The sequence below is a fragment of the Bacteroidota bacterium genome (assembly GCA_016699695.1).
Classification (GTDB): domain Bacteria; phylum Bacteroidota; class Bacteroidia; order Bacteroidales; family UBA10428; genus UBA10428.
Genome location: CP065006.1, coordinates 2,825,900 through 2,883,570, shown reverse-complemented (window position 1 = coordinate 2,883,570; position 57,671 = coordinate 2,825,900). Strand labels below are relative to the sequence as shown.

At 41.1% G+C, this 57,671-nt stretch carries 50 protein-coding genes (2 of these 50 running past the window's edge); 25 read left to right on the top strand and 25 right to left on the bottom strand.

What is annotated here, in order from left to right; all coding sequences use genetic code 11:
* Positions 1-65 carry the start of an aspartate ammonia-lyase gene (locus IPM71_12155; protein QQS50328.1) on the bottom strand. 1,393 nt of this gene lie to the left of the window's left edge, so 65 of the gene's 1,458 nt are visible here — the first part of the coding sequence; its start codon is at positions 63-65; its stop codon lies beyond the left edge, outside the window.
* A gap of 233 nt (positions 66-298) precedes the next feature.
* Between IPM71_12155 and IPM71_12150 the strand changes: the two genes are divergently transcribed.
* From IPM71_12150 to IPM71_12140, 3 genes are all read left to right on the top strand, one after another.
* Positions 299-1,117 carry a hypothetical protein gene (locus IPM71_12150; protein QQS50327.1) on the top strand — a complete coding sequence of 273 codons (819 nt, stop codon included), beginning with the start codon at positions 299-301 and terminating at the stop codon, positions 1,115-1,117.
* 174 nt (positions 1,118-1,291) lie between these two features.
* Positions 1,292-4,444: an ATP-binding cassette domain-containing protein gene (locus IPM71_12145; GenBank protein QQS50326.1), complete on the top strand. Its 3,153-nt coding sequence runs from the start codon at positions 1,292-1,294 to the stop codon at positions 4,442-4,444.
* An 82-nt stretch (positions 4,445-4,526) separates the two neighbouring features.
* Positions 4,527-4,988 carry a nuclear transport factor 2 family protein gene (locus tag IPM71_12140; GenBank protein ID QQS50325.1) on the top strand — a complete coding sequence of 154 codons (462 nt, stop codon included), beginning with the start codon at positions 4,527-4,529 and terminating at the stop codon, positions 4,986-4,988.
* A gap of 22 nt (positions 4,989-5,010) precedes the next feature.
* Here the strand turns inward: IPM71_12140 and IPM71_12135 are convergent, their stop codons facing one another.
* Positions 5,011-5,940 carry a magnesium transporter CorA family protein gene (locus IPM71_12135; protein ID QQS50324.1) on the bottom strand — a complete coding sequence of 310 codons (930 nt, stop codon included), beginning with the start codon at positions 5,938-5,940 and terminating at the stop codon, positions 5,011-5,013.
* 244 nt (positions 5,941-6,184) lie between these two features.
* Positions 6,185-8,071 (bottom strand): glycoside hydrolase family 13 protein, encoded by a 1,887-nt coding sequence (locus tag IPM71_12130; protein QQS50323.1) that lies wholly within the window; start codon positions 8,069-8,071, stop codon positions 6,185-6,187.
* A gap of 377 nt (positions 8,072-8,448) precedes the next feature.
* Between IPM71_12130 and IPM71_12125 the strand changes: the two genes are divergently transcribed.
* Entirely contained in the window at positions 8,449-9,321 is an 873-nt protein-coding gene (locus IPM71_12125) for a kinase/pyrophosphorylase (protein QQS50322.1), read from the top strand.
* Positions 9,322-9,324: 3 nt separating this feature from the next.
* On the opposite strand, the gene IPM71_12120 is transcribed toward IPM71_12125, so the two are convergent.
* Complete coding sequence (locus IPM71_12120; protein ID QQS50321.1) at positions 9,325-9,927, bottom strand: nitroreductase; 603 nt, start codon at positions 9,925-9,927, stop codon at positions 9,325-9,327.
* Between the two features lie 260 nt (positions 9,928-10,187).
* Between IPM71_12120 and IPM71_12115 the strand changes: the two genes are divergently transcribed.
* The 6 genes from IPM71_12115 (at position 10,188) to IPM71_12090 (ending at position 16,347) form a co-directional block, all read left to right on the top strand.
* Positions 10,188-12,218, top strand: coding sequence for an acetate--CoA ligase family protein (locus IPM71_12115; protein ID QQS50320.1), 2,031 nt, complete (start codon positions 10,188-10,190; stop codon positions 12,216-12,218).
* A 10-nt stretch (positions 12,219-12,228) separates the two neighbouring features.
* Positions 12,229-13,542, top strand: a complete 1,314-nt coding sequence (locus IPM71_12110) for a pyridoxal phosphate-dependent aminotransferase (protein ID QQS50319.1) — start codon at positions 12,229-12,231, stop codon at positions 13,540-13,542.
* Between the two features lie 134 nt (positions 13,543-13,676).
* Entirely contained in the window at positions 13,677-13,904 is a 228-nt protein-coding gene (locus tag IPM71_12105; protein QQS50318.1) for a 4Fe-4S dicluster domain-containing protein, read from the top strand.
* A gap of 24 nt (positions 13,905-13,928) precedes the next feature.
* Positions 13,929-14,996: a 3-methyl-2-oxobutanoate dehydrogenase subunit VorB gene (locus tag IPM71_12100; protein ID QQS50317.1), complete on the top strand. Its 1,068-nt coding sequence runs from the start codon at positions 13,929-13,931 to the stop codon at positions 14,994-14,996.
* Between the two features lie 3 nt (positions 14,997-14,999).
* Complete coding sequence (locus tag IPM71_12095) at positions 15,000-15,782, top strand: 2-oxoglutarate oxidoreductase (protein QQS50316.1); 783 nt, start codon at positions 15,000-15,002, stop codon at positions 15,780-15,782.
* 7 nt (positions 15,783-15,789) lie between these two features.
* On the top strand, positions 15,790-16,347 hold the full coding sequence (locus IPM71_12090; GenBank protein QQS50315.1) for a 2-oxoacid:acceptor oxidoreductase family protein: 558 nt from the start codon (positions 15,790-15,792) through the stop codon (positions 16,345-16,347).
* A gap of 65 nt (positions 16,348-16,412) precedes the next feature.
* Here IPM71_12090 and ssb read toward each other — a convergent pair whose 3' ends face one another.
* Positions 16,413-16,751, bottom strand: a complete 339-nt coding sequence (gene ssb, locus IPM71_12085) for a single-stranded DNA-binding protein (protein QQS50314.1) — start codon at positions 16,749-16,751, stop codon at positions 16,413-16,415.
* A gap of 294 nt (positions 16,752-17,045) precedes the next feature.
* Here ssb and IPM71_12080 point away from each other — a divergent pair, with 294 nt between their 5' ends.
* The 3 genes from IPM71_12080 to IPM71_12070 all read left to right on the top strand — a co-directional run bounded on the left by IPM71_12080 (position 17,046) and on the right by IPM71_12070 (position 18,518).
* Complete coding sequence (locus tag IPM71_12080; GenBank protein ID QQS50313.1) at positions 17,046-17,579, top strand: TlpA family protein disulfide reductase; 534 nt, start codon at positions 17,046-17,048, stop codon at positions 17,577-17,579.
* A 262-nt stretch (positions 17,580-17,841) separates the two neighbouring features.
* A complete protein-coding gene (locus tag IPM71_12075; protein QQS50312.1) occupies positions 17,842-18,195 on the top strand; it encodes a type II toxin-antitoxin system RelE/ParE family toxin in 354 nt (117 codons plus the stop codon).
* A 2-nt stretch (positions 18,196-18,197) separates the two neighbouring features.
* Positions 18,198-18,518, top strand: coding sequence for a helix-turn-helix transcriptional regulator (locus tag IPM71_12070; protein QQS50311.1), 321 nt, complete (start codon positions 18,198-18,200; stop codon positions 18,516-18,518).
* A 160-nt stretch (positions 18,519-18,678) separates the two neighbouring features.
* Here IPM71_12070 and IPM71_12065 read toward each other — a convergent pair whose 3' ends face one another.
* A complete protein-coding gene (locus IPM71_12065; protein QQS50310.1) occupies positions 18,679-19,386 on the bottom strand; it encodes a DNA alkylation repair protein in 708 nt (235 codons plus the stop codon).
* A gap of 200 nt (positions 19,387-19,586) precedes the next feature.
* Here IPM71_12065 and IPM71_12060 point away from each other — a divergent pair, with 200 nt between their 5' ends.
* Positions 19,587-20,597: a hypothetical protein gene (locus IPM71_12060; protein ID QQS50309.1), complete on the top strand. Its 1,011-nt coding sequence runs from the start codon at positions 19,587-19,589 to the stop codon at positions 20,595-20,597.
* Positions 20,598-20,684: 87 nt separating this feature from the next.
* Here IPM71_12060 and mscL read toward each other — a convergent pair whose 3' ends face one another.
* The 3 genes from mscL to IPM71_12045 all read right to left on the bottom strand — a co-directional run bounded on the left by mscL (position 20,685) and on the right by IPM71_12045 (position 23,536).
* Positions 20,685-21,077 carry a large-conductance mechanosensitive channel protein MscL gene (gene mscL, locus IPM71_12055; GenBank protein QQS52835.1) on the bottom strand — a complete coding sequence of 131 codons (393 nt, stop codon included), beginning with the start codon at positions 21,075-21,077 and terminating at the stop codon, positions 20,685-20,687.
* 87 nt (positions 21,078-21,164) lie between these two features.
* Positions 21,165-22,253 (bottom strand): magnesium/cobalt transporter CorA, encoded by a 1,089-nt coding sequence (corA, locus tag IPM71_12050; protein ID QQS50308.1) that lies wholly within the window; start codon positions 22,251-22,253, stop codon positions 21,165-21,167.
* 17 nt (positions 22,254-22,270) lie between these two features.
* Complete coding sequence (locus IPM71_12045; protein QQS50307.1) at positions 22,271-23,536, bottom strand: hypothetical protein; 1,266 nt, start codon at positions 23,534-23,536, stop codon at positions 22,271-22,273.
* Positions 23,537-23,889: 353 nt separating this feature from the next.
* On the opposite strand from IPM71_12045, the gene IPM71_12040 reads away from it, so the two are divergent.
* Both IPM71_12040 and IPM71_12035 read left to right on the top strand, forming a co-directional pair.
* A complete protein-coding gene (locus IPM71_12040) occupies positions 23,890-24,612 on the top strand; it encodes a class I SAM-dependent methyltransferase (GenBank protein QQS50306.1) in 723 nt (240 codons plus the stop codon).
* 2 nt (positions 24,613-24,614) lie between these two features.
* A complete protein-coding gene (locus IPM71_12035) occupies positions 24,615-25,676 on the top strand; it encodes a glycosyltransferase family 4 protein (protein QQS50305.1) in 1,062 nt (353 codons plus the stop codon).
* Between the two features lie 323 nt (positions 25,677-25,999).
* On the opposite strand, the gene IPM71_12030 is transcribed toward IPM71_12035, so the two are convergent.
* A complete protein-coding gene (locus tag IPM71_12030) occupies positions 26,000-27,448 on the bottom strand; it encodes a sodium:solute symporter (protein ID QQS50304.1) in 1,449 nt (482 codons plus the stop codon).
* Between the two features lie 142 nt (positions 27,449-27,590).
* Here IPM71_12030 and recR point away from each other — a divergent pair, with 142 nt between their 5' ends.
* A complete protein-coding gene (gene recR / locus IPM71_12025; protein ID QQS52834.1) occupies positions 27,591-28,202 on the top strand; it encodes a recombination protein RecR in 612 nt (203 codons plus the stop codon).
* Positions 28,203-28,347: 145 nt separating this feature from the next.
* Here the strand turns inward: recR and IPM71_12020 are convergent, their stop codons facing one another.
* Both IPM71_12020 and IPM71_12015 read right to left on the bottom strand, forming a co-directional pair.
* Complete coding sequence (locus IPM71_12020; protein ID QQS50303.1) at positions 28,348-28,596, bottom strand: zf-TFIIB domain-containing protein; 249 nt, start codon at positions 28,594-28,596, stop codon at positions 28,348-28,350.
* 297 nt (positions 28,597-28,893) lie between these two features.
* Positions 28,894-29,661, bottom strand: a complete 768-nt coding sequence (locus IPM71_12015; protein QQS50302.1) for an ROK family protein — start codon at positions 29,659-29,661, stop codon at positions 28,894-28,896.
* A 152-nt stretch (positions 29,662-29,813) separates the two neighbouring features.
* On the opposite strand from IPM71_12015, the gene IPM71_12010 reads away from it, so the two are divergent.
* Positions 29,814-30,848 carry an SPOR domain-containing protein gene (locus IPM71_12010; GenBank protein ID QQS50301.1) on the top strand — a complete coding sequence of 345 codons (1,035 nt, stop codon included), beginning with the start codon at positions 29,814-29,816 and terminating at the stop codon, positions 30,846-30,848.
* Between the two features lie 4 nt (positions 30,849-30,852).
* Here the strand turns inward: IPM71_12010 and IPM71_12005 are convergent, their stop codons facing one another.
* From IPM71_12005 to IPM71_11955, 11 genes are all read right to left on the bottom strand, one after another.
* The gene (locus tag IPM71_12005; protein QQS50300.1) at positions 30,853-33,246 is read right to left on the bottom strand and encodes a penicillin acylase family protein; all 2,394 of its coding nucleotides are present in this window, start codon (positions 33,244-33,246) and stop codon (positions 30,853-30,855) included.
* A gap of 34 nt (positions 33,247-33,280) precedes the next feature.
* Positions 33,281-34,339: a hypothetical protein gene (locus IPM71_12000; protein ID QQS50299.1), complete on the bottom strand. Its 1,059-nt coding sequence runs from the start codon at positions 34,337-34,339 to the stop codon at positions 33,281-33,283.
* Positions 34,340-34,353: 14 nt separating this feature from the next.
* On the bottom strand, positions 34,354-34,662 hold the full coding sequence (locus tag IPM71_11995; GenBank protein ID QQS50298.1) for a hypothetical protein: 309 nt from the start codon (positions 34,660-34,662) through the stop codon (positions 34,354-34,356).
* 74 nt (positions 34,663-34,736) lie between these two features.
* Entirely contained in the window at positions 34,737-35,591 is an 855-nt protein-coding gene (locus IPM71_11990) for a hypothetical protein (GenBank protein QQS50297.1), read from the bottom strand.
* A 303-nt stretch (positions 35,592-35,894) separates the two neighbouring features.
* Positions 35,895-36,818, bottom strand: a complete 924-nt coding sequence (locus IPM71_11985) for a DUF3137 domain-containing protein (GenBank protein QQS50296.1) — start codon at positions 36,816-36,818, stop codon at positions 35,895-35,897.
* Between the two features lie 4 nt (positions 36,819-36,822).
* On the bottom strand, positions 36,823-37,383 hold the full coding sequence (locus IPM71_11980; protein QQS50295.1) for a LemA family protein: 561 nt from the start codon (positions 37,381-37,383) through the stop codon (positions 36,823-36,825).
* Positions 37,384-37,462: 79 nt separating this feature from the next.
* Positions 37,463-39,601, bottom strand: coding sequence for a S46 family peptidase (locus tag IPM71_11975; protein ID QQS50294.1), 2,139 nt, complete (start codon positions 39,599-39,601; stop codon positions 37,463-37,465).
* Positions 39,588-40,190 (bottom strand): septum formation protein Maf, encoded by a 603-nt coding sequence (maf, locus tag IPM71_11970; protein QQS50293.1) that lies wholly within the window; start codon positions 40,188-40,190, stop codon positions 39,588-39,590. Before maf ends, IPM71_11975 begins: the two co-directional genes overlap by 14 nt.
* Positions 40,191-40,192: 2 nt before the next feature.
* Positions 40,193-41,161, bottom strand: coding sequence for a geranylgeranylglycerol-phosphate geranylgeranyltransferase (locus IPM71_11965; protein ID QQS50292.1), 969 nt, complete (start codon positions 41,159-41,161; stop codon positions 40,193-40,195).
* Entirely contained in the window at positions 41,155-41,673 is a 519-nt protein-coding gene (locus IPM71_11960) for an HAD-IIIA family hydrolase (GenBank protein ID QQS50291.1), read from the bottom strand. The genes IPM71_11965 and IPM71_11960 overlap by 7 nt, the downstream gene beginning before the upstream one ends.
* The gene (locus IPM71_11955) at positions 41,670-42,458 is read right to left on the bottom strand and encodes a DUF2520 domain-containing protein (GenBank protein QQS50290.1); all 789 of its coding nucleotides are present in this window, start codon (positions 42,456-42,458) and stop codon (positions 41,670-41,672) included. Before IPM71_11955 ends, IPM71_11960 begins: the two co-directional genes overlap by 4 nt.
* Before the next feature lie 205 nt (positions 42,459-42,663).
* Between IPM71_11955 and IPM71_11950 the strand changes: the two genes are divergently transcribed.
* From IPM71_11950 to IPM71_11920, 7 genes are all read left to right on the top strand, one after another.
* On the top strand, positions 42,664-43,758 hold the full coding sequence (locus IPM71_11950; GenBank protein ID QQS50289.1) for a DegT/DnrJ/EryC1/StrS family aminotransferase: 1,095 nt from the start codon (positions 42,664-42,666) through the stop codon (positions 43,756-43,758).
* Positions 43,759-44,028: 270 nt separating this feature from the next.
* Complete coding sequence (locus IPM71_11945) at positions 44,029-47,475, top strand: GHKL domain-containing protein (protein QQS50288.1); 3,447 nt, start codon at positions 44,029-44,031, stop codon at positions 47,473-47,475.
* Positions 47,476-47,484: 9 nt separating this feature from the next.
* Entirely contained in the window at positions 47,485-47,841 is a 357-nt protein-coding gene (locus tag IPM71_11940; GenBank protein ID QQS50287.1) for a response regulator, read from the top strand.
* A gap of 99 nt (positions 47,842-47,940) precedes the next feature.
* Complete coding sequence (locus IPM71_11935) at positions 47,941-49,545, top strand: hypothetical protein (GenBank protein QQS50286.1); 1,605 nt, start codon at positions 47,941-47,943, stop codon at positions 49,543-49,545.
* Between the two features lie 225 nt (positions 49,546-49,770).
* Positions 49,771-51,642: an alpha-amylase gene (locus IPM71_11930; protein ID QQS50285.1), complete on the top strand. Its 1,872-nt coding sequence runs from the start codon at positions 49,771-49,773 to the stop codon at positions 51,640-51,642.
* A 38-nt stretch (positions 51,643-51,680) separates the two neighbouring features.
* Positions 51,681-55,265 carry a T9SS type A sorting domain-containing protein gene (locus tag IPM71_11925; protein ID QQS50284.1) on the top strand — a complete coding sequence of 1,195 codons (3,585 nt, stop codon included), beginning with the start codon at positions 51,681-51,683 and terminating at the stop codon, positions 55,263-55,265.
* Between the two features lie 280 nt (positions 55,266-55,545).
* Positions 55,546-56,862, top strand: coding sequence for a GTPase (locus IPM71_11920; protein ID QQS50283.1), 1,317 nt, complete (start codon positions 55,546-55,548; stop codon positions 56,860-56,862).
* 70 nt (positions 56,863-56,932) lie between these two features.
* Here the strand turns inward: IPM71_11920 and IPM71_11915 are convergent, their stop codons facing one another.
* Both IPM71_11915 and IPM71_11910 read right to left on the bottom strand, forming a co-directional pair.
* Positions 56,933-57,394: a hypothetical protein gene (locus IPM71_11915; GenBank protein ID QQS50282.1), complete on the bottom strand. Its 462-nt coding sequence runs from the start codon at positions 57,392-57,394 to the stop codon at positions 56,933-56,935.
* Between the two features lie 233 nt (positions 57,395-57,627).
* Positions 57,628-57,671: the end of an acyl-CoA dehydrogenase family protein gene (locus IPM71_11910; GenBank protein ID QQS50281.1), read on the bottom strand. The gene runs 1,663 nt beyond the window's last position; 44 of the gene's 1,707 nt are visible here — the last part of the coding sequence; the start codon falls outside the window, past its right edge; its stop codon occupies positions 57,628-57,630.

The window sequence follows — 57,671 nt, the reverse complement described above, 5'->3', positions numbered from 1 at the left end:
CCAAAAAGTGCATCATTGTCAATTTCTAGTGTGCCAATAAAATCGGTTTCCGAACGTGTGCCCATGCTGCAAAAATAGTTAAAAATCGGTATGAGAACAGATTAAAATCGACCTGTGAAAGACATAGACTAATGCAATCGGTAGATAATTTGGTTTGAGGCAAAAAAAGCAATTGGAATCTGTCATCGGAATGTATATGCAGTGGCAAAATATTCGCATTTTTTAATTTCTCTTTCTGCAGCGATAAGAATAAATCGTATCTTTGCGCCGATTACAAATGGTTATAACCTTATTTATCATGAAAAAACATCTTAAAACCACCCTATTATTTTGTTTAGCGGCCACCCTGCTTTTTTCCTGTAAACAATCTGGTAAAGATCAATCGGTTGTTGAAACAGAAGAGCAATTGAGCCAACAGGAAGTAAAAGAAGGCATTGAAGAAATGGTGTTCCCTTTGCCCGAGCCTATGGAAGTATACCAAATGCTCGAAAACATAGGGGCCAAATACAATAAAACCATTCTTAACCCGGTAGCCTCCATCGAAAAGTATTTCAGCAGCAATGTAAAAGCAGTGAACCTTGGAGTTTATGCAGCCGACCTTTCTTACGCTACAGTATTTGATAAAAAAGACGACATCGACAATTATACCAAAGTGCTCAAAATTCTGATGGATGACCTGGGTATTAAAATCGACTATAAAACACTTACCAGCGAAGAAACACGCCAAAAAGCTGCCGATGTCGATTCACTTGTAAAAATCACTACTGATGTCTTTTACGATACCTACAAATTTCTTTATGCTGAAAGTGATCCGGCACTTGCTGTGCTAATGGCCAATGGCTTTTACATCGAGGGTTTGTATGTTGCAACCCATATCTCAAAAGATACCTACAACAATACCGAGATGGTAAAGATTATTTACAACCAGAGCAAACCACTTGAAAAGCTCATCGAATTAAACGGTCGTTTTTCCAGCAACCAATACATTCAAACTTTGCAATCGGCGCTCATCAAACTAAAAGCCCTTTATGACGAAACCGATGGTAGCCTAACTCAGGAACAACTTACTGCTCTTACAAGTAACATAAAAACCATTCGTACCACAATGGTAGAATAGGTTTCCCTTTCAGGAAGGAAAAAAAAGCATCTGGCAGGTGATTCGATTGAAAGAATCACCTGCTTTTTTTTACAATAGAGATACCCACATAAACATCCACAAGAAGAAAAGAAGAGTTTCTTTGAAGGCAGTTTAAAAATTCCTAAATTCGATCTACAAAATAAACACCCATTCATGAACGAGTCGATTCTTCAGGCACTAATGAGGCTTTTTGCGCTTGTAGCTTACGTCAATGAAAAGGGTGAACCTACCATAAAGCGCGATGTGGTGCAGGAATACCTGCAGAGACAATTTGCTGCTTCATTGGTAGAAAAATATCTTTACGCCTTTGATAAATACCTGAAAGAATATCACCCCGACTTAAGCTTTGCCAGCGAAGACGAGCTGATGGAACAGGGAATTATCAAAACCAAAGCTGTTACCGAGCTGTGTAACCAGCTCAACGAAGAACTTGAAAGCGACCAGAAAACCTATATTCTTATCTACCTGTTGGATTTTATCAGCAGCGGAGGGCAACATTCAGCATATCAGTTTCAGTTTACAGAAAGAGTTGCAAAAAACCTGCATATTTCTGAGCAAGCCTACCTCGATGCCAGGCATTTTACATTCGACGACCTTGACAGAATCTCCAATGCCGAAAACTTGTTGTTTATAAATTCGGCAGCGCCCCCTAAAAATAAAAAGGTAAAGCACCTATACATCGACAAAATGCGGGGGCATATTGTAGTAATGCTGATACCCTCCACCAACACATTGGTATTCAGATATACAGGCGATGAAGTACTTTTACTCAACGGACACAACCTTAAAGCCAGGCGATCATACATTTGGGCGCCCGGATCGGTAATTAAAAACCAAAGATTTGGGGCTATCTATTATATTTGGGTAGCCAGTAAATTCATTAAAAAATCGGAAGAAACCCAATTTGTTTTTACCGCCAACGAAATAGAGTTTTCGTATGGTAACAGCCCAAATGGAATTAAACGGTTTAACCTCAACGAAGAATCGGGTCGGTTTATAGGCATCATTGGAGGAAGCGGTAGTGGCAAATCGACTCTTCTAAAGCTTCTGGCTGGTATAATTAAGCCACACCACGGATCCATTAAAATTAACGGTTACGACATCCATAAAGATGCAGAAGAACTTAGAGGTCTTATTGGATATGTTCCCCAGGACGACTTTCTGATTAAGGAGCTTACGGTGTATGAAAACCTCTATTTTGCTGCCAAATTCTCTTTTAGCACCACTCCTGCCCTGCAAATAAACAAAATAATCTCACAGGCCCTTGTCGACTTCGACCTGGTCGAAGCCCGCGACCTCAGGGTAGGTGATTCGATGAATACTTTTCTGAGTGGTGGCCAGCGAAAACGCCTGAACATTGCCATTGAGCTGTTGCGCGAACCTGCCGTACTCTTTGTGGACGAACCTACTTCGGGCCTATCGTCGATGGATTCCGAAAAGGTTATCAACCTGTTAAAACGACAAACCTTTAAAGGCAAACTGGTGTTTGCCAACATACACCAACCCTCGTCCGATATTTTCAAACTTCTCGATAAACTTCTTGTAGTAGACCAGGGAGGCCGTGTAATCTGGTACGGCAACCCGCTCGATGCCATCAGTTACCTCAAACATGCCAACCAATATGTCGATGCCGATAACAGCGAATGCCTTACCTGTGGTAACATCAACTCTGAACAGATTCTGCGCAATGTAGAGGGTCGTATGGTTGATGTGAACGGCCGCCTGACGCGCAACCGGAAAACAACTCCCCAGGAATGGTACGAGCTTTATATGAATCGTATCGACCCCATTATACGAAACATCAAACGTGAGCACCCCGACAAACCTCCGAAAACAAATTTTAGTACTCCTAAACGCTGGCAGCAGATTAAGCTCTATTTCAGACGCGATCTGCTTGCAAAATTAAAAAACCAGCAGTACCTTCTAATTACACTCGCCGAAGCTCCTGTGCTGGCTTATTTGCTTACCATATACACACGAAGTTCGCGCGATTACGCTGGCACGATAACCGAATATTCGTATGGGCTCAACCAGAATATTCCTGCTTTTATATTCATGTCTGTTATTGTGGCTCTGTTTCTGGGGCTTATTATCAGTGCAGAAGAAATTTACCGCGACAAAAAACTAGTGGAACGTGAGCGATTTCTGAACCTTAGCCGGTGGAGTTATTTGTTTTCTAAAACGATGGTGCTATTTCTAATTTCAGCTCTTCAAACTTTGGTTTTTGTTCTGATAAGCAGTTATGTACTCGAAATAAGGGATATGAACTGGCGCTATTTTTCCGTTTTGTTCTCAGCAGCCTGTTGGGCGAATATGGTTGGCATGAATATCTCATCGGGTTTTAAATCTGTAGTGACCATTTATATTCTTGTTCCCTTAATTTTGGTGCCACAATTGCTTTTTAGCGGCGTAGTCGTAGATTTTAACAACCTGAACCCTAAGATTCAATCTTTCAAAAATGTCCCAGCTGTGGGCGATGCCATGACATCGCGCTGGGCATATGAAGCCCTTGTGGTAAGTCAGTACCGCGACAATAAATTTCAAAAGTATTTTTTCGACAGCGAGATGAAAATGAGCTCCTCCCTCTTTATCAAGGCGTACCTTGTACCTTTTTTAAAAGACCATCTCGACTCGGTAAATACTCATATTAACAACCGGCAACAATATGCTCAGGTTCAGGCAGATATTACATTACTCAGGAACGAAATTGCCAAGCTCGAAATTCTGGACCAGAACACCATTAAAAATCTGGAGAACCAGTTGACCATCGAAAATTTTTCTGAACTGACTTATCACGAAATCAATGGTTTGCTCGACAATCTGTGGCAGCATTACCATAACGAATACCGATCGGCCATGAAGCAGCACGATCGGATATTCATGGAGCTAAACAACACTATAGACCCGAGTGTGGGCCTTAATAATTTTAAAAACCTGTATGCCAATGCTCAATTGTCGCGTATTGTGCGGAATGAAAAAGAACTTCAACACTTTTTTGTGTACGATAACCATGTGATTAAACATAAAGACCCCATCTTTACGCTGCCATTTTCCACTAACGGCAGGGCTCACTTCTATGCTCCAAAGAAACAAATCGGGAATACATACATCGATACCTTCTGGTTTAATATTGCCTTTATCTGGCTTAACACTCTGGTATGGTTTGCACTCTTGTACTTCGATATCCTGTACAAAGTAATCCGGTATTTCGAGAACTCACGATTAAGGCGGTTCAATAACAGAATTGTAGCCATTTTACAAAAGCAAGCCTTACAGGCCAGCCGAAGCCGCAGAATGGATGTATAACTAATTGAAAAAATGGCAGCTCTTAGCCCGGAAACCTAAACTTTTCGAATTTAAATTACTGGTAAAAAAAAATAGCGAACCCATGCGAAATATTAAAGTAGTTTTCATCAGCATGTTTTGGATTTTAATGTCCATTACCCTTCTTGCACAGGAAGAAGCTGAACTCACCATTATGCAACTCGAAGAACTTGAAAGAACAGCGATTCTGGAGGGCGATACCCTGAGCCTTGCAAATATTATGTCTGAACGCTTAATGGTAAATAATCCTGAAAACAGGCTGGTGGACTATCACGAGGTCATGAAGCGGTTACGCACCGGCAAGATAGATTATACAAGGTTCGACCGGAAAATTGATAAAATTTCAGTTTTCGGGAATACTGCTATTGTGATGGGTGCAGAAACCATTGAACCGAAAAGCACAAGCGATAATGCCGGCAAAACAATCACCAGGAGGTTTACAAATGTGTGGCAGCAAGGCCCCGATGGATGGAAACTCATTGCCCGACAGGCTACAATTATATCAATAGAAGAAACTTTGAAATAATAAAATCCAGCAAACCAAAATCCTAAAAATATTGACGTTTCCGAAACAATAGAACCCCGCCTATCGAAAGCAGCAATGAACCTGCTATAATAGACGGCAAGGCCCATGGGGCCGATTCCATAAAATTAGGAACATTCATGCCGAAAATACTGGCAATTAAAGTAGGAATCATTAATATGATAGAAATAAGTGTAAGCTGCTTCATCACTACGTTTAGATTATTTGAAATTACCGAAGCAAAAGCATCCATCATTCCACTTTGAATATCGGAATAAATCTGTGCCATTTCCAATGCCTGCTTGTTTTCAATGATGGCATCTTCCAGTAAATCTTCGTTGATTTCGGTAACTATTTTCTTCGAATTTCGAAGTCTTGCCAGCACAATCTCATTGGCTTTAATGGAAGTAATAAAATAAACAAGGCATTTTTCCATCTTTAACAGTTTGTTCAATTCCTTGTTTTTAATCGATTTCTCAAGGTCTTGTTCAATTGCAGAAGTCATCTGGTTGATCTGTTTGAGGTATTTTAAATACAAACTACCAGAACGCAAAAACAAACGCAAAATAAAATTAATGTTATCGCTAATATGTCGATACTGTTCTCTTAATATCGGAGGTTGCCCGATAGGTAAAACCTCATTATGCTGTAAACATAAGGTAAGGGTAAAACCATCGGTAAAAAAAATACCAAGTGGTATAGTAGCGAAAGGCAGTCCATTATCTTTTACTTCAATCGGAATCCGTAAAATAACCAGCGTCCAATCGTCCTCGAATTCTATCCGCGGCCTTTCATCCATATCTAATATATCGTTGATGGAATCGTCAGGTAATCCAAAATCCTCAGAAATTCTTCTTAGTTCTTCGCCAGACGGATTAATAACGTTAATCCAGCATCCTTTTTCCAATGCAGCTATTTCGACATAGCCGCCAAACGTTTTAAAGATTCTTATCACAGACTTGCCTCCTTACAATTTGTTCTGTAAGGAGCATTCACGGCCTTACAGGGAGATTAATACTTTCGTTTCTTATGATACGGGCCTTCGTCCATATTAAAATAATTATTGTGGCACAAATGTAGCACTTTTTATTTTCAAAATACCTTAATAAACAATGCAACAACTACCTTACAGAGTTGAAATATAAATCAGACCTGAATACCTTTAGCATTGCTTTTTTTAAATACAGAATAATGCTTTACTAATTCACCAAAACCATTGCAGTGCGGGCAGGTACAGTTATTTTAAGTTTATCAGCATGCCCCGAAAAAACCATTTCAGATTGAAACACACTTTTATAGGCCATGCTTGTGCGCACCGGTATTTCAATCATTTGTTCTTGAAAAGAGAGGTTGAACACGCATAGGGTTTCCTGTTCGTTTAGTTTTCGCGAATAAGCCAACAGCAATGCGTTGTCATCGGCAATTAGAAAAATCACATCCCCACTTCTGAGTTCCTGTCGTGTTGCACGCAAACGCATCAGACTCGAATAAAAAGCACGAAGCTCCATATCCACCTCCACCGCATCACTTTTTGCTGTGTTGCCCAGCAGGGGATGAATATTTTCGGCTTCATAAATAAGGTCCTCCCAAACCAGAGGTTTCCGGTTGCTGGGATCATCCTCGCCCCACATCCCCGACTCATCGCCTGCCCAAACCTGTGGAGCTCCGACATAGGTAAACTGATGCGTCAGAAGCATTTTTTGTATTTGAAGTGTAGCCGAATCAGGTTTGTCGATTTTATAATCCTTATTATCAATTAGTTTAACTCTGTCTTTATACTTTCCCTGGTTATATAGCGATGTGGACAGACGCGGTGAATCGTGACTGGAAGACATATTCATCATCGCTTTCTGATTGGCCTCCGAAATACCCTGGTTTAGAAAATTGAGTTGTTTGACAAACTGAGAAGGAGAAAGTGCATCGGCCTGCTGGCCAAAAAAACCGCGGGCAGCTCTGTACCATCTGTAATTCATTACAGCATCGAAGGCATCATTCAACCAGGGTTCTGGGTCGAGCAGACGATCTGGCCATTGTTCCCACCAGATTTCACCAATCAAAATAGCTTCGGGGTTAATGCTTTTCACCACCTTTCTGTATTCGCTCCAGAAGCCTACAGGCACTTCACCGGCTACATCAAGCCGAAAACCATCGATACCATCCGAAGGGTCACCATCGTTGTTCGGGTCGAGCCAGCGTTTTGATACATCGAAAATATGCTGTTTTAAACTTTCGGAGTTGAAATTACCTTCGAGGTATCCGACTGCATATTTAGGTGGCTCATTGGTAATGGTGCGCTTAAACTCGGGAAGTTCACGCACATGGCTCCAACCTTCATACAAAAATTCGTTTTCGCTCGTTGCCGGGTCATCAAATCTTTCTATCTTGTACCATTCGGCATAAGCCGATTGTTTTCCTTTTTCCATCACATCTTGAAATGCCCAGAAATTCATCCCGGTATGATTCCAGGAATAATCCATCACCACCCGAATGCCACGCTGATGGCAGGCATCAATTAGCTGCAGGAACATACTGTCGGCAGTAGTCCATTTCCAGGTCGAATGGTCGCCAGGATTTTCTGCTTTCATTATAGAGGCATCAAGTACTGGATCCGGGCCAAAATGACGGTCGATATGATGGTAACTTGCCGCATCGTATTTATGAAGGCTGGGGGCATCGTTAAGCGGGTTAAAATAAATGGCGTTGATACCGAGTTGGGCCATGTAACCGAGTTTTTCAATTACACCAGCCAGATCGCCTCCATAGCGCCGGGCCGAAACACAATTGTAAAAACTGCTGTCCGATAAACTCCCAAACCAGGGATCAGGTTTATACCATTGCTGGGTCCAGGGGGTTAATTCCCAGGAGGCGATTTCTTCGTGTGGATAAGTGCCTCTCAGGCTCTCAGCTGTGGGGTCGTTGTTGGTGTCGCCATTTCTGAAACGTTCTACCAGAATCTGGTACCAAATGGCATCTTCCGACCAGGTAGGCGGGTTGTTCTGCGACTGTATTGTTGTTGTTCCCTGCTTGCATTGGGCAAGAAAAAAGATGAGTACAACTGAACCCACGAAACCGACTATTCTTTTCATCTGTTTATAATTTGTTTTTTAATGGTCAGATGGAACATCCATGAACCCCGAAGGGCCCGGCAAAGCCAATAAACATACTCATGTGTGTTAAACATATTTATCATGGATGTTTCATTCCCGATGGTTTTATAACTCTAAGTTGATAAAAAACACACCATTAAAAAAAAAATATGAATTCAATACAAGGTTTTATAGCAATACTAAAAAGCACTTACCTCTAGTTAAATAATTATATAACAATTATTTAATATAAATGTAATAAGAAGCTAAAATCAAGGTTTTAAGAATGAAAATCAAACCCCTTTTTTGGAAAAATGGAGTTTATCACACAAATTAAATTAATTTCATACTAACTTTTCGAGCAAATACAAAAAGATATGGAATTGGAAAACAAGCAAAACATAGCACCAATATACGTTGCATCCGGGGGTAAAGGAATTGCCGGCCATGCCATGGTGCATTCGCTCATCATACAATACCCCGACAATAAAATACCTGTTAAGGTTATTCCAAACGTTCAAACTGAAGAAAAGATAATTGATCTGGTGCAACAGGTAAAAAACGAAGGTGGTTTGCTGACGCATACCATGGTCAACACAACCCTGCGCCGCATGCTTATTGATGAATGTGAAAAGCAAGGTGTTCGACAGATTGATTTTATGGGCCCGCTTGCCAATTACCTCGAAGAAGAACATGGTTTGCAGTCGATCAGTGTTCCGGGATTGTACCGACGCATTAATTACCAGTATTTCGACCGGGTCGATGCAATTGATTTTACACTTACCCAGGACGATGGACTGAATCCACAAAGGCTGAAACAGGCAGAAATTATCCTCACCGGAGTATCACGCTGCGGAAAAACACCCTTAAGTGTGTACATGTCGATGTTTGGATGGAAAGTAGCCAATGTGCCAATAGTAAACGGTATCAAACCTCCCGATGAACTCTTCGAAGTGGATCCCCGAAGGGTATTTGGATTACGCATTGGCCTTAGTCACCTGATTTCGATCCGGCATAAAAGGTTGTTGCAAATGGGCGACATTCGCAATGCCAATTACATCGATCAGAATAATGTACGCGAAGAACTAAGGTATGCCGGACTCATTTTCGAAAAAGGAGGCTTTACAACCATTAATGTTACCAACAAACCCATAGAATCGACAGCCAACGAAATTATTGGCATGATCTCCGACCGTTTTGGATATGCCGATAGGAAGCAAAAGACTCAGGAAGAGGATGAAAAACCTTAGACACTAACCCTTAATTTTACCAATCCACTGCGTTTTGAGTTTTGAATCGGTGCGTTTCCGGTTTGTTTGGCTGATACCATCTTTCGCCACACCAAGCTGGAAAAAACCGAGGCATTTATCGCCTGCTTCGAGTTGAAGGTAATCTGCCATTTGTGGTGTATAGCATACATCTCCTGTACTCAGATAACCCGAAATACCAAAGGCCGGCAAAGACAAATAAATGTTCTGCAGAGCGCAAGCCGTAGCTACCACTTCTTCAATTTCAGGAATCCTATTTCCACTATCATGCTTTACAATTAGTGCAATTACATGTGAAACCTGCCCTGCTTTTTCGGCATATTTATCCAGCTTTCCCTGGCTTACTTTATCGGCAGGTGTGATGGCCTTGTAAATTTCTGCCTGCTTTTCGAAAAACTGCTTCACCCCATCGTTGCGAAATACTTTAAAATGCCAGGGTTGGGTAAGTTTATGGGTTGGAGCCCAAACGGCGAGCGCAAGCATCTCTTCGATGGTTTCATCAGAGATCTTTGCTCCATGAATAAAATCTTTTGGGTATACTGAGCGCCTGCTCAATAGAAGGTTTTTGCAACAATCGATGAGTTCCAAATTGATAAGGTTTTAGTTCTGGTTTGTTTCGTGGATTAAAATTAGGAATTCCTTTTATGTTATTCATAAAAAGCCAATTTAGATATTTCTCAAATCATTGGGTCAAGCATTGTATTATTACGATACCCATTCAGAAAGGAAAATTTTATATTTTTTTGAGAAAGTACCTTGAGCATATGATTTTTATCCTGCTTGATAAATGTTAGCATTTTTAAGTATTGTCTTTTCTAATTTGGCAGGTAGCCATTTAAAATCATCTGATGATAAATACTGCGCTGACAAATCCTTCGAGTATAGCCATTGTAGGAGCATCGAATAATCTCGGCAAACCTGGTGGCGGGCTTGTGCATAATCTGGTGCAAGGTGGTTACAAAGGCCGGGTGTATCCTGTGAATGTAAATGAAACTATTATTCAGGGTTTAAAAGCCTACCAGAGTATCGAGGAACTGCCTCCCACTGATCTGGCCATATTGGCCATACCTGCAGCTACGTGTGTGCAGACAGTAAAGGGAATGGCAGAAAATAAAGCCACTAAAGCCTTTATTATTATTTCTGCTGGCTTTGCTGAAATGGGAGCCGAAGGAAAAGCTTTGGAGCAGGAATTAAAAAATCTGGCCCAACAGCATCAGCTGGACATTATTGGCCCTAATTGCATTGGCGTGATGAACAGCCAGTATAAAGCTGTTTTTGTTTCGCCCCCTCCGGCTATAAAACCCAGAGGTGTCGATTTTGTATCGGCATCAGGAGCTCTGGCAGTATTTTTATTTGAGAACGCTCCAAAACAGGGCCTTGAGTTTGGCAATGTATTTACGGTAGGAAACTCAGCAGTAATTGGTGTGGAAGAAGTGCTGGCCTATTGGGACCATGCGTATGATCCTCTCACCAGTTCAAACCTTAAAATGGTATATGTTGAACAAATACGTAAACCTGAACTTTTTTATAAGCACATCCATTCGTTACGCAGCAAAGGATGTGATGTAATAGTCGCTAAACCTGGCGATTCGGAGGCTGGTGCAAGAGCAGCCCTTTCGCATACAGGTGCATTGGCCGGAGACAGTGCTGCCTTCGGACTTTTAATAAAAAAAGCAGGCGCTATTCCTTGCTACAGCCGCCAGGATCTTATTAATACTGCCTGTATACTTTCGCACAAAAAACCAAATGGTAATAACCTTGCCATCATCACCCACGCCGGTGGCCCGGCAGTATTGATCACCGACCGTCTTCAAAAAGCAGGAATTCAGGTTCCTGAAATTGATTCAGAAAGTCAGAAAAAAATACTATCCATCCTGCATCGGGGTGCCTCAGCCATCAATCCGGTTGATCTACTGGCAACAGCCAATAAGGAACAGCTAACTGCTACCATCGAAATACTCGATTCGCTGTCATACATCGATGCGCTGATAGTGATTTATGGAAAAACAGGTATGGAAGATTTGTTTGAAACCTATTCGGCATTATCTGCGGCCATTGATCGGGCAAAAAAACCTGTTTATTCGGTGTTACCATCCGTACAAAGCGGAGAGGAAGAAATTACTCATTTTCTGAAAACAGGAAAAACCTGCTTTATCGATGAATATGTCTTCGCTGAAGCTTTCGATAAAGTACTTCATGCACCAAAAATATATCCAGCTCATCTTTACATCCCTCCGGCAAAAGAACTTAAAAAACAAACCACTTCAAGGGCATTATCAGAAGAAGAAACCCTCGAATGCCTCAAATGGGCCGGTATTCCTCTCACTGTAACAGAATTGATAGATTGCGAAGCTGACCTGGATAAATGCAGCAAAATGGAATTTCCATTGGTTGCCAAGGTGATGGGAATTTTACACAAAACTGAAGTAAACGGGGTAATCCTTAATATTACCAATAAACAACAGCTCAAAGAAAGTTTTGAAAAACTCCTTCGCATACCCGGATCGACCGGTATGGTGGTTCAGGAAATGATTCGGGGTACCGAACTATACCTGGGTGCCAAAAGACACGATGGTGTGGGTTTTTCGGTACATGCCGGAAGCGGAGGTATTTTTTTGGAACTGTTACGCGATGTGGTTTCCTTTTTAGCACCCGTAAGCTTCGACGAAGCCTATGATTTATTGGGCGAATTAAAATCTTTTAAACTTTTCGAAGGTTACCGCAACATGCCACCAGTAAATCGGGAGGCATTTGCACAAGTAATATCTGCCTTTTCCCGGATGTTTGAAAAATATCAAGACATAAAAGAAATAGACCTTAACCCTCTGATAGCAAGCGGAGACCAGATTGTTGCCGTCGATGCACGAATAATTATTTAATTTCCAACGAATGACACAAGAAAACCTGCCCATTTCTGCCCGGTTAGTGGAAGAAGCCCTCGAGAATTCAGGCATCAGGGAACTTGCTTCTGCCTCCATACGCGAAGTGGTTGCTCTAATAAAATACCTCGAAAACAAAACCGGTATTTCCATGCTTCGAATGGACATGGGTATTCCCGGCTTACCAACTCCTGCTATCGGAATAGAAAGTGAAATAGCTGCACTGAAGCAAGGAAAATCGGCACAATACGGTCAAATCGATGGCATTCCGGAGTTGAAAAAAGAAATTGCCCTATTTGTAAAAAACTTTCTCGATGTAGAAGTAAGCGAACGCTCTTGCATAGTGACAGCAGGATCGATGATGGGCTCGATGATTACCTTTATGGTGGCTGCCAAACGCGAAAAAAGCAGGCAGGGCGTGCTCTTTATCGATCCGGGTTTTCCGGTTCAGAAAAAACAGGCCAATGTCATGAACCTACCTGTCTTCAGTGTAGATATCTATCATTACAGGGGCGACAAGCTGTATGAAAAACTGGAAGACATCTGTGCAAAAAACGGCATTTCGGTAATTATCTATTCCAACCCTAACAATCCTACCTGGGTGTGCCTTACAGAATATGAACTAAAAACTATTGGTGAAATAGCCAACCGTCACGATATCGTTGTTGCCGAAGACCTAGCTTATTTCGGCATGGACTTCAGGCACGATTACAGTAAACCCGGCCAACCCCCTTTCCAGCCAACTATTGCAAAATACACCAACAACTATATTTTGCTCATTTCAAGTTCCAAGGTTCTTAGCTTTGCCGGTCAACGGGTTGGTATGCTGGTGGTTTCCGATGCCTTGTACAACCGCGAATACCCAAACCTGCTCAGCATTGGCGACAACAACAAGTTGGGTCCTTCGTTGGTAATGGATGGTGTATATGTAATTTCTGCAGGAACAAGCCATACCGCACAGTATGGTCTAGCAGGCATGCTGCAGGCAGTTAACAATGGCAGCTACAATTTTATCGAACCACTCAAAGAATATGCGTTTCGGGCCCATGAAATGAAGAAACTCTTTATTAAGAATGGTTTTGAGATACTTTACGACAAAGATGGAATGGAGGATATTGCCGATGGTTTCTACTTCACAATTACTTATCCGGGGCTTGACGAAAACGAACTCATAACACGATTAATTCGTTGTGGCCTGGGAACCATTTCGCTTAGAATAACTGGTAGTAAAGGCAAAGCCGGTGTTCGGATCAGCGTATCGATGGTCGATCAGACAAAGTTTGATACCCTCCACCAGCGCTTAGCTCTTTTTGAAAGCTTGTAACTTGTGGCCTAAAATTATGGATTTCTAAAGTAATTTTGATAATATTGACAGCTCAAAATAAACCCTAACTTTTGGTGATCATTTGTAAGCATCTGGCTTATAAATGTTAAACCAAAAAAAACACTTTCCAAAGAATGGCAAAATTGAAAGGCACAGTGGTGGTGGAAGTAGAAAGATGCAAAGGCTGCGAGCTGTGCATTGTAACCTGCCCACAGCAAGTACTGGCAAATAAAGAAGCCCAGGTCAACAGCAAAGGATATCATTACGTGTACATGGAAAAACCAGAAGAGTGCACAGGGTGTACCAATTGTGCTGTCGTATGCCCCGACGGGGTGCTCACTGTCTATCGGGTTAAAGTTTAATCATATAAAAACACAACCTTCCACATGGGAGAATTAAAACTAATGAAAGGCAACGAAGCTGTTGCCGAAGCAGCTATTCGGGCCGGAGCCGATGCCTATTTCGGTTACCCCATAACTCCACAGTCTGAAGTAATGGAATATTTGGCTCTTCAGCAACCCCACAAGCGCACCGGCATGGTGCTGCTTCAGGCCGAAAGTGAAATTGCCGCCATTAATATGGTATACGGTGCTGCCAGCACAGGAAAAAGAGCATTTACATCCTCTTCAAGCCCCGGAATAAGTTTGAAACAAGAAGGCATCTCGTACATGGCAGGAGCCGAATTACCCTGTCTGATACTCAATGTAGTACGCGGGGGTCCCGGCCTAGGCACCATTCAACCATCTCAGGCCGATTATTTTCAGTCGACCAAAGGAGGTGGACATGGCGATTACCATCTGATCGTACTGGCTCCTGCTTCTGTTCAGGAAATGTCTGATTTTGTGAAACTTGGCTTTGAATTGGCAGAAAAATACCGCAACCCGGCCATGATCTTGTCCGATGGCGTGATTGGCCAAATGATGGAAAAAGTAGAGCTATTCGAGCAACAACCCCGTAAAACCGCCTTCAACGAGCCATGGATGGTTACAGGTAAATCCAACAACAGAGAAAAAAGGGTTGTTACCTCGCTCGACCTCGATCCGGTTAAAATGGAAAAGCATAATTACGACCTCATTGAAAAATACAAAACCATTCGCGAGAAGGAAGTGCGCTTCGAAGAAATACAATGCGACGATGCCGAATATATTCTGGTAGCCTATGGTTCCTCAGCCCGTATTTGCCAGAAAGCTGTTGAGCTGGCTCGGGAAGAAGGCATTAAGGTTGGCCTGTTCAGGCCCATTACCCTTTATCCTTTCCCGGAAAAGGCTATTGGCATGCTGGCACAAAGGGTGAAAGGATTTTTATCCGTAGAACTGAGTGCCGGACAGATGGTAGAAGATGTGCGACTGGCTGTAAACGGCAAAGTACCCGTATCGCACTATGGACGATTGGGCGGAATGATTCATTCGCCCGAACAGGTTTTATGCGCTATTCACGAATTTTTAGTAAGGTAGACAATGGACATTAATACAATTATAAAACCCGAAAACCTCGTGTACAAGCGTACCGAGTGCCTCACCGACCGCACCCTTAGCTATTGCCCTGGTTGCGGGCATGGAGTAATTCACCGTATTGCCATGGAGGTGGTAGAAGAACTGGGCATTCAACAAGATACCATCGGAGTTGCATCGGTAGGTTGTTCGGTACTGGCCTACGACTTTATGGATATCGACATGACCCAGTCGCCTCATGGCAGGGCAACCGCTGTGGCAACCGGTATAAAACGCTGCTGGCCCGATAAATTTGTATTTACTTACCAGGGCGATGGCGACCTTGCTGCCATTGGCACTGCAGAAACCATACATACTTGCAACAGGGGCGAGAACATTACCATTATTTTTGTAAACAATGGCATCTATGGAATGACAGGCGGACAAATGGCGCCTACTACCCTTCCCGGGATGAGATCATCCACAAGTCCTTATGGCCGAGATGTAGAGCTGATGGGAAACCCTATTAAAATGACCGAGCTGGTTGCCCAATTGCCAGGCACTTATTATGCTACCCGACAGTCGGTTCATAAACCTGCCAACGTACGTAAGGCGAAAATGGCCATTAAAAAGGCCTTCGAAAACCAAAGACTTAAAAAAGGAACTTCCATAGTCGAGATCGTATCGAACTGCAATTCTGGATGGAAAATGACACCCGTCGAATCGAACAAATGGATGGAAGAAAACATGTTCCCTTTTTACCCGCTTGGCGATATTAAAGTAGATGGTCAGCTGGTAACCAAACAATAGAATCACCATGAACGAAGAAATAATCATAGCAGGTTTTGGCGGACAAGGAGTATTGTCGATGGGGAAAATTATGGCCTACTCGGGCATTATGCAACACCTCGAAGTAGCCTGGATGCCCTCTTATGGTCCCGAAATGCGCGGAGGAACAGCCAACGTAACTGTTATTCTGAGCGAATCGCGCATCAGCTCGCCCATTCTCAATGCCTTCGATACAGCCATCATCCTAAACCAGCAATCGCTCGATAAGTTCGAGAAGAAAGTTAAACCGGGTGGTCTGATGCTCTACGATACCAACGGCATTACCCGCCACCCCGGGCGCGCCGACATTAAAATTTACAAAATTGAAGCAGCGGCAGAAGCGGCCCGCATGAGCAATTTAAAAGTATTTAATATGATTGTACTCGGTGCTTATCTGAAAATCACCAACTTCCTGGAATTCGACCATGTAGTGGAAGGCCTTGAACAATCGTTGCCCAAACGTTACCATAACACCATACCTGCCAATACCGCAGCCATAAAGCGCGGGATGGAAATTGTGGAACCCTACCAGGTATTAGTTTCCTGAAAATATAAAGTCCGGACTGCAAAATTCCCTGCGGTCCGGACTTCATTTTTAGGGTGAGTTCTGCCTCAGGAATTCTTCGGAGGTAAAAGCAAGTCGTTCAACACAATTTCGGTTATGGTACGTTTTTGTCCCTGTTTGTCTTCGTAACTGCGGTACACCAGCCTACCCTCGAGGGTAACATACGAACCTTTTGCAAGAAATTTCTCCACAAGCTCAGCGTCCTTGCCCCAGGCTACTATGTTATGCCATTGGGTGTCTTCTACTTTTTCGCCTTTTTGGTCGAAATACATCTGATTGGTTGCCAAACTGAACCTGGCCATTTTTTTCCCATTTTCCAGTTGTTTCACTTCAGGATCACCGCCTAAATGGCCGATTAATTGTACTTTGTTTTTCAAGTCTTTCATAATACTTAAGATTAAATGAGTTTATTGATTAGTAGTCCTTATCGTTTCAGATAATTTCTGAAGCAAACCTACAACCCTCACCAAAGAAATTCCGGTTGATAAGCATTTATAGTCGTTTTATATTCGCTTATAGTCGTTTGTTGTCGGTTTGATAATTGAATTTATGATTCTTAGCTATATATGAATGCTTCAACAATAAATGCTTCGAAATAAAAATACTTGATAGAAAAAATAACAAGTCTTTTCAATTCACAAAAGTCAGACTACTTTTAGGCAACACTTAACCTATACGCTATGCGAGCATTTTGCTTTCTATTGATAAGCCTTTTGGCTATAAGTTTACCGGCACAAGAAGAGGATGACCCGGGTTACCTGGTTAGCATTGGCCAGCTGGCACCGGATTTTGAGATGCAACTCACAACAGGCGAAGTACTGAGGCTATACGATATGAGAGGAAAAATTGTAATGCTTCAATTTACAGCCAGTTGGTGCGGCGTTTGTCGGCAGGAGATGCCTTTTATTGAAAACGAAATATGGCAGCCATTGAAGACGAACCCACATTTTGCACTGTTTGGCATTGACCGCGATGAACCGCTAGAAAAAGTAATATGGTTTTCCGAAAAAACACAAATTACCTATCCTCTCTCGCTCGACCCCGGGGCTGCAATCTTTCAGCTATATGCCGAAAAAGAGGCTGGCGTTACACGAAATGTCATTGTCGGTGCCGATGGCCGAATACTCTATCTTACCCGCCTTTTTAACCGCGAAGAATTTGATGCGATGAAAGAAGTAATTTTTGAAGAAGTAGCTGCATTGAAGGGAGAATAATCTAAAACGGTTATACCCCCTGCTAATTTATATAGCTGGTTTCAAAACAAAATTATCCTTTGTCTGGAATTGCAACCCTTTTTCAATGTAAGGTAAGTTTCCGCTATGAATAAATACACCCTAATTAACCAACCTAAAGAAACTCTGGATTCTTAATATTTCTCAGTTGCCAACAAGTGGAAGTAGCATCCTACACAAAATAAATACTTCTGGTTGTTTCTAAATATGGAAACATTTTAATAGCTTTGTACAAAAAAGATAAATGGTCAAGCCGATTGAAGTAATACTTTTACCTGAGGCAGATAAATTCGTTGAAAATATTGAGGTATCTGCAAGAAAGAAGCTATTCTATGCGATTCGTAAAACGAAAATGCGGTTCTATGGAGATTGGTTTGAGAAATTGAAAAGCTCGAAAGATATCTTTGAATTTCGAGTAAAAGATAGCAATAAGTTTTTTCGACTTTTTGCATTTTGGGATAGTTCGGGTGATTCAGAAACATTGATTGTTTGTACACATGGATTGATTAAAAAAACAAACAAAACTCCCAAACAGGATATAGAAAAAGCTGAAATGATAAAAGAAAAATATTTCAAAGGATTATTAAAAAACTCGTGATTATGCAAACAACAGATTATAAAAGACTTGAGGATTTAGAAAATAAGTACTTTGGAGAAATGGGAACTCCTGAGCGAGAAGAATATGAGTTTGATTTGAAAATGGAATTGATTGGAGAAAAAATTAAACAATTACGGATTCAAAATAACTTGACACAATCACAGCTTGGAGAACTGATTGGTGTGAAACGTTCCCAGATTTCAAAATTGGAGCATGGAAACCATAGTGCCTCTGTTTCAACTATAATGAAAGTCTTCCAAGCAATGAAAGCAAAAGTTAGATTGCGGATTGAGACGGATGATTATTTTGAATTTGCTTTTTAATAACCACCAGTTGGCAACATGCGGTATAAAAAATTGCCGGGATAGTAGGTTATTCAAGGTTTGTGCCCGCTTCAACTTTCGTGTAACTTCACAGAAAATCTCCCCGCAATCGGCAACTTTTCATTTCGCCGACCGGTTCGCGTATTCCAAAATCAACAGTCTATTTTCGCATTGCTATGGCTTTGAGATCTGCAGGCATTTTTTCGATGGCATACCTTAGTGCTGTTCGGGGCATAAGGGTCTTATTCTTCATCACATAATCGAAAATAGCTTGCTGATATACCTGACTGGCCACCTTCAGCATCCAGCCATAACCTTTCTGCACCAGATCGTCTTTATCAAGCAGCAAGCTATCGGAAATGTCGATTATTTCGCTTAAAAACATGCCTTTTCTGGCCGGCACAATCAAAGAAACAGCTGCCGCCCTTCGCATCCATCTGTTTTCTGATAGAGTAAACTCTTTGAGTGATGCAAGGTATGAAGGATATCTTATTATGAACTCGCCAAGGGTGTGGTTACAAAAGGTATCGCAGGAAGCCCAGTTCGAAACATAGGTATCAATCCACCTTCTGAAGATTTCGAAATCATCAGGTGCAAACTGCATTTTCATCGCATAAGACCAATTGCAGGCAATAAACGATTCTTCCATGTAGTTCGATTTCCACAATTCTTCGCATAACAAAAACACTTCTTGTTTTGGCAAGTGCCCGACCTCGTTAAAATACTTCTTACCTAAAGCGGTTACTATTGCTGTTTTAACGCCATATAAATTAACTGCTTCCTTAAAAAAACGTTCTCCTGAAATTCGGGTATTATCGTCGGCAAGCATTGTAAGCTCTTGCCTCATGGCATCAAGTATTTTCTTCATAGCAGAAAATTTTATGAATTCAAACAAAATAAACAAAAAAGCCTATTTCACTGAAAATAAATGCATTTTGGTTTCGATTAAATTTAGGCAAAATAAATAAGCTTGATTGCTTTTTAAAAAGTCACGCAACCTTTTTTTGGCTTACCCATCTTAGATCCAGATTTCCAACATAACCAATCTACAAATTAAAAACAATGAATATGAAAATTAAAATGACTCGAATTGGTTTACTGGTTGCATTCCTTGCGCTTGCTGCTACTTCCTGTAAAAAGGAAACAAGTAACGATGCACCCCAAAGCGAAGAGGTGAAAAATTACCTCGAGATAAAAACAAAAATGGCTGCCATACAGGCTACGTCCGGACAGATGAACAATTTTATGGATGTGATTGCGGCCAGCCAACTAAACAGCAATGCGTTGAGTCTTGAATCGAATACCGGCGATTCGGTTGTAATAGACAGTTTGCCTGTTGACGATGGTGACTTTTGGGACTACTGGACCTGTGCTACTGTCACTGAAATTAACAATGGCGATGGCACAATAACTACCGTCTACGATTACGGCGATGGATGCGAAGAATATGGCTCAATGATGCGTGGAAAAATAAGCTATATCTGGAGCAATACGGAGAATAATTATTATTCGAAGGTTGTTTATGAGAATTATTATAGCTGGGGCATGGAGATGAATGGTTTTTCGGAATATTCCTTTACCTCGAGCGGCGATTCTTATTTCGAATATACTAACGATGACGTGAATAGCGATTCTGCTGTTTCTCCGGGTATTGTGTTCAATTGGTCCGGAACTTCCACAGGCAATGAGAACATGACTGTAACTTTTGACAATGGCGATAGCTATTCCTACACCTCACTTTACAACAACGAATGGGATAACTCAAGCTATACTTTACTGGAAGGTGAATATACCTACATTAGCGAATCGGCGGGTTATGAGTATTCCTATTATATCTCTGTTCCATTGGTTTACAATTACGAATGTACAGATACCTGGGTACCAGTTTCGGGAATCGAAGAGATTCATTATGTAAATGGAACCGAAACTTATGATTTTGTTACCAATTACGGCGATGGTTCTTGCGACAACCTGGCCGAAGTGACTGAAAATGGCATAACTACGGTAGTTGATTTTGGAGAATTGTATACCATTTATGCCGAAGAAAATGCTGATGGAACGGTTACTAACCGGAATTAGTCTGTGGCTTGCTTAACAATTTCCAACCAAATAAAAAATCCCACTTAGACTTGTTCCAGGTGGGATTTTCTTTATAACCGTTCCGATTTATTTCTTAAGAAGATCGCGGATTTCGGTAAGCAAGATCTCTTCTTTGGAAGGAGCCGGAGGGGCAGCTGGAGCAGCTTCTTCTTTTTTCTTGGCAGCATTCATTGCCTTAATCACCATAAAAATGGCAAAAGCTACAATCAGAAAATCAAAAGTTACTTGAAGGAAGTTACCATAGTTAAGGCTCACAGCAGGATTTCCATCTACAGCCTCCTTCATCACAAATTGTAAGTCTTTAAAATCGACACCACCAATTACCAAACCCAGGGGAGGCATGATGATATCACTGACAAGGGAACTTACAATCTTTCCAAAAGCAGCACCGATAATGATACCCACGGCCATGTCAATTACATTACCTTTCATGGCAAAGGCTTTAAATTCGCTCACAATTTTCATAGAATAGTAGTTTTAGTTTGCTTAAAGATACAATTTACTGAACCCAACATCAAACAATGTAAATGGCAAAAAGTGGTGAGCCTAAAAATTACTACGGTTAAAACCACCTTTTTTTCTTAAGTAGAATACCATTGCCGTAAAGGTAGAACCCATCAATAACCAAGCAGCGGCATAACCATATTTCCATTTCAATTCGGGCATGTTGGCAAAATTCATCCCATAGATACCCGCAATAAATGTTAAGGGAATAAAAATAGTGGATACGATGGTTAGAGTGCTGATTAACTGATTCATTCTATAACCCTGAACTGAAAAGAATAGGTTTGTGTTACTTTCCAAAGAAGCTTGAATCATATCGCAACTATCCAGCAAGGTCAAGCATAAGTCTTTGATTTCAAGAAAATATTTAATATTCTTTTTATCGATGAACTGTTTTTCTTCCCTTTCGAGTTGTAATGTAAACTCCTTAATCGGAAAAATGGATTTTTTAATAAAATGAACAAATTTCTTGTGATTTTCAATCAGCTTTAAGGTATCAGGAGAAGGTTCCTTTTTGGTATCAGTAAAGTTAAAACTATCTATTTCACTGTCTATTTTATTGAGCGTTTTAAAATAATTATCGAGTATGGATTCCAACATGGTGTAAAGCAGATAGTCGGTAGCACTTTGCCTGAGAATACCAGTATCATTTCGAAGCCTATACCTTAAATGTTCAAAAAAATCGGCTTTCCGTTCCTGAAAAGATATTAAAAAGTTTTCTCCCAGGATAAAGCTTATTTGCTCTGTAATAATTTCACTATCAGATGGAACGATTGATTTAATAGTTAAGAAGGAGAAATCATCAAATTCCTGAAATTTTGGTCTTTGGTTGACATCTAAAATATCTTGTATGACAAGATTGTGAATATCAAACTTTTGGCAAATATCAACAATTGAATTCGGTTCGCTTAATCCATGTATATTGAGCCAATTGCGATACTCGCTACGGCTAAAATTTTCAATATCCGAGGAAACCAGGTTTTGCTTTTCCTTGCAATTTTCTTTATTGTATTGAAACAGCTGAATGCTAATTTTTTCAGGTCTCTTGGACCCGGTAAAAATAAATACACTCGGGTCTGGTTTCTTTCTATGAAGAGGTTGAAGCTTTTTTATGGGTCCAAAAGGATTCATTCTAATATATTCTGGCTTTATCGTTTTAGTTTCATCCCACCCCTATTATAAAACTCCGAGGCACGTGATTTCAAGTACAGGTTGCCATGATTGTCCTGGTCATTTTCGAACGAGGCCTGATCGGGAGCACCTTGTCCAAATAAAAGGGCAATTACTCCGCAGTTGGCAAATTTGGCCAGGTTATAAGCCGAGTTATCGCCCAGGAAATATTCCACCCGGTTATCTTTATACCCTTGCTGGGGACCACCATTATTCGCTACATTCAGATGGTATTCATTACCCATCGCAATCTGCCAGAGTATCCACCTTTTTCCGGCTTTAATATTCCACAACCTTAACCATTCGGCATAGCGGTTAAAGCTTTTGGAGTTGATGCTTGCGGCAGTGTCTGTATCCCACCACTTATCGGTGTCAAGTACTACCTGGTAATAATCGGCATCGCGATCGGAAGGATCGCCAACCAGAAAATCAAATTCAAGCCCTGTCTGATTAGGGGTCAGACCCAGTGGAGCCAGAAAGTTATAGGTTTCGTCTACCTCGGGCTGAAGGGGTATGTTTGTTGAATAATAGGAAATATCATTACCGGTGGCCCATGCCGACACATGTATACCAAGACTTAGTTTATCAACACCCATTGTTTTTTTAAGTTCAAGAAATGCCAATCCCCAACCGGCCAGCGTATTGGGTAGCCCAGACAACTCGGGTATACCAGTATCTTCCACCGCTGAATAGGCATTGGGATTTCCGCCGGTTTGCTGCTGCATCATTGCAAAACCATCCGCTTCGACAAGAATAATTACCGGTTTGCCAAATTCTTTGATGCGCGAAAGCAGCAACATATATTCTTCGAAATAACGCTTCATGGTAGAAGCATTCGTTGTTTTGTCGTACTCTTCGCCTCCACCTTCAATTTCCGCCAAGAGATAAAACTCGAACACAGGAACAGCCCCAATTCTATCGCATTCGTTCATAAAGTCGAAAGCCATATTGCCATTGAACTCATCCAGGCCCCAGTTATCGGCCCACCCTGGCACCAGGTAAATGTAGCCTGAATTCCAGGGCACCCCGCTGTTCTCCATCCAATGCAGCCCCCTGTTCTCAAAAATACCCACATGCATTACACTTTCGAGGCTAATTGGAATTTCGCCTCTGGCTTCGGTGCCATAGATTGTATTGCTATTGTCTGTGCTTGGACGTTCATTCTCATCATCGCACGAAAACAAAAGTAAAAGGGAAAGAATTGGCACTTTCAGTACCAGCTGTTTATAGCGGAATAGATTCATGGTGGCAGTAGTTTTATTGTTAATTCTTACGTGGTTTAATACTTTCTTCCAAATATATCGAATTCATAAATTCTTACAATAAAAACGAAGTTTAAACCGAAATGTTTTATCTACAATTGATTGCATTTAAAATCGGAAAATATTTCCTTCTAAACCTGATTTCAAAAAGTATTGCCAGTTCTTCTAATAATTCTATTTTTGATCTCTGATTTGGAGTATTTTTGGTGCCTCTGAATAGTTAAGTTATACCCAGCCCATTAATGAATTTAAAGTTTTAATATCATTCATTCAACAAAAGATCATCAAAGTTTAGATTATATTGTTTTAAAAGGTCACTACCCAAAAGTGTTAAAATGAGTACAGAGAAAAAAGTAGAAAATTGGTATAACAATTTTGCCAGCCAGCAAATACAAACGGGTATTACAATCAGGCATTATAAAATTCTAGAGTATTTACGCCTTGCAGGACTCAGGAAAAGCAGTCGCGTGTTAGAAATTGGTTGCGGCGTGGGTACCCTCACCGAATTGCTTTCACAGTATATTACTAGGGGTAGTATGGTTGCAGTCGATATTAGTACAGAATCGGTTGAAATTGCACGAAAACGCTTATCGAAAGTAAAAAATCTGGAATTTGTTGTTTCTGACATTTATGAATTCAGTCACTCCAAAAAATTTGATTTTATTGTATTACCCGATGTTCTGGAACATGTACCAGTTGAACAACATCGAAAGGTATTTCAGATTTTAGCGGAACATATGCATGAGCAATCATTACTCTTCATTCATATTCCTCATCCGAAAGCATTGGATTACATTCGTTTGCATACTCCTGAAAAGCTGCAGATAATCGATCAGTCGTTGGATGCCAGCACCCTTATTGAAAATGCTTATGCCAACAAGCTTGTGTTGGTAAATTATACCCCCACCAATTTGCATCATACTGTGGCTGATTATGTCTACATGATTTTCAGAAAAGACTATCAGGTAAATTTAATCGCATTGCCACAAATAAAAATAATCAAGGCTAAAACAATCTCGCGGATTAAGTTTGCGCTTTCGAAATGGACAGGCAAGTAAAAATGAAGTCGACAATACTTTATATTTATCCTACTTTTGCGACCTTCATTAAGCGCGACCTTGATTTTTTGTCAGAGAAATTCAGGGTTATCACGCCAAAGCATCATTGGGGAAACAAACAGCTTGCCGCATGGAATTTTGTAAGGCAGTTGGTGTTTATTCTGCGTTATCTTTTTAGGTGTAAGGCCATTTTTGTAATGTTCGGAGGTTATTGGTCGTTTTTACCCGCCTTGTTGGGTCGAATGGCCGGCAAACCAGTGTACATTATATTAGGTGGTGCCGATTGTGTGTCTTTTCCTACCATTCAATACGGTAGTTTGCGAAAACCTCTGCTCAGAACCTTTATCAGGTGGTCATATCGGTTGTGCAGCAAATTGATACCTGTGGACGAATCGCTTGTCTTCAGCCAATACCAGTATTTCGAACCACAGCATTACCAGTTTCAGGGATATAAATACCATTTACCCAAAGTTTCAACTCCTTATGAGGTTATCTACAATGGCTTTGATCCGGTATTCTTTTCGCACGATATATCTCCCAAACGGCCAGACTCTTTTATTGCGATTGCTGCCATTCCAGATAATATGCGATTGAAACTGAAAGGAATTGACCTGCTTTTAGAACTGGCAAAAATATATCCTCAATGCAATTTTACTGTAGTCGGTATTTCGGACCAAATGATTGAGCGATTAGGAAAGGTATCTGAAAATGTGACCCTTATTTCATTCCTTGCCCAGAAAAAAATGAAAGAATATTTGCTTACCAGTCAATATGTTGTTCAATTATCTATTTCCGAAGGATTTCCGAATGCCATTTGCGAGGCCATGTTATGCGGTTGTATACCAATCGGATCTGCAGTTGGGGCAATGCCGAATATAATATCCAATACTGGCTATATTATGGAGCATTCAGATTTAAAGTATCTACAAAATCGTTTCACAGAAATTCTCCTTGCAGATGAACATACCAGAATGATGCTATCCCAAACAGCACGTACACGTATATTAGAGAATTTTCATATCGACCAAAGAAAAGAGGCATTTTACAAATTAATTGGTTCATAACAACCCTCTATTAATTATCCTTGTTGGAAAGTGGTTACTTTATGCATCCATTTTAGCATGAATCTTTTTGATATTTTCATAAATGTAAATGAGTTAACTGAAACAAAATCCAATTAACTCTTTTGTATCTCAATAGTGACAAGGAATAAAAAACTTTTTACCAACTATTTTTGGCCTCTATATCATCTTTTTCAACAGAATTGAAAAACTTTGAATGATTAAAGTGGATACGCCAATTCTGAAATAATATTACTCACACTAACTCAGCAATCGACTTTTATCCAAATCATCTTATGTTTTTGGTTTCAAGTCTGCTCGCTGGCTTATACCTTCCGGTAACTCAGAAAAAACATTCCCGCCAATACAATAATCGCGTTGTAGATCAGCACTTCAAAACCCATTTTATATCCCCAGAATAATTCAGCAGAATATTTGTTCAGAAAGAACATGGCCACAGGCGAAGCGATGGCTAAAACCGGAATATACTTTTCGTGTATTTGGCGTTTGCTGAAAATTCCAAATGCAAACATGGCCAATAAGGGACCGTACGTATAGCCTGCAGCCTTAAATAGCGAACTGATTACACTTGCATTGTTAAAGGCATTAAAAACAATAATAATCAAAGCTATCATCAACGACATACCCAAATGTACGATGATGCGGGTTCTTTTTAACCGGGCTTCGGGCATCTGCCCAGCACCCAAAATGTCGATAAGAAAAGAAGTGGTAAGCGCTGTAAGGGCTGAGTCGGCCGTGGAATAGGCTGCAGCAATGAGTCCGAGTATAAACAAAACACCTACAATTGCAGGTAAATAGCCATTCATGGCAATATGTTGAAACACATCGTCGGTGCGCTCCGGCAACAAAATTCCATTTTGACTGGCATAAATATAAAGCAAGGCTCCAAGGGAAAGGAATAGGAGGTTTACAGGAACAAAGGCCGCACTGTAACTTAACATATTTTTTTGTGCATCTCTCAAACTGCGGCAACTCAGATTCTTCTGCATCATATCCTGGTCCAGTCCGGTCATTACAATGGTAATAAAAGCCCCACTGAGAAAATATTTTATGAAAAAACTCTCCGAACGCCAATTCGAGAAATCAAATACCTGTCCGTACTCACTTTTTGCAATCATTTTTGCTGCACCGAAAAAACCAATATCCATCGACTGTACAATATACCAAACAGAAAGCAATACGGCTAACAGCATAAAAAAGGTCTGAAAGGTATCGGTCCATACAATGGTTTTAATTCCACCCCGAAAGGTATAAATCCAGATGAATATCAGAGTAAGAGCCACTGTCATTGAAAAGGGTACATTTATTTTATCGAAAACAACCAGTTGCAACACATTGGCTACCAGAAACAAGCGAAAGGCAGAACCAATTAATCGCGATACAAGGAAAAGACTGGCCCCCGTTTTATAGCTTATCTTTCCATAGCGTTCGTTCAAATAGGTATAGATAGAAGTCAGTTGCATTCGGTAATAAATTGGTAGAAGAACAAACACAATTACCAGATAACCCATGAAGTAACCCATTACCATTTGCATGTAAAAAAACTTGTTGGTAAGCACCCATCCGGGAACCGACAAAAAAGTAACTCCTGAGAGGGAGGCTCCGATCATACCAAAAGCCACAAGGTACCAGGGCGATTTGCGGTTGCCAATAAAAAATGACAGGTTATTGGCCTTACGGGAAGTAATAATTCCCATGATAACCAGAATTCCAAAATAGGCCAGAATGAAGAAAATGATGGTGGTTGGCGACATACTATTAATTATGCTGCAAGAATAACAAAAGAAATGGATTACTGAAAATTCCGTTGTGATAAATTCTTTTTCTTCAGTGCGCTACAATGATTATTTTTACAGCCTGACACCTAAAAACCATCATAGCACTGAGAACACAAGTATGAACAAAACCTATCCCTCGCAATTACTGACTGCTGCCGTGGAGCAATTCTCCGGTTTGCCGGGCATTGGTGAGCGTACTGCACTGCGTATGGTTTTGTTTTTACTGAAACAGGGAAAAAGCAAATCGCTGCTATTCACCCATGCCATCGAAGAATTCCTGCAACATGTTAAGTTTTGCACTACCTGCCATAACCTCTCCGATACTGAGCTTTGTGCCATTTGTGCATCGCCCAAACGCGATCGTAACACTATTTGTGTGGTAGAAAGCATTAAGGATATTCTTTCGATCGAACAGACCCAGCAATACAATGGACTTTACCATGTCTTGGGTGGAACGATCTCGCCCATGGAAGGCATAGGGCCGCAGGATTTAACCATCGACAGTTTACTTGCCCGATTGCAGGACAATTCGGTTGCAGAAGTGATATTGGCCCTTAGCACCACCATGGAAGGCGATACGACCAATTATTTCCTGAACCGTAAGTTAAAACCTACGGGAGTGAAAGTATCAATTATTGCAAGAGGTATCTCGATAGGAAATGAACTTGAGTTTACCGACGAAATCACCTTAGGCAGGTCAATCCTTAACCGGCAACCATTCGATGCTTAACATCCAAGGATAATCATGTGTTTATGATGTTAGTGGCAAAAACACCCATTAGTATGTAAGTTAGCAGGTTTGGTTTTTTTTATCTGCCTAGCATATTTGATAATCCATCTTTCAAAAAGAACAGTTCTCTAAAAGGATAATTCCATTAAAAATCAAACAATTCACCCAACAATCCTTTTCTCTTTTTATAGTGATATTCCTTATCAGCTACATATCTTTGTTTTTCAGAATAGTGATCGTGCTGTACATCTTTTATGTTTTGTGACGAACGTTCAATTATTTTATCAAGTTCGCCACGGTCAAGCCAAACACCACGGCAATCCGGACAGTAGTCAATCTCTATTCCACTTCTGTCAGTCATTACAAGATTAACATTACAATTTGGACATTTCATTGCTATAACCCTCTCCTATTTAGTGAATACACAAAAATTAAATTCTACCATACATAAAAAGGCTGCTTTCTTTCACTTTATCAACTTTGATATGTATTATTTTTAGAACTTGATTCTATCAATTTCTAAACCATTAAAAAATCAAAAAGTTCGGAGTTATATTATGATTCGATGTTTAATTTTCAACTTCATTATTTGTTCCAATAAAAACTGATCGAACAAAAAAAATTAAACACATTTTTCAATCGTAATAGGACTTAGGATTCCTTTCTGCTGTCAGATTAGCATCAAACCCTACTATGAAATATCTACTTTCTTAAACTGCTTTTTAGCGGCTACTGCAGCTCCAACAATACCAGCTTCGTTGCGTTGTTTTGCCATTACAACAGGAGTTTTAATGTGGATAGCCGGAAGAAATTTCTCAGGTTTTTTGCTCACACCGCCTCCAATAATAATTAGTTCTGGCCAGAACAATTTTTCCATCTCCGTCAAGTATACATTTAAACGCTCCGACCAGGCTTCCCAGTCAAGTTCTTCGGCCTGGCGAACTGAATCGGCAGCAAATTTTTCAGCAACGAGTCCGTTATTCAGGAAAACATGCCCCATTTCAGTGTTCGACACCAACTTTCCGTTGGTAAATAAAGCGCTACCAATACCAGTTCCAATTGTAAGCAGCAACACTGTTCCTTTTATTTTCTGTCCTTCGCCAAAACGCATTTCAGCCATGCCTGCGGCATCGGCATCGTTTACCACCACTGTTGGACACCCGGTTACCTTGGTAAACAATTGCTGTGCATTGGTACCAATCCAGCTTTTGTCAATGTTAGAGGCTGTTTTTACAACTCCATTCAGCACTACTGCCGGAAAACCTACCCCAATGGGTCCTTTCCAGTTGAAATATTGTGCTATCTGGTTTACATGCTCTGCCAGTTGTTGGGGCGACACCGGTATGGGTGTGGCAATCCGGTAGCGATCCTGAAGCAAGCTTCCGCCTTTTGTATCTACCGGGGCTCCTTTTACAGCAGACCCACCCACATCTATACCTAACACTTCTACAATTTTCATCACTAAAATTTTACAGGCACCGCTTGTTTAATACAGTAAATATGTCATTTTTTTTTGTCTTAATGAAATTAAATTATTGTTGACAACTTTAAAAGTCTGACCAATAATAATTTAATAATTTTGATATTAGTTTTATTGAAAACAAAACCGCCATGGAAGACCTGATTATTGCATTGTTAAAGGAAAACGGACGAATAATAGTTCCTGATTTCGGTGCTTTTATAGTAAAAACCAGATCGCCTTTTAAGGTAATTTTTAACGAATTTCTTCAATACAACGATGGGGTTCTGGTAGGTGCCATGGCTGAGAAATATAAATTAGAGCCTACTATCGCAGCCAAAAAGGTCAGTGATTTTGTGAAGCATCTTAATGCAAGTATTGATAAGGGCGAGGCCTTTCCATTTCCTGTTATTGGATTCCTGGCAAAAAGCAGCTCGGGAAAAATCTATCTCAGCGATTCTCTAACAGAGGATGATCACTCAAAAAAGCCAGAACCTTCTTCGATTATGGAGTTGGAAACAAATGAAATTCAGGCCCAACCCACCATTGAAACAAAACAAACACCGGAACCAAAACCCGAAACCCAACCTGCAAAACCCGATTCGGGCAAATCAAGTTTTACAGAGCCGGTAAAACCTGTTGTTATAAAAAACCCTGAACCCATCCCACAAAAAAATGTGTATTACGAAGAGGGCAAAAAGAATTCATGGGTTAAACTGATGCTTTGGGCGGTAGTATTAATAGTGGTAAATGGCAGCATCATCGGATATTTTCTTTTCAATGAGCAGATTAGTTCACTTTTTAGCAAGAAGAATCCAGAACCTGAAACTATCCAAACTACAGTAGAATTCACTGATTCATCAGAAGTTGCTGAAGAGATTATCACTGGCATTGTCAATGACTCAACTCCTGTAATCGGGGAACCAACACAAACACCTACGTCTGAGAAAACCATCATTGGTACCAAATACTATGTAGTAGCAGGAGTTTTCAGAGAAGAAGCCAATGCCGATAAACTGGTCGAAGACCTTATGAAAAAAGGTTATAAAGCTGAGAAATTTGGACGCATAGGCAATTCACATGCTGTATGCTACGATGTATTTGCATCGCGCGCAGAGGCTGACCAGTTTGCCAAAAAAGTGCGGGCCAAGGAAGGCTCCGAGACCTGGGTCAGAGCAGTTGAATAAGCTGCTATTCTTCAACAGGCAATAATTCGAGGTAGTATTTTGTCCTGGTTTTTACCTGCTCATCCGAGAACACTTCCTTGTAATACTTACCATTTATGTAATCCTTCACCTGGTCCATGTAAAATTCGCTCCGGATATGACCAGAGTTTCCGCCTGGAATTACCCCAAAACCTTGATCCCAGTTACCAGGTGTAAAGATATTCCGGTGCGAAGCACCATGATAAACCTCTCCGAACTTAAGACCGCTGAATGAATAAGGAGCCACAGTATGAAAACTGCCACTCACAGCAAAAGGGCCACGATTGAAATTAAAAACCATATCAAGGATTTTCACTTTCGAAAGTGGATGGCTTAAAGTAAGCTGATGCAATTGACCCCATTCCCATTGCGAAGTATTCTTTCCATATTTTTCTGCTAAGTAATCAACAGCCTGTGTGAAACTATTGGTCATTACATCAGAAAGCGATTCCACCTCATCGGTTAAAACATTGTCGACAAAACCTGATTCCCCTTTCTGAATCAGGGCATACAGAGCCTGTCTTACTAAAGTATTATTCTGAATAAACTGATTGTAAAGGCTGTCGCCCAATTCATCGCGGTAGGTATTCTCCACCAGCATCACCAGGCTTGTTTCAAACAATGTCGGGGCAACCAACTCCTTATCCATGGAGCCATTCCATTCCGAAAGTTCTTCAAAAGCCTTCTTGTAGTGAGATTCCTTACTGCTGACATCTATAAATGGTAACAGTTTTTCAATAAAAAGCCTGGCATATTCCGATTGAAAATCATTCTGTATGGCCGTAAAATCATCAGCCGACAGCAAATCCTTTTCATCCAGCATTTGGCGAATACGGTCGATACGGTAAGGAAGTCCATACCAGGTACCGATATGATAAGGATAGTCTGGACCTGTAGTTTTATTGTTGGCCGAAGAAACATAGCCTCTTTCCGGATTGTATTCATGAGGCAGGGAATCGAAAGGCAACAGACCTTTCCAGTCATACTCATCTGTCCAGCCGGGCAAAACTTCAAATACTGCGTTTCGCTTGCGCACAGGCACACCTGCACAAGCATACAATCCAATATTTCCGCTTGCATCTGCATAGGCAATATTCTGGCTTACCGATCGAAAAGTGCTGAAAGCATCCTTAAATTCTGTCCAGTTATTGGCGCGGTTCGTTTTATACATGCATAAAATTTCGTTGCTGGGTTCGTCGCCAACCCAACGAATCGAAAGTACTCTGTCGGTTATACCTTTAGCCTCAGAAACCACAGGGCCACGGTGAGTGCGCCTATAGGTTCTTTCAAACACAGAACCTGAACTACTCTTTATGGATTCCTTACTTATTTCAAAATCAAGCCATTGACCATTAAAGAAATACTGATTAGCATTTTCCGGATTGATTTTCTCTTCGTAAAAATCGAGGTTGTCGACATAAGTATTGGTCATTCCCCAGGCAATGCTATCGTTATGGCCTACAATAATAAGTGGCTGACCCGGAAGTACCAGTCCCGAAACATTGAGCCTGCCAGGTATCTGCTGGTGCATCTGCAACCAGATTCCGGGTACGCTGTACGATAGGTGCATATCGTTGGCAAGTATGGGTTTTCCGGTGGTGCTTTTTTTACCGGAAACAGCCCAGTTGTTGCTGCCGCAAAAAACATCGGCACCCAATGGGTTCAGTTTTTCGAGTTGAAGCAAGGCATTGCTGGCTAAAAGCTGGGAACAGGTACTGTCAAAAACAGGAGTGAATGGAAGCTTGTTATCTGGCAATAATTCTGCATAAAGGGCACTGTCCAGCCTGGACTTTAATTGTTCTAAAAGGAGCTCATTCCATCCCGATTTTAAATCCCAGGCCATGTAACCGATAAGGTTTAAGGATTGATATGATTCCCAGGGTTCAGGCTGGTATTTCAGCAAAGTAAATTCAATGGGTAATTTCTTGCCAAGCTGCGAAATATACTGGTTCACCCCGTCGGAAAAAGCTTCGAGAGCCAGAACAACGTGTTCAGGAGTTTGAGTAAGCAATTCCTTCGATTTGTTGGAATATTCCAATGAGCGAAGCAAAAGATCTGTTTCGACAAAGCTGTCTCCGAATATTTCCGAGAGCCTACCGAGGGTAATTCTACGAAGAAGGTCCATTTGCCAAAGCCTGTCCTGGGCCATGGTATAACCCACCGCACGGTATAGATCGGCCTCGTTGGCAGCCACTATATGGGCCACAACTGTGCTGTCGCGAAACACTTCTACCTTTTCAGTAAGTCCTGTAAGCTTTATTTGTCCTTCGTACTGGGGCAAAGCCCGACGAGAAAGCAATTGAATTAAAATGAAGCCGAAAAGAACAACCACAAAAACGATTGTCAACAGGATTAGTAATATTTTTTTTAATCGATTCATAATGCATTTATAGCTAGAGTGATTCGAAAACAGCTTAATTAAACCTAAACACCAACAATACCGGATGATGGTCGGAATTTGCAAATTGCAGGTCGATGGTTTGGCAGCTCAGCACCTCAATGTCGGGCGAGGCAAGAAAATAATCGATGATGGTAACCAGAGTCTTTTCTTGATCATAAGGAATCATCAGGCGACGGTTGGTAGGTACCCTATCATCGTAATGAAAACTCCATCCATCTGCAGGAAAAGCTTTGCTATTGATTACGAAATCGAGGGTGTCGAAAATATATCCTGCTTCTCTAATCGTTTCTTTTACATTAATATTCGGACTCTGGTTCCAGTCTCCCCCAACCAGGAACGATTTTTCGGTTTTGCTTTCCTCAGCAAGGTGCCCATACAATTGCTCGATTTCGGCCTCACTAAGGGTACCATTGTCGTAGGCAGAGTTATGGGTATTCACAAGTAAAAACTCCTTACCACATTCGCGTTTGAATTGGTTTACAAGAAAGCAGCGGTCGAGCATGAATAGGTCTTTGGGCCATGGAAAGCTAGCCGAAAAAGAATGTCTTACTGTTTCAGACGGTACATGTTTCGAGAGGCTCAGCAAACCAGATTGCACCCTGCCCATAGGATTGAGTAATGGCATGGGCACAAAGGAAACTTTGTAATTCAAGGTAAAAAATGGAAAATATCCTGGCAATGCCATATTCAGGTGATCGACCATGTCGATGCCATAGCTGCGGTGTGAGTTCATGTCAACCTCTTGCAGCAACATAAAATCGACGGTGTCGTTATCCAAAAGAAAACCTATGATATTCTGCAAGTTCTCACGCACATTTTCTTCTTTGTCGCGCACCATTTTGCCTCCATCGTAAAAGAAATCCATTCCGGCTCCCAGGCCGGAATAACCTATGTTCCAGATAAGCACAGAATAAGTTGCCGAATCGGAAAGCAGAAAGTCATCGTCGATTTTGCTGATTTGCTCCTGAGGTTCGGGTTTGTAGTCACGAATTGTTGCCAGGGCAATTACCGTAGCAAGATAAAGTACCGGAAGAACCACCAGCACGAGTAGTATCCTGAAGAAAATTTTCATAATATGCAGATTGGCTAATTAATAAGCGATGCTCCACGGCGTTGTATCTCTGCCTCCAGCAGGTCTTCGGACAATTCACTACTGCATCGCACCACGAGCAGTGAATCTTCTTTCTGAAGAATAATCTGATCGATGCCCTCGATGGTAAAAATCATTTTCCAAAGGGAGTCGGCCACCAGGCTGTCTTCCATACCAGAGACCCTGAACTCAAACACCTGAAGGTTTGATGTATCGGATGCAACTGTTGTTGATTCGGAATTCGATTGTTTTTTACAAGATGCTATAAGAAGGAGCAATACAATCCCTAATAAAAACTTTCTCATGATGTAGATAATTTGCAGATTGGAGGCATAAATCTACAATTTTTCCATTAGAATAAAAGTAGATAATCAATGATCTATTCGTATTGGTACTTCATGTACAATATCATTTTTCCCTTACCATCATATTCAATTTTTCCGCTTAACAGTCCATCGGGTCTGTATTCAAAGATCCGATAGGGCAGTTTGGAGCCATCGGGCAATATCAGGTTAACTTCTGAAGCATTCCCCGATAAATCATACACATACTCCAATACCCTATAGATTGAATTAATGTTTTTCGTAAATATTTCGCTCTGGAGCTTATTGTCCGAATAAATTAACTCGCTTGAAAACTTCATACTCGATTCGCCATCGAATTGAGTGTGGCGAGTTAATATTCCGGTATCGGCTGATGTATATGTCCAGATGTCTTTTTGTGCGACCATGCCGGGTGCAAGATAGGTGCGTTCGATAATGGATTGACCCGGTTCAGGATTTTCAAAAATGGTCTGGTAAATGGTGTTTCCATAAGCATCGAACCCGAGCTCCCTTATGAGGTAGTTATTTTCGTACTGATAGGTTGTTTTTTGAAGCACCTCGCCGGTAGGGTGAAATTCGGTTTCGGATTGGGGCAGACCGTTTGCATCGTAACTGAAAATAAGAATGGATATCTTTCGGCCCGTTTTGTCGTAGTGTACTATTTCTTTGGGTCTGCCATCGGCAAAATATTTTACCACTTTTTCGGTGTAGCTTTCGCCAAGCACCATACCCTCCTCTATTTTATAACGAATATCTCGACGAATAAGCAAACCCGACTTTTTTACCACCTCAGCCTCCTGAAAATAGGTTACCATTTCAGCCGGGGCCTTTGGCAACGAAAACTGGCAAAATGCATGAGTTGATGCCAGCGAAATCAAAAAAAGCATCAAAGGAGCGAACTTAACTGCCATAGAATTTTGCTTTAAAATGAAAAGTTACAAAAATGCTGGAATATCAAAGCAAAGCTTTATGAGTATTATTTACAAATAACTATTGGTTATAGCACATGATTAATAAGAAGCAAGGCAAAGAACTGCATACCTGCAAACTTCTTTAACTTGATTGATTATAAGCCTCCGAAAGGATTCGCTTTCATTATATATTAGAACGGATTAATCTTTCACTCGAATTCTTTTTTTCCAGCTCACTATTTTGAAGATTTGGGAAAGAAACTTGAATCAAAGGAGTAATAGTCAGGGAAGGGCAAAGTACTGCTATTGCTTCGACCATATCCTTAAATTTAAATTTAAGTCTTCCACTAAGCCTGTATAGAGCATAATTGGATTATAGTTTTTCTTTATAAAATCCAAATCGAAAGGTTCAAATAATGCAGGTTCGAAAAGATTTGTAAAATTGGGTATGGCACAATATAAACGATTGTCGACAAATGAAAAGGAAAGCTTTTTTCTTGTCTTTCGCTTATAATCCAATAATCGCTTCATTAAACTTGGTGTGAGAATATATCGAGCTTCAACCTGGTCTGAGCTTAAAACCAAAAATTCTTTTGAAAATTCAATATCCTCGAGCTTTATTCTCTTGAAATTATGAATGAGTTGCTTATTTAATCTATTATAAAGTGATGATAAATTTGCAGAAAGCACAAATGTCTTTGATTTGAAGTTTTTATTAAATGAAGCTGAGATAAAAATCCCTTTAAATATTTCTTTTTCACCATTTGACAAGGCTGTAGTTTCGCAGAACATAATCAATGTATTTCCTAATTTAAAACACATTAAATCCTCTCCTTTTGCGATTGCAATGTACTTCGGAAACAACATACTTTTTTCTAAAACAGATTTTGCTATTCTCTGATTTGCGATATATTCATACTCTTCAAATAAGAACGACAATAACTCAGACAATATTTGATTCTTAAAATGCTTCGTTAGAAATCTAGCCATTTCCAGGAATGTTTGAATAGAAAATCCCAAAAATATTGCTGGAGGCAAACAAAAAAATAAAATCAATATTGGTTGTTTCGACACTATTCCCAATACTATCAATAAACTGCTAAAAATTGCAGCATACATGTATTTCTTCATTTTCTGAACCTTCTCTATCCTATATTGCTCTAAAGGCTGGAGTAGAAGTTGTAATTTCGATAAGAAAAAATGCTGCAATTCAGCCTCAGACTTCATAAAACTATTGTTTAAAAAGGTCTGCTGCATTGATATTCTTGCGTTCGGTTTCTGGTATTTCGAAAACCTTTTTCGCAGAGAAACCATATATTCGGGCAATTATGCTTGCAGGAAAAGTTTGGATTGAATCATTATAATCTGCTATTGATGCATTATAATATCTTCTCGAAGCCGAAATTTGTTCTTCAGTTTCGTTCCATGCACCTTGAAGTTTAAGAAAATTTTGGTTTGCCTTTAAATCAGGATAATTTTCAACCGAAACCAATATACTATTCAACCCTTTAGAAATATCATTATGGAGAGTAATTTTATCTTCATTTGTCAATTTATCAGTAAGATTTGACCTTAACCTAGTTATCTCTTGTAAAACAGATGCTTCGTGTATCATATATTGCTTGACAGTCTCAATTAAATTCGGTATCAAATCGTAGCGCTTTTTAAGCATAGCATCCATAGAACCAAATGCATTTTCTGTCTCATTCTTTTTTCTAATTATGTTATTGTATAGAAAAATAATATAAAAAGCCGTTAAAATCAGAATTCCTAAAATTACGTATCCTACCATTTGTTTATTTATTTAGTTATTTAATCGCTTATTATTTATTACACTTTCTCGCCCAACTTCCCATTCTATGAACACTACCCTACCACACAATATCCATTTCGTCGAATAGGTAGCTGCTCTGGGCATATTTATCGATGATAAACAGCACATAGCGGATATCCACGCTGATGTTCCGGCAGATGGCATCGCTGAAATAAAAATCGCTCATAGTGCCTTCCCAGGTGCGGTCGAAGTTAATGCCCACAAGCTGCCCGTATCGATTCAGTACCGGGCTGCCCGAGTTGCCTCCGGAAGTATGGTTAGAGGCAATAAAGCACAATGGTAATTTCCCATCGGCAGTGGCATAGCGGCCAAAATCTTTTTGGCGAAGCAACTCAATGAGTTTTTCCGGCACCTGGTAATCGGGAAAATCCATGGATGCTTTTTCTAAAATTCCGTCGGAATAGGTCTGAAAATGGTAAATATGGGCATCGCGGGGCGAATAGCCCGAAACGTTACCATAGCTAAGCCGCATTGTGAAATTGGCATCGGGATAAAAAAGCCTGGATGTATCAATCTGCGGCAACAAGGAAGTGTATGCTCTGTAAAGGCTGTCGAGCCGTGCAGAGTAGTAGTCATACCCACCTCGCAGCTGGTTGTTGAAAACCGCCAATAACTCTTGAAACAATTGCGCAAAGGGATCGTTGGTGAAAGCCTTCACATCATGGTTCGAGATTTTCTTCAGCGCTTTTGTAAACCGTACCGAATCGGTTAGAATGGAAGTAGAATATAAGTTGTCCAGGTATTTCTGCCAGCCCTCTTCGGAATCCAAAGAGTTGAAACCTGCCGGTTGAAAAGTACTGCTGGCATTTTTTCTGAAATAGTTTAGCATAAAGCTTGTCAACTGTTTGTCGACCTTTTGGTTGTAATCAGAAAAAAAAGTATGTGCTGTCGCAGTCAGTTCTGCTATCTCTTTTTGCTGCTCTGCACCGGATTCCAGATTCAGGATATTATTTCTTATTTGCGCATAAAACTTTATAGGTTCGATACCCCAGATTGCTTCGCTAAACAGGTTATTGGCCAAGTAATAAGGTTCGAATTCGCCATAGCTTGAGTTAAAAGCGGTGTAGAGTGATTCGAGATTTGGCTTTAGTGTTCCGGCGCCAGCCAGCAAATCCGCTTCGTATTGCTTGCGCATTTCGATTACTGCATAACGATTAAAACCATACAATACACCCTTCCATTTCTTCCATGCATTGCTTATGCGTTGGTGTTTCGAAGCGTACTGAATGTATACAAGCTCATCGGCCGATCGAGCTTTGTCGATAATTTCGAGGCGGCCATCGCGCAGGGCAATGCTCTGCGGATAAAGTTTGTTGCCAGTTAGTTCAAGGGCACCGGAATAAAGATATTGCTGAGTAGAACCAGGAAAACCCAACACCATGGTAAAATCGTCCTCCGCTATTCCCTGGGCCGATATGGTAAGAAAACTTTGTGGTTGGTAAGGAATATTTTGTTCCGAATAGGGGGCAGGGTTGCCATCAGGCCCGGTATAAATTCGAAAAAGCGAGAAATCACCCGTATGCCTGGGCCATACCCAGTTATCGGTATCGCCGCCATAACTACCGATGCTTTCGGGTGGAGTTCCTACCAATCGCACATCATGAAATACCTGGTAGGTAAAAAGATAATAAGTATTGCCATAGAAAAAACTCTCGATGGAGACTTCGAGCCGGAGCGAATCAGCCATTGCTTTTTCGAGGCTGTCAATACGCCTTTCAATTCGGTCCTTACGGGTAAGGTAATTGCGAATGGTATCCAGGTCATGGAGCACTTGATGGGTATAGTCAACCATACTGGTTAAAAAGGAAACCGACAAGTCAGGATTGGGAAGTTCTTCGGAGCGCTTAGTAGCCCAAAAACCATCGCGTATATAATTTTTCTCCAAGGTACTGTGCTGCTGTATCTCAGGAAAACCGCAATGGTGATTGGTAAGAAGCAGACCATCTCGCGAGATCAGTTCTGCAGTGCAACCTCCACCAAAAATCATGACCGAATTAGTAAGGCAAGCCCTGTTGATGCTGTAAATTTCTTCTGCAGAAAGCATAAATCCGCGTGCCTGAAGGTCTGCATAGTTAACCTGTTCGATTAAAACAGGCAGCCACATGCCCTCCCTGGCTGTCAAAGGTTTATGGCTCAAAACTAAAACCAGTAAAAACAGCAGACTAATTTGTTTCATCGTGTAAGAATTTAATCAGTTCGGTATAAAGCTTCTGAACAGGCAGCCCCATGACATTGTAAAAAGAGCCTTCAATTTTTTCGATGGCCGAATAGCCTATCCATTCCTGTATGCCATAGGAGCCGGCTTTATCGTAGGGCTTATACTTATTGAGGTAATAGTCGATTTCACGGGAGTCAAGGTGCCTGAACCACACTTTGGAGAGTGAATGAAATTCGATTATTTTATTTTGACTTCGCAGGCATACCCCGGTAACTACTTCGTGCATGCTGCCAGAAAGTTGGCTTAACATATCGGTGGCATGCTTAAGGTCGCGTGGCTTGCCAAGTTCCTGCTTGTTGTGCCAGACAATGGTGTCGGCAGTAATGAGTATGTTGTTGTTCAATAACAAATCGGAATAGGCATCTGATTTATGCCGGGCCAGGAACACCGGAATTTCGGTTTTTCCCAAACCAGCAGGCACTGTTTCATCAATACCTTCGCGCACAAAAACTGTAAAATCAATGTCGAGTCCTTCGAGCAAAGCTTTTCTGCGGGGCGACTGTGATGCCAAAATGAGGGAATAGTTTTTTAAAGTTTCTTGTAACATGGCTAAAAGTAAAAAACAAAAAATCGGGCTACAACAATGTAGCCCAGTCCACCCAGCATGGTTATTTTTAAAAGGAAGCTTGCCTTGTGATACTCATTTTTGCCTGCAGCTTTGTAAAAAGCAAAAAGAAAAAACCCGAGAGGTAACAATACCGCTGTGATTGTATAAAGGATGCTAACGATGCCCGACAAGTATACAGCCATAGCGGCCAAAACTAAGAGCAGGCTGATGGAGGTGAGAAGTATCACAATGGTTCTGGCAGTGTCAGGGCCCCAGGCAATGGGTATGGTTTGCCTACCAAAGGCAAAATCACCTTCAAAGTCTTCTAAATCCTTTACTATTTCCCTTATCAGTGTCAACAGAAATGCAAAGGCAGCGTAAACACCAATCCAAGCTACCATCACATTCAGGTTGGCACTGTCGGCCTGAAGAAAATAGCGATAGCGGTTCAACAGTGAAGGCAGTTCGAATAACACAATCAGTAAGGGCACACTGGCTACCATAAAAGCCACCATTACATTACCCAACAATACCTGCTGTTTGTAGGTAGTAGAATAAAACCACAACAGACCACTCATCAGGATAAAGATGATCCCCAATTTCAGTGATCCAGCCTTATAAGCCACCAACAGCCCCAGGGCAACGCCCACAATATTTAGCACAATATGCCAGACCATACCAGTGCGCTGGCTGAGTATCCGCCCCAGAATAACACGCCCCGGTCGGTTGATGAGATCGGCTTTTCGGTCGAAATAATCGTTGATCACATAACCGCCTCCGGCAATGCAGAGGGTAGCCAAAACAAGCAAATTAAAATAAAGTGTATTAAGTGTAGGAATAAAGGCTGTAGCATTTAGCACAGGCAACACCACAAACCAACGCAACAAATACATTGTAGCAGCAATAATCAGCAGATTACGAAAACGTATGAGCCTGAAAAAGGCCCTTGTGTATTTAAACCATCTTACCATATAAACGATTGATCGTTAAACCAATTACCGTGTAAACGCATCGCCTGTTCAATTACATCGCGCACACAACCCTCCCCGCCTCTTTTATTGGAAATATAGATTGAAATATCTTTAATTTCGTCTGCTGCATCGGCCGGGCAGGAAGGAATTCCGCATCGCTGCATCACCTCGTAATCAGGCAGGTCATCGCCCATATAGAGGATATTCTCATACTCGAGATGGTACTTGAAGCGGAAATCCTCAAAATCGTCTAGTTTGTTCGAAGAGCGGAGGTAAATATCTGTAATCCCGAGGTTGCTGAAACGTTTGCGCACTTCTTCGGAGGTGCCTCCTGAAATAATGGCCACCGGATAACCTGCCTTCACACAGTGCTGCACGGCATAGCCATCTTTGATATTCATGGCACGCACATATTCATTGCCGGCCATCAGGTATACCTGTCCATCGGTAAACACTCCGTCGACATCAAATACAAAGGCTTTTATTAAGTGTAATTTTTCTTTGAAGTTCATAAAGGCATTCTGGAATAATAATCGGTAATGCTATTGCTCAGCAGGCTGTATATTTTTTGCAATTCGTGGTTGCCAGTGAGCAAATCTATATGTTTTTTCACGATTTTAACATCGCCTCTGCGGGCAGGTCCTGTTTGCATATCGCGCGGATGATGTGCTTTAATTTTCCTGAAAGTTTCTTCGAGCAAGGGATGCAACAGGCCCGAATCCAGGTTGTGTTGTTCGAGAAAATCGAACACACGGGCAAACAGGTGGTTGGAGAAATTATTGGCCATCACCCCTGCAAGGTGCAGGTGCATACGCTCGGTTGAATTGAGCGTAACAATTTTATCGGTTATTTTTCTGGCTAAAAACAGTAGTTGTTCCATCACAGCCTCATTGGATGCCTCGAGGCTCACTGGCAAACTCACCTGCCCCTGATCAACCTCTGAGGATAAAGACTGAAAAGGATAAAAAACCCCCGCATTACGATGGTATGCAAGAAGTAACGAAAGAGGTACACTTCCCGAAGTGTGGACCACCGTTATCTCAGGATTGGGAATTTCCCCGGCCAACTCTTCTATGGCATCATCGCTCACACATAAGAATAAAATGTTTGATTCCCGGGGAATCATTTTAATACTATCGGAAGATAAAGCCCCTACCATTTGAGCCAACTCACTGGCCTTGGAAGCAGACCGGCCATAGACCATATTTACCGGGATACCTGCCTGAAAAAACCGCAAAGCAAGATGCCGGGCCACATTGCCGGTTCCAAGAATGCTTATGTTCAGAGGATTGTTCATAGTGCCATAAAGATAGGGCATTTGCCCAACTTACAAAACTAATCAGGCAGACAAAGCATGCCATTTAAAAGCAAACATTTACTGTTAAAGAGCACGGGCGGGGTGTTCGTCAAATTTAGCTTCCATTCCTCCGAAGTTCATTCCCATTAAAACTATCTTTGCGGCATAATTAATTCGATTATAAAAATTACTAAATATCACATTTATGAGTTACAAAGTAGTACAACTTCAACCCTATGTAGGCCAGGAAGAAATTGCCAACCTCACAAAATCCATCAACGACGGATGGCTTACTGAAGGGCAGTTTTCGCAGCAATTTCTTGATGGCATAAAAGAAATAACCGGTGCAAAATACGCAGTATTGGTCAACAACGGAACACTTGCCCTCTATCTGGCTCTTTTAGCAATGGGAATTAAACCCGGCGACGAAGTGATTGCCCCTTCGTTCAGCTTTAATGCCACAGCCTCTCCCATTGCCATAATAGGTGCCAAGCCCGTTTTTATCGACATACGCGAAGAAGACCTGCAAATAGATGTGACCCAACTTGAGGCGGCTATCACTCCTAAAACAAAAGCCATTATTCCGGTACACATGTATGGCCAGGCTTGCGACATCGAATCGGTAATGAAAATTGCAAAAAAACATAACCTTATGGTGTTGGAAGATGCTGCACAGGGTTTTGGTGTTACCTTTAAGGGAAAACATGTGGGCACCTTTGGCGATTATGGAATGATCTCGTTTTTTGCCGATAAAACCATCACCTGTGGCGAAGGTTCAGTTGTGTTGATGAACACCGAAGAGCATTTCGATAAAATTAAACTAATCCGTAACCAGGGTCGTCCTAATAGTGGAACCTTTATTCACCCTTCGCTGGGCATGAATTTCAGAATGACCGACCTTCAATGCGGTGTTGGCGTGGCCCAGCTGGCAAAATTCCCCGAGATTAAAGCCAGAAAAACTGAAAATTACAATTACTATTACGAATTGCTAAAAGACTGCCCGCAAGTAAAATTTATCGGCATGAACCCCGATTCTAATTTTGTTCCCTTCAGGGTGAATATCAGAGTGGAACGCCTCGAGGAAATGTTGCAATACCTGGAAAATAACCAGCTTCAAACTCGCAGGCTATTTTACCCTATGCACCGTCAACCTTGTTTCAGTTACCTGGGATATAAGGAAAATGATTTACCTGTTTCGAACAAGGCATATGCCGAAGGCCTCTCACTGCCAGTGCACCTGGGCTTGAAAAAAGAGGATATCGAACTTATTTGCGATACCATTAAAGCATTTTATAAATAAACAAGTTTTTATTGCATAGAAGAACCTGCAATCCGCCCTGGCGGATGAGCAGGTTTTTTTGTTTCCAGCCGATAAAAAATCCGATATGAACCTGGGTTTGAATTTATAATTCTCATACAAATTCGAAATGAAAAGAGCAAAGCCATGGAATTTACTTTTTTGAACCTTTGAAATGAATTATCCAACAAATTAATTCACTTTTTTTATTACCTTTTACTAAACATTTTAGGTTAACCAGTAAACCCCTAAAAAGCACTTTTTTACCAAAGAATGAATTATTCAGATTTCCGTAAAACAATTAAGTATATTTTATCCTTGCCTTTGAAAATAATACTTTTAGGCTCCCCAAAGCTTCTTTTTTTTTGGGGCTTTATCTTGTTTTTCGGTTTGATCAAAGCCCAAAACTATCCAATTGAGATTTCAGCCATTTACGATAAATATGGAATTCCGCCAAGTGCCACATTCGCGATAATAGAAGACAATCAGGGTTTTATCTGGTTTGGGACCATTGATGGTTTGTATCGCTATGATGGTTTTAATTACAAAATTTTCCGTAATGACCCGAATAACCCTAATTCGATTTCGAACAACACCATACGTGCTATGGCCATTGACAGGGAAGGTATACTTTGGATAGGAACACAAGGCGGAGGCTTAAATGCCTTTGACCCAACCACAGAAATATTCCAACACTATCAGAATTCCGGTAAAAAGACGGGTGAAATTAGCGGCAACACAGTATGGTCTGTATTAATAGCAAAAGATGGTTCTATTTGGGTTGGTGTTTCCGGGCAGGGCCTCGACCGGTTAGATCGAGAGTCAGGAACCTTTGAGCATTTCAGTGTGTTGGAAAATGGCGAAAAAATTCAACAGGAACAAAGTATTCGATCATTGCTGGAGGTTGAAGATGGGACAATATGGGCTGGTATCACTACCCTTGGCATTTCAGCATTGAACCCAAAAAATGGAAAGGTTAAGCAGATTATTCATCAATACCACGACCAAACCGCACTCACCAACGACCAACCCTTTGATATGATTCTGGGTCATGATGGAAATATCTGGATTGCCACTTATGGTGGAGGAATCAACATTCTTAATCCGGTAACTTATCAGATAGACCACATCAGGTATCAGACCGGAACTAACTCAATAATATCCGACCTCACTTATAGCATTGCACAACGCATAGAAAAAGAATACTGGTTTGCCACCGAATACGGTATTAGCGTATACAATGCCCAAACCGGCCAGTTTAAAACATTTCAACAGGGAAATACCAGTGAATCGATCAACGAAAACCGTGTACGTAAAATATTTATCGACAGCAAAGGCATTGTTTGGGCTGGTTCGGAAAGTGGCGTGGACCGTTTGGTGTTGCAATCGAATTTTAAAATGTACAACAACTTTATCCCATCCGCAACAGGCAGTAGTAAAAGTATTGTCAAAGCCATTTCGTCAGACGAGAATTTCCTTTGGATAGGATTGATAGACAATGGCCTTGTGCGTCTTTCCCCAGCCGCCCATTCAATCAAGCGCTACTACAATTCGAATTATGCCCCCAACAGCCTTTCGAGTAACAACATTAACGCCATTCTTATCGACAGCGAACAAACCATGTGGTTATCGGACTGGAATAGCGGACTGATGAAATACAATCGCGAAAAGGATAATTTCACCCTTATTTCGAATGCCTATTACGAACAGGGACGTTTACCCGATAACCGTGTTCAACGCATTATTGAAGGAGAAAAAGGAATATTGTGGATTTCGACCGAAGGAGGTTTATCGCGATACGATATTAAAAGCAACAGCTTTATCAATTACACCCATAATCCGAACGATACCAATAGTCTAAGCAGCAACTCCCTGCAATCTCAGGCAATTGTCTTCGACCCCGATAGCAATCTCTGGTTGGGTACCTGGTCTTTTGGCCTCAACAAAATGGAATTTACCAACATGGAGCGCACAGAGGCAAATTTTAAACGATTCAGGCATGATCCACAAAATCCGAACAGCCTGCCTAATAACAATGTAATATCACTACTTCACGATGACAGCTTATTATGGATTGGTACTTTTGGCGGCGGATTAAGCCGCTACGAGATAGAAACAGAGAAGTTTACAAGCTATACTACCCGCGATGGTTTGCCCAACAACATTGTGTTTGCCATTGTAAAAGATAAAAACGGGAACTTGTGGCTCAGTACAGATTTTGGAATCTCGATGTTCAATCCTAAAACAGAAGAATTTCAGAATTACACCGCCGAAGATGGCCTGCAGGGAAACCATTTCTTTTGGGGTGCCGCCTATAAAGACAAAGAAGGAGTAATCTATTTTGGTGGCATCAATGGCCTAAATAGTTTTATTCCGGAAGAGGTAAAACCCGATACAAGCCCAGCACCTGCTGTGTTGATAGACATAAAGCTATTTAATGAGTCGGTCATGCAGCAACGGCTCGATAAATCTGAGAACAAAGTGGTTTTTTATTACGACGAGAATTTTGTTTCGTTCGAATTCGCTGCTTTAGACTATTCGGTGCCCACCAAAAACCAATACCGCTATAAGCTGGAAGGATTTGACAAAGAATGGGTTAATCTGACAGGACAGAACAGTTCTTCCTACACTAACCTGCAGCCTGGCAAGTACACTTTTATGTTACAGGTTTCAAACAGCGATGGCTTTTGGAATCCGGAGGTAGTCACAACTCAAGTGATCATAGTGCCGCCCTGGTGGAAAACGGTGGTTGCCCAAATCAGTTTTATTCTTTTGCTGCTGGCTGCCATTTTTGGTGGTTATAGAATTAGGTTAAAAGCCTTGCAAAGCCAAAAGAAGTTGCTCGAAGAACAAGTACGCTTGCGCACAAAGGAAATTGAACAAAAAAACCATCTGCTTAACGAACAACGGGATGAACTCGCAACACGCAATAATAAACTGCACAAAACCCTCAGTGAACTGGAAGATGCCCAGGCAGCATTGATAAAATCAGAAAAAATGGCCGCATTGGGTATCCTCACTGCCGGTGTTGCGCATGAAATTAACAATCCGCTGAATTTTATTTCAGTGAGTATCGAAAACATCAAATCTACCCTTTCCGATTTTCAAGCACTTGAATGCCATGCCGATTCTCAAAACCTGGATGAACTTTTTGAGCTCATCGGTCATGCTGAATCTGGAATAGAGCGAATAATAAACATCGTTGGAGGATTAAAAACCCTAATGAATAATAACGAAGAGAGCTTTGAATGGGTTGAGCCGGAGGTGCTGGTAAATGAGTCGGTAACCTTCCTTGCCCATAAAATCCCCTCTTCAATCGATCTTCACATTCAAATCGAGTCCACTCCTCCGATTAAAGCCCGAAAACACCGCTTGTCGCAGGTGCTTATTAACATCATCGACAATGCACTGCAAGCTATCGAAGAAGGCAATTCTTCAGGTACTGGATGCATTGAAATTGTGGTTAAAAGACGCGCCTACATGCACACCGATTGTGTACTATTCGAAATAGCCAATTCCGGACCACCGATTAAAGATGAAATTATCAATTACCTGTTCGATCCGTTCTTTACCACCAAAGCACCGAACAAAGGATCGGGTTTGGGGTTATACATAACCCATAGTATTGTTAACGAGCATAATGGTTATGTTGATGTAAAAAACAAAGAAGGAAAAGTAATTTTTTCTATTTTTGTTCCAATACAAACTGATTTGGGTTAAAACAAGCGAATGGTGAAGGTACTTTACGTAGATGACGAGCACATTAATCTGAATCTTTTCGAAATTTCTTTTCGCAAAGATTTTCAGATCATTAAAACCATTTCGGCACATGAGGCTATTGAAATATTTAAAAACAATGAAATCGATGTGGTTGTCACTGACTTGAAAATGCCCGAAATGAGTGGAGTTGATTTAATTCGTGAAATTAAGCGGATAAAACCCAATCAGAATTGCATTATTCTTACGGCCTATTACGAACCACAACTGATTCGAAGTGAGGAATTTAAAACAATGGTTTTTAGTTACGTAGTAAAACCATTCAAGAAAGTAGACCTGCAAAAGATAATTCTCTCAGCAATTGCATAATCAAAGGCAACCAGAATGCATCCCCTGCATTCAACTCAATTGGTAAGTCGGCAATAAATTCTAACTTTAGCCTTTAGCAAAGTCAAAAATTGCCTTCAAATGCGTTGGTACATCCTGTTTTCTTTATCGTTTTTTATTTCAAATAGCATTCAGGCCCGAGAAACAGATAGTCTTTTTCTCAAGCTGGAGATGCATATCGCCAAGCGAAATCAATACATCCAGAAAAAAAATCAAAACATTGCCAAACTTGTACAAGCCAGTCACTCGGAAAAAGGTGAGGTAAAAAGCAATTTATTATTCTCTATTTATGAACAACTGGTAAACGAATACGAAGCTTACAATTTCGATTCAGCCCTCCACTATTCCACAAAATGGTTAAGCCTGGCCTATCAACTTAACGATCCGGTAAAAATTGCACTTGTAAAATCTAAAACAGGCAATATTCTTACTGCCAGAGGATTATATCGCGAAGCGATTGATACTTTACTTTCTGTATCAGCGATAGTTTTACCAACTGACGAAAAAGCCGTGCATTATGGCTATCTGGCCCGTGCCTATTACGATGTTGCTGATTTTAACAGTACAGCGGTTTTTTCGCCCAATTACCGTAAACTGGCAGAGAAGTACGTCGATTCTATTCAAATGCTTTTACCTGCCGGATCATACTACCCTCTTTGGTTCGAGGGACTGCGATACCTTGCCCGATACGACCTAAACAAATCGGTAGTTTATTTAGAAAAAATCCTTAGCGACCTAAACCCGAGCCATCGTCAACTTGCTGGTGTGCATTCGGCACTTGGATACATTTACCGCGAATACAATCAGCCGGAAAAGGCACTCTACCACACCATCGAATCTGCTATTTATGACATGATGACTGCCACTAAGGAAACAATGGCCCTTACCTCCCTCGCTGAGCAACTTTACTACGAAGGCGACATCGAACACGCCTACCGTTACATACTTCTAGCAAAAGAAGACGCAGACATTTTTAACGCAAAACTCCGTCAATTGCATATTGCTTCTTTATTACCCAAGATTGAGGCTGCCCAATTGCAGCTGGTAGAAAAGAAGCGTAAGCTAATGGTTCAATCCATTCTATTGGTCGGTTCGGTTATGCTCCTTATCAGCACTCTGGCCCTTATCGCACTCATTCAGTTGCGTCGCTTGAGAAAAGCCCGAAAAATTATTTTACAGACCAATTCCGATTTACTCGAACTCACTGAAAAACTGCACGAAGCAAACAAAATTAAAACCGAGTATATTGGTTACTACTTTAAATTCAGCACACAATACATCGATAAACTGGAAGGTCTGCACAGTGTAATTAACAGTTTTCTGGCCAAAAAAAACCTTGCTGGAATTGAACGATCCATCAACAGCCTGAACCCAAAAACAGAACGAGACAAACTCTTCAAGAATTTCGACAGCTATTTCCTGAATATCTTTCCGGAATTTGTAGAGAAGTTTAACGAATTAATGTTGCCAGAGGAACAAGTGATACCCGACGAGCCTAAAGCCCTCAACAACGACTTACGTATTTTTGCACTCATCAGGCTTGGAATATCAGACAATGAACAAATAGCCCGGATTCTGGGCTTTTCGGTAAATACAGTGTATACCTACAAAACACGTATCAAAAAAAAGGCTCGTGTTTCGAGCAGCGAATTCGAAAACAAAATCATGGAAATAAGGTTTGCCTAAATTATTTTTGATAAAATTATTTCTTGATTTCAGAAATCTTTCACACATGTATTTATTTGATTTTTTGATATTTAACAAAAGAATAACAACTTTTCGTTTATATAATGCCTAATTTCGTAGGAACTTGAATTCAACTTTATTTCTTTTGCGAACGTATACTCACTCCATGCCCAAAATGCATAGTTTAGAGTCATTAAATTATTCAACACACAAATTGCAACAAAAATGAAAAAGGCTCTTCTCTTAGTTACTTTGCTGACAGGTCTTATGCTCCCGGCTTGCCAAAGCCACAAGAACCCTGACATGAAGGAAACAAAGAATCATCAGAAAGTAGTTATATATCAGGTTTTTACCCGATTATTCGGCAACCAGAATGCTACCAATAAACCCTGGGGTACCCTGGAAGAGAATGGCGTTGGTAAATTCAACGATTTTTCTGATACAGCCCTGGAAGAAATCAAAAAACTCGGTGTAACACATATCTGGTATACAGGCGTATTGCACCATGCAGTAATTACCGATTACACCAAATATGGTATCTCAAACGACGACCCCGATGTAGTAAAAGGAAGAGCCGGATCGCCCTATGCAGTAAAGGATTATTACAATGTCAGCCCCGATCTTGCAGTTGATCCTGCCAAGCGGATGGAAGAATTCGAGGCGCTCATCGCCCGCACCCATCAGCATCAAATGAAGGTAATTATCGATATTGTTCCTAACCATGTGGCCCGTAAATACGAGGGAGCATCGAACCCCGAAGGTGTGGAAGATTTTGGGGCCTCTGATGATACAAGTGTGGAATACAGCCGCGACAATAACTTTTATTATATCCCCGGACAGAAATTTGTGGTACCGGAGTTTTTAAATGGCTATAAACCCCTGGGTGGCGAAAATCATCCTCTATCCGACAAATATTTTGACGAAAACCCTGCTAAATGGACTGGCAATGGAACACGCGCAGCACAGCCCGGTTTTTACGACTGGTACGAGACTGTAAAAATTAATTACGGAGTAAAGCCCGATGGCACATACGATTTCGATACCCTCCCAGCCGCTTATGCCACAAAAACTGCAGCCGAGCATTATGCTTTCTGGCAGGACAAATCCGTTCCCGATTCCTGGAAGAAATTTAAAGACATTACCCTATATTGGATAGAAAAAGGTGTGGATGGTTTCCGTTTTGATATGGCCGAAATGGTGCCTGTTGAATTTTGGAGTTACATGAACTCGTCCATCAAAATGAAAAACCCCGATGCATTTCTGCTGGCTGAAGTTTACCAACCCAATCTTTACCGCGATTACATTTTGAAAGGAAAAATGGACTACCTGTACGACAAGGTAGAACTTTACGATACCCTCAAACATATTATTCAGGGAAATGGAAGTACCGATAACCTGGCTGCCATACAATACGGTCTGGCTGATATTGAACACCACATGATCCATTTTCTCGAAAACCACGACGAGCAACGAATTGCCAGTACAGGTTTTGCTGGAAGTGCCGAGAAAGGAAAACCGATGATGGTACTTTCGGCCACTATCAGCACTTCTCCTACCCTGCTCTATTTTGCTCAGGAGCTAGGCGAACCTGGAAATGGAAACGCAGGTTTTGGTTCTGAAACCCGCACCACAATATTCGATTACTGGGGTGTGCCTTCTCAACAACGTTGGATGAACAAAGGTGCCTTTGATGGTGGGCTGCTTACGGAAGACGAGAAACAATTGCGCGACTTTTACAGCCGGCTGTTGAATTATACTATCAGTAGCAGCGCTTTGATGGGAAAGTATGCCGAAATTCATACCCATAACCGCCAGGTGACTGAAGGATATAACAATAAGGTATTTTCGTTTGCACGCTGGAGCGAAACAGAAAAAATCCTTGTATTGACCAATTTTAGCGCTACCGACTCGTATGGATTCGACCTGGATTTGCCCGAAAGCCTTATTGCTGCCTGGAATCTCAAACAGGGTTCTTATAACTTCAAAGACCAGTTTTATAAACAATATGGCACACAACTAGTTGTACTCGACGGAAAAGGTAAAGTACGCATTGATCTGAAACCACTTGAGTCTTTTATATTTTCCCTTGAACAATAAAATGAATACTCATTGAAAATTAAATTAATATGAATACTATGAAGAAGTTTTTCTCAGTAATTACGTTATTATTAACGATTGCCATTGCTTTAAATGCGCAAGTGATTACTGCCGATCCCGCCTTTCCTACAGATACTGATGCTGTAACAATTACTTTTGATGCTACTCAAGGTTCAGGTGGACTTTCCGGATATACCGGTGATGTATATGCACATACAGGTGTTATTACAAATAACAGTACAAGTAATTCCGATTGGGAATACGCCCCAACTTGGGGAGATAATAGCGAAAAATATAAATTAACCCGAATTGGCGACAACCTTTACCAACTTGCAATAACTCCTTCGATAAGAGAATACTATGGTGTTGCTTCTAACGAAACAATCGAGAAATTAGCGTTTGTCTTCAGGTCAGCAGATAACACTAAAGAAGGGAAAGATGTTGGAAATACCGATATTTTCTACACTGTTTATGCCGAAGGATTGTCTGTTGCCTTTACAGCACCTATCAGGGATGAAATTTTCTTATTGAATGATTCTGTTGAATGGTCTGTTATTGCAACAGATACCTCTGATATTTTGGTGACAGTTAACGATGTAGAGATATATTCGGCCAATACTTCAGCAGCAAATGGTAAATACAAGGTAATTACAAGCAATGAACACTGGTTTAAAGTTACTGCTAACAATGGTATAGAAGAAGTAGTTGATTCTGTAAAAATATTTATCAGAAATGAAACTGTTATTGAAGATCTTCCGGCAGGTGTGCGCAAAGGTATTAACTACCACGAAGGTGATACCAGTGTAACCCTTGTACTGGAAGCCCCTGACAAAGAATATGCATACGTGGTGGGTGATTTTAACAATTGGATTGTAGCCGATGAATACCAGATGAAGCAAACCACCGATGGTGAGTTTTTATGGCTTACCATTAATGGCCTCACCCCTCAGCAAGAGTATGTATTTCAATACTGGGTCGATGGCACAGCAAAAATTGGCGACCCCTATGCCGAAAAAATTGCCGACCCATGGAATGACCAACATATTCCAACGAGTGTTTATCCTAACCTTCCGGTTTATACCAAAACTGAATACCAGACAGCTACTGTGTTGCAAACCGGACAGACACCCTATGTGTGGTCAGCTACCGAAGATACCTGGGTTCGTCCGGAACTCGACAATCTGGTAATTTATGAACTGCTCGTGCGCGATTTTGTAGGCACTCACTCGTATTCAACCCTGATCGATACACTGAACTACCTAAAACGACTTGGTGTAGAGGCTATAGAACTAATGCCTTTCAGTGAATTCGAAGGCAACGAATCTTGGGGTTATAATCCATCGTATTACTTTGCCCCCGATAAATACTACGGGCCCAAAGACAGCCTTAAACATTTTATCGAAACCGCTCACCAAATGGGTTTTGCCGTAATTATGGACATGGTACTCAACCATGCTTTTGGACAAAATGCCATGGCAAAACTTTATTGGGACGATGCAGCCTCCAAACCTGCAGCTAACAACCCCTGGTTTAACCGTGACCCACCGCCAGGATATAGTTGGGGAAACGATTTCGATCATACCAGCGACTATACAAAAGCCTTTGTTGATAGCGTGAACCGCTATTGGATTCAGGAATACCATGTAGACGGGTACCGATTCGATTTCACCAAAGGCTTTACCAATTCAACCAATCCCGATAGTTACGATGCGGTAAGAATAGCCATTCTCAAACGCATGGCCGACTCAATCTGGGCTGTTGACCCTGATGCCTATATCATTCTCGAGCATTGGGGACCTTCGAACGAAGAAACAGAACTGGCCAATTATGGCATGAAATTGTGGCGAAACAAAAGTTACGATTATATACCTGCCATGTTAGGTAATGCTACCACAGGTACCTTTAACGGCATGCAACAAAACAGCCATGTAGCCTTTTATAACAGTCACGACGAAAGACGTCTGGCCGAACATGCACTTTCCGAAGGTATGATTAGTGCCGATGGTAGCTATGATGTTAAAGACCAACAAGTTATGTTCGAACGCAAGAAAATGGCTGCGGCCTTTACTTACCTTTTCCCTGGCCCAAAAATGATATGGCAGTTCGACGAACTGGCATACGACATAAACATCGATTTCAATGGTCGGGTGGGTAATAAACCTCTACCATGGGGCCCCGATGGTCTGGGTTATTATGAAGATGAAAACCGCCAATATGTGTATGATGCTTACAGTGGCATCTTAAACCTTCGCAACGAAATAGGAGCGGAAAACCTGGCCTCAGCCACAGTAAACCATAAATACAACACCGTTACCAGACGCTTAAGCTACGATTTTGGCGATGAAGGCCTGGTGTTGATTGGCAACTTTGGCCTAATTGAAAATACCATTGATCCGGCATTTCCTGAAACAGGCACCTGGTACAATTATTTCTCAGGTGAAGAAATAAGCGTAACCAATGTCAATGACCCCATTAACCTAAAGGCTGGCGAATGGCACATTTTCACCACCACCCGATACTCCGACGGTATGCCAGGTATTGTAGAGGTTTATGAAAATCCGGTAACTGTAAATCCCTATCCGTTTACACGCGATAGTTTAATTACCATTACCTTCGATGCCACCATGGCTTCGAACGACGGCACTGCAGGATTGGTAGGTGCATCGAAAGTTTACATGCATGCCGGTGTGGTAACCACTAGCAAAGAAAGTACAAATCTTTCGCATATAGTAGGCAACCTCAACGATGATGGTGTAGGTTTAATGACCGAGGTGTCAGATGATATCTGGGAGATTACCCTTACACCCGAAGAGTACTTTGGTGTTTTAGAAGAAACGTCAATCTACAAAATAGGAATGTATTTCCGCGATGCCACCAACACCAACCTGGGCAAGGGCTTTAGAAATACCACTATTTATGTAGGGGTTAAGTCTAGCGATCCTTTTATTACTGTCATGCCTAAAAGTTTTGCTAAAACAACCCCCATTACCATTACATTTAATGCCAACCAAGGGAATGGTGAGTTAGCGAATGAACCATACATTTACATGCATTCCGGCTACGTAAATACTGCAAATGGTATTGATTGGGAAAATGCTATTGGAAACTGGGGAGCAGATGACGGAGTAGGAAAAATGAACCCTGTTGCCGATAAACCTGGTTACTTCTCCATTAGTTTTACCCCATCGACCTATTATTCCGTGCCTGCCATCGATTCGATTTACTGGATTGCCGCTGTATTCAGAAATAAATCCGAAACAAAAGGAACCGGAACGCCCGGAGTTTATGACTTTGGCTATATTCATTCCGGAAGCACACATAATGGAGATTATTACATTAAAAACCAAGATGGTACCACTTCCATATTGGACAATTACATGGATAAACCAGCGGTAATTTCACTGTATCCGAATCCGGCCAATGAGTATATCACCTTGGGCGCTACCAACATGAAGTATGCTGCCATTTACAGTATTGCAGGTCAATTAGTAAAAGAACAGCTTATTGATGGACCGGCGGACAACACCCTGGATATTTCGGCCCTTAAACCAGGTATGTATGTAGTAAAAACCCGCGACAACGATAACAATTCGTATGCAGGTAAGTTTATGAAAATTAAATAAAGACCACACAAATGTATTTCAGAGAGAGGCTGCTTTGCTAAAAGGCAGCCTCTTTTTTGATTAAGAAACTTACATGATTCTTTAAAGCAAGGAAGCCTGCTACCGTGTATTCGTATTAATACCAAGCAATACTTGATAAAGAAAACGATTTTAAAGGCCCTATTAGGTGTTTTCGACAGAAAGATGGTATATATAAAAGCCTGCAATTAATCATGCAAAAAAAAACCTTAAAAAGATAAATTGCAGCAACAATATTCTATCACATAAACCCTAATATGCTATGAAGACAAGACGTGTTATTATTTGCGGTGCTGCCGGCCGTGATTTTCACAATTTCAATGTACTCTACCGTAACAACCCAAACGTAGAGGTAGTGGCATTTACCGCCACACAAATTCCGAACATCGATGGCCGTAAATACCCGGCAGAACTAGCCGGTGCGCAATACCCAAAAGGCATCCAGATTTATCCCGAATCGGAGCTTTCTGACCTGATTAAAAAGTTGCAAGCCGATGAAGTGCTCTTTTCGTATTCTGATGTTACCTACACACACCTGATGCAGATTGGCGCTATTGCCCAGGCTGCAGGAGCTAAGTTTTCGGTGGCATCGCCTACCCGCACCATGGTAGAATCGGTTAAGCCCGTAGTTTCGGTATGTGCCATCCGCACCGGATGCGGAAAATCACAAACCTCAAGAATTGTAAGCGATGTACTCACTGCCATGGGTAAAAAAGTAGTGGCCATCCGTCACCCCATGCCCTATGGCGACCTGGTAGCACAAAAGGTGCAACGCTTTGCTTCAGTAGAAGACTTAAAAAAACATAAGTGTACCATCGAAGAGATGGAAGAGTACGAACCCCATATCGACCGCGGAAGAGTCATTTATGCCGGAGTCGATTACGAAGCAATCGTGCGTGAAGCAGAAAAGGAAGCCGACATCATTCTCTGGGATGGAGGTAACAACGATACCCCTTTCTATAAATCAGACCTCGAAATTGTGGTGGTCGATCCGCACAGGGTTGGACACGAATTACTTTACTATCCCGGCCAGGTTAACTTTCTGCGTGCCGATGTAATTGTCATCAACAAAGTAGACAGTGCACCAGCTGAGAATATTAAACAGCTCGAAGAAAACATTAAAAAGCACAATCCCAAGGCCATTGTCATTAAAGCCAATTCGAAGCTTATTCTCGATGCCCCTGAAAAAATTAAAGGTAAAAAAGTGTTGGTAGTAGAAGATGGACCCACTCTTACACACGGCGAAATGAAGTATGGAGCTGGTGTAGTAGCTGCCCGTCAGTTCGGCGCAAAAGAGATTGTTGATCCACGACCCTGGACAAAAGGTACAATCACTGAAACCTTTAAAAAATACCCTGAGATTGGAGCCCTGTTACCTGCGATGGGTTATAGCGATGAACAGATTAAAGACCTCGAGGATACTATCAACAAGGTAGATTGCGATGCGGTAATAATCGGAACGCCAATTGATCTTAATAGGATAGTAAAAATAAATAAACCAACCGTAAGGGTACAATACGAATTGGACGAAATTACTACTCCCACACTAAAAACTATACTGGCTAAAAAATTTGCATGATAGCAATAAATAGAAAAAGCGCTCTATCGTTTGGATGGAGCGCTTTTTTGTTACACCTGTATGCTTGGTTTTATTTCCCTATAGATTCTTTTATCTGGTTAAGTTGCTGGCAATATTCATACTCTTCCTTTTGCATATAAAAATGAATGAGCTTTTCTAAGAAATTGGGCGAATGGTAAAAAGGATGATCCTCATTGAAACTGAGTTTCCCTTTTATTGTGAGGGCAAATACTTCCTGTTCATCTGTAACTGAATAAATATCGACCAAAGGAATATCCTGGCGCAAAATGGCGGTGTCTTTGTATTTACCCAAAAAATTAACCAAGGTGAGCTGTACATTAATCAAGTCGTTGTTTTGTGCAAGAAGCTCACGGTTTTGTTCACTGATCAGTTCAAACTGGCCGGCATAATCTTCATTCATCTTATGCTTAAGCATGGCTTGTATTGAATTTTGATTTTGAGTAATTGCTTCTACGTTATTCCTAATTTTCAGCTTGAGTTCTTCGATGGCTCGAATGATAGTTTCAACCATGGCGTAGTAATTTTAAGTTCTTTTCCTCATACGCAAGAACAGAGCTGTGGGCATTACTTTTTTGACAAATGATCGTGATCTTTACACTTTCAATTCATTCGAACATGGCAATGTGCTTTGTTATCATTAGCTGCAGATGCACATGGATTACCTGCAAATAAGAACCTGCCTTAATACAATAAAAAAAACCCGGACTCATACCTGAATCCGGGTTTCTATATTCGAAAATTAAACTATTCTATTTTAAAACGTCCGAGGTCGTTGATATTGGAAAAAC

Bases quoted from the DNA above. Each gene is read 5' to 3' on its own strand.
- IPM71_11935 (QQS50286.1), top strand. From the start codon at position 47,941: ATGCGTTGGTACATCCTGTTTTCTTTATCGTTTTTTATTTCAAATAGC.
- IPM71_11975 (QQS50294.1), bottom strand. From the start codon at position 39,601: ATGAAACAAATTAGTCTGCTGTTTTTACTGGTTTTAGTTTTGAGCCAT.
- IPM71_12140 (QQS50325.1), top strand. From the start codon at position 4,527: ATGCGAAATATTAAAGTAGTTTTCATCAGCATGTTTTGGATTTTAATG.
- IPM71_12115 (QQS50320.1), top strand. From the start codon at position 10,188: ATGATAAATACTGCGCTGACAAATCCTTCGAGTATAGCCATTGTAGGA.
- IPM71_11930 (QQS50285.1), top strand. From the start codon at position 49,771: ATGAAAAAGGCTCTTCTCTTAGTTACTTTGCTGACAGGTCTTATGCTC.
- IPM71_11920 (QQS50283.1), top strand. From the start codon at position 55,546: ATGAAGACAAGACGTGTTATTATTTGCGGTGCTGCCGGCCGTGATTTT.
- IPM71_11950 (QQS50289.1), top strand. From the start codon at position 42,664: ATGAGTTACAAAGTAGTACAACTTCAACCCTATGTAGGCCAGGAAGAA.
- IPM71_11960 (QQS50291.1), bottom strand. From the start codon at position 41,673: ATGAACTTCAAAGAAAAATTACACTTAATAAAAGCCTTTGTATTTGAT.
- IPM71_12150 (QQS50327.1), top strand. From the start codon at position 299: ATGAAAAAACATCTTAAAACCACCCTATTATTTTGTTTAGCGGCCACC.
- IPM71_11965 (QQS50292.1), bottom strand. From the start codon at position 41,161: ATGGTAAGATGGTTTAAATACACAAGGGCCTTTTTCAGGCTCATACGT.
- IPM71_12035 (QQS50305.1), top strand. From the start codon at position 24,615: ATGAAGTCGACAATACTTTATATTTATCCTACTTTTGCGACCTTCATT.
- IPM71_12105 (QQS50318.1), top strand. From the start codon at position 13,677: ATGGCAAAATTGAAAGGCACAGTGGTGGTGGAAGTAGAAAGATGCAAA.
- IPM71_11955 (QQS50290.1), bottom strand. From the start codon at position 42,458: ATGAACAATCCTCTGAACATAAGCATTCTTGGAACCGGCAATGTGGCC.
- IPM71_12020 (QQS50303.1), bottom strand. From the start codon at position 28,596: ATGAAATGTCCAAATTGTAATGTTAATCTTGTAATGACTGACAGAAGT.
- IPM71_12095 (QQS50316.1), top strand. From the start codon at position 15,000: ATGGACATTAATACAATTATAAAACCCGAAAACCTCGTGTACAAGCGT.
- ssb (QQS50314.1), bottom strand. From the start codon at position 16,751: ATGAAAGACTTGAAAAACAAAGTACAATTAATCGGCCATTTAGGCGGT.
- IPM71_12005 (QQS50300.1), bottom strand. From the start codon at position 33,246: ATGAATCGATTAAAAAAAATATTACTAATCCTGTTGACAATCGTTTTT.
- corA (QQS50308.1), bottom strand. From the start codon at position 22,253: ATGAATCCTTTTGGACCCATAAAAAAGCTTCAACCTCTTCATAGAAAG.
- IPM71_12070 (QQS50311.1), top strand. From the start codon at position 18,198: ATGCAAACAACAGATTATAAAAGACTTGAGGATTTAGAAAATAAGTAC.
- IPM71_12015 (QQS50302.1), bottom strand. From the start codon at position 29,661: ATGAAAATTGTAGAAGTGTTAGGTATAGATGTGGGTGGGTCTGCTGTA.
- IPM71_11945 (QQS50288.1), top strand. From the start codon at position 44,029: ATGAATTATTCAGATTTCCGTAAAACAATTAAGTATATTTTATCCTTG.
- recR (QQS52834.1), top strand. From the start codon at position 27,591: ATGAACAAAACCTATCCCTCGCAATTACTGACTGCTGCCGTGGAGCAA.
- IPM71_12045 (QQS50307.1), bottom strand. From the start codon at position 23,536: ATGAATCTATTCCGCTATAAACAGCTGGTACTGAAAGTGCCAATTCTT.
- IPM71_12125 (QQS50322.1), top strand. From the start codon at position 8,449: ATGGAATTGGAAAACAAGCAAAACATAGCACCAATATACGTTGCATCC.
- IPM71_12110 (QQS50319.1), top strand. From the start codon at position 12,229: ATGACACAAGAAAACCTGCCCATTTCTGCCCGGTTAGTGGAAGAAGCC.
- IPM71_12065 (QQS50310.1), bottom strand. From the start codon at position 19,386: ATGAAGAAAATACTTGATGCCATGAGGCAAGAGCTTACAATGCTTGCC.
- IPM71_12060 (QQS50309.1), top strand. From the start codon at position 19,587: ATGAAAATTAAAATGACTCGAATTGGTTTACTGGTTGCATTCCTTGCG.
- IPM71_11990 (QQS50297.1), bottom strand. From the start codon at position 35,591: ATGGCAGTTAAGTTCGCTCCTTTGATGCTTTTTTTGATTTCGCTGGCA.
- IPM71_11925 (QQS50284.1), top strand. From the start codon at position 51,681: ATGAAGAAGTTTTTCTCAGTAATTACGTTATTATTAACGATTGCCATT.
- IPM71_12000 (QQS50299.1), bottom strand. From the start codon at position 34,339: ATGAAAATTTTCTTCAGGATACTACTCGTGCTGGTGGTTCTTCCGGTA.
- IPM71_12130 (QQS50323.1), bottom strand. From the start codon at position 8,071: ATGAAAAGAATAGTCGGTTTCGTGGGTTCAGTTGTACTCATCTTTTTT.
- IPM71_12145 (QQS50326.1), top strand. From the start codon at position 1,292: ATGAACGAGTCGATTCTTCAGGCACTAATGAGGCTTTTTGCGCTTGTA.
- IPM71_11980 (QQS50295.1), bottom strand. From the start codon at position 37,383: ATGGTAGGATACGTAATTTTAGGAATTCTGATTTTAACGGCTTTTTAT.
- IPM71_12030 (QQS50304.1), bottom strand. From the start codon at position 27,448: ATGTCGCCAACCACCATCATTTTCTTCATTCTGGCCTATTTTGGAATT.
- IPM71_11940 (QQS50287.1), top strand. From the start codon at position 47,485: ATGGTGAAGGTACTTTACGTAGATGACGAGCACATTAATCTGAATCTT.
- IPM71_11915 (QQS50282.1), bottom strand. From the start codon at position 57,394: ATGGTTGAAACTATCATTCGAGCCATCGAAGAACTCAAGCTGAAAATT.
- IPM71_11995 (QQS50298.1), bottom strand. From the start codon at position 34,662: ATGAGAAAGTTTTTATTAGGGATTGTATTGCTCCTTCTTATAGCATCT.
- IPM71_12010 (QQS50301.1), top strand. From the start codon at position 29,814: ATGGAAGACCTGATTATTGCATTGTTAAAGGAAAACGGACGAATAATA.
- maf (QQS50293.1), bottom strand. From the start codon at position 40,190: ATGTTACAAGAAACTTTAAAAAACTATTCCCTCATTTTGGCATCACAG.
- IPM71_12075 (QQS50312.1), top strand. From the start codon at position 17,842: ATGGTCAAGCCGATTGAAGTAATACTTTTACCTGAGGCAGATAAATTC.
- IPM71_12090 (QQS50315.1), top strand. From the start codon at position 15,790: ATGAACGAAGAAATAATCATAGCAGGTTTTGGCGGACAAGGAGTATTG.
- IPM71_12040 (QQS50306.1), top strand. From the start codon at position 23,890: ATGAGTACAGAGAAAAAAGTAGAAAATTGGTATAACAATTTTGCCAGC.
- IPM71_11985 (QQS50296.1), bottom strand. From the start codon at position 36,818: ATGAAGTCTGAGGCTGAATTGCAGCATTTTTTCTTATCGAAATTACAA.
- IPM71_12100 (QQS50317.1), top strand. From the start codon at position 13,929: ATGGGAGAATTAAAACTAATGAAAGGCAACGAAGCTGTTGCCGAAGCA.
- IPM71_12080 (QQS50313.1), top strand. From the start codon at position 17,046: ATGCGAGCATTTTGCTTTCTATTGATAAGCCTTTTGGCTATAAGTTTA.